Source organism: Cryobacterium sp. TMT2-10 (assembly GCF_004403075.1).
Classification (GTDB): Bacteria; Actinomycetota; Actinomycetes; order Actinomycetales; family Microbacteriaceae; genus Cryobacterium; species Cryobacterium shii.
Genome location: NZ_SOGW01000080.1, coordinates 1 through 55,546 on the forward strand (window position 1 = coordinate 1; position 55,546 = coordinate 55,546).

The window sequence follows — 55,546 nt, forward strand, 5'->3', positions numbered from 1 at the left end:
CCCGCCTCCCCTGCCCGCCGCGCCCCGCCTCACCTGCCCGCCGCGCCCCGCCTCACCTGCCCGCCGCGCCCCGCCTCCCCCGCCGAACCTCGCCCGCCGGTGCCCGTGCGAATTCGACGGAGATTCTGCTGCAAAAGGCTCAAATCGAGCCGAAAAGCGGCCGGATGCTCAAAATCTCCGTCGAATTCGTCCAGGAGGCCTGGCCGACCGGCGCCGGCCGTGCCGCCCGGCAGGGTGTCTGCGAAAGCAGGCACGGAGACGCAGGGTGCACCGAAACCTCGCCGAGCCGTGAGTTGCGACTCTCTATTTCCAAAAAAGAGGAGCTTTCCTCACGGCTCCGCGGACGCGGGCGGGGCCTCTGCGAAGCAAGGGGGGGCAGGGGCCGCCCTACTACTCGAAGGCCTCGGGCGGCGGGCAGGCGCAGACGAGGTTGCGGTCGCCGAAGGCGTTATCGATGCGACGCACCGGCGGCCAGTACTTGCCACGGATGAGCGAGCGCACCGGGTAGACCGCGGTCTCGCGGTCGTAGGCGTGCGTCCACTCCCCCTCGATCACCGACTGCGCCGTATGGGGGGCGTTGTGCAGCGGGTTGTCGTCGGCCGGCCAGCGACCGGAGGCCACGGCATCCGCTTCGGCCTTGATCGCGATCATGGCCTCCACGAACCGGTCGATCTCGCCCAGGTCCTCGCTCTCGGTGGGTTCGATCATCAGCGTTCCCGACACCGGGAAGCTCATGGTCGGCGCGTGGAAGCCGTAGTCGACGAGGCGTTTGGCGACATCATCGACGGTGACCCCGGTGGCCTCGGTGAGCGGGCGGAGGTCGAGGATGCACTCGTGCGCGACCAGCCCGTTGTCGCCGGAGTAGAGCACGGGGAAATGCGCGTCGAGCCGCTTGGCCACGTAGTTGGCGGCGAGCACAGCGGCGCCGGTGGCCTCCTTGAGCCCCTCGGCCCCCATCATCCGCACATAGGCCCAGGAAATGGGCAGGATGCTCGGGCTGCCGTAGGGCGCCGCCGAGACGGGTCCGCCGGCGTGCACGATCGTGCCGCCTGATCCATCGCCCGAACCGGCACCGGCACCAACACCGGCACCCCCGCCGGCACCGAGCAGGTAGTGCTCGTCGCTCTGTGCGAGCGGGTGGCCGGGCAGGAATGGGGCGAGGTGCGCCTTGGCCGCGACCGGCCCGACGCCGGGTCCGCCGCCGCCGTGCGGGATGCAGAAGGTCTTGTGCAGGTTCAGGTGCGACACGTCGCCGCCGAAGTCGCCGTAGCGGGCGAAGCCGAGCAGCGCGTTCAGGTTCGCACCGTCCACGTAGACCTGGCCGCCGGCGTCGTGCACGGCACGGCAGATGGCGCCGACCTCGTGCTCGTAGACGCCGTGCGTGGAGGGGTAGGTGATCATCAGCGCGGCCAGGTTGTCGGCGTGAACGGCGATCTTCGCGCGCAGGTCGTCCAGGTCGACGTTGCCCAGCTCGTCGCAGGCGACGACGACGACCTTCATGCCGGCCAGCACAGCGGAGGCCGCGTTCGTGCCGTGGGCGCTGGACGGGATCAGGCAGACCAGGCGCTCCGCGTCGCCGTTGGACAGGTGGTAGCCGCGGATGGCGAGCAGGCCGGCCAGTTCGCCCTGGCTGCCCGCGTTGGGCTGCAGCGACACGGAGTCGTAACCGGTGACATCGCTCAGCCAGGTCTCGATCTGGCGGACCAGTTCGAGGTAGCCCTCGACGTCGGCGCGCGGGGCGAAGGGGTGCAGCCCACCGAATTCGGGCCAGCTGACGGCCTCCATCTCGGTGGCCGCGTTCAGCTTCATCGTGCAGGAGCCGAGCGGGATCATGCCCCGGTCGAGCGCGTAGTCGTAGTCGGCGAGGCGCTTCAGGTAGCGCATCATGCTCGTCTCCGAGCGGTGCGTGTTGAACACCGGGTGGGTGAGGAACTCGCTGGTGCGGTGCAGCTCGGGCGGCAGGCCGGCCTCGACCATGCTGAAGTCGACGAGGCCGAAGGATTCCCGGCCGCCGAACGCCCCGACGACCAGGGCGAGGTCGGCGAGCGTCGTCGTTTCGTCGACCGAGATCCCGATCGTGTCCGCGTCGACGAGGTGCAGGTTGACTCCGCCGTCGGCGGCCGCGGCGACGATCTCGGCGGCGCGACCCGGGCTCGACACCCGGACGGTGTCGAAGAAGGTCGCGGTCACGACGTCGGCTCCGGCGGCGAGGAGCGCCACAACGAGCTGGCCGGCCCGTTCGTGCACCTGACGTGCGATCGTCTTCAGCCCGTCGGGGCCGTGGTAGACGGCGTACATGCCGGCCATCACGGCCAGCAGCACCTGGGCCGTGCAGATGTTCGACGTGGCCTTGTCACGACGGATGTGCTGCTCACGCACCTGAAGCGACAGTCGGTAGGCCGGGTGGCCGACCGCGTCCACGCTGACGCCGACGAGCCGGCCGGGAAGCTGGCGTTCGAGGCCCTGGCGCACGGCCATGTAGCCGGCGTGGGGACCGCCGAAACCCATCGGCACGCCGAAGCGCTGGCTGGTGCCGACGGCGACGTCCGCGCCGAGCTCGCCGGGCGAGGTGATCAGGGTCAGGGCGAGCAGGTCCGCAGCGACGACGGTGAGCGCGCCCTGCGCCTGGGCGGCGGCGATGACGGCCGCCGGGTTCCAGACCCGGCCGGACGCGCCGGGGTACTGCACGAAGATCCCGAAGTGCTCGCCGAGGTCGGCCACGGTGGCCGCGCCGGTCGCGACCTGGCCGGCGCCGCCGGTGCTGACGTCGGCGAGGGCGATCTCGACGAGGTCGATTCCGAGTGCGGCCGCGCGGTTGGCCAGCAGCGCCTTCGTCTGCGGCAGGGCGTCGGCGTCGACGATGAACCGGTTCGACTTCGACTTCGACGCGCGGCGGGTGAGGAGCATGCCCTCCACGACGGCGGTCGATTCGTCGAGCATGGACGCGTTGGCCGTGGACAGTCCGGTGAGGTCCGCGATCATGGTCTGGAAGTTGATCAGGGCCTCAAGCCGGCCCTGCGAGATCTCGGGCTGGTAGGGCGTGTACGCCGTGTACCAGCTGGGGTTCTCGAACACATTCCGCTTGATCACCGCCGGGGTGACGGTGTCGTAGTAGCCCTGCCCGATCATCGACCGCTTGACGGTGTTACGGTCCGCCAGCGTGCGCAGTTCGGCGATCGCCTCCCGCTCGGTGGCGGCCGGCGGCAACGTGCTGTCGCCGAGCACCCGGAACTGGTCGACCTGGATCGAAGCGGGCACGGCGGCGTTGACGAGAGCGTCGACCGAGTCGTAACCGAGGATGGCCAGCATGCGGGACTGGGCGTCGGCATCCGTGCCGATGTGGCGTTGGGTGAAGGGCTGTGACATGTGTCGGGAACCTGTGCTTCTTGTTTTCGTTACTCGCCGACGAGGGCGGAGTACTCGGCGTAGCTGAGGAGGGGAGGAAGCTCGGCGTAGGTGACCTTGATCAACCAGCCGGCGCCGAACGGGTCGCTGTTGACGAGCTCGGGGCTGTCGACGACGGCGTCGTTGGTCTCGGCGACGGTGCCCGTGACGGGGGCGAACAGCTCGCCGACCGACTTCGTGGACTCGATCTCGCCGACGACGCTGCCCCCGGCGACATCGCTGCCCACGGCGGGCAGCTCGACGAAGACGACGTCGCCGAGCTTGTCGGCGGCGTAGGCGGTGATGCCGACGGTGACGGTGTCGCCGTCGACCAGCACCCACTCGTGCTCGGCGGTGTACTGGAGTTCAGTCTTGTCTGCCATGGGGTTTCCTCTCGAGGGATGGATTAGGGGTGTCTATTTCTGGCGCTGGTAGAACGGAAGGGCGGTCACGGTGGCGGGGATGCGGGTGCCGCGCACGTCGATGAAGACCTCGGTTCCGAGGCGGGCGAGGCCCGGCGCCACGTAGGCCATGGCGATCGGATGTCCCAAAGTCGGTGACAGCGCCCCGCTCGTGATCACGCCGTCGGCCACGGTCGCGTCGGCGCTGCGGAAGATCGCGTAGTCGGCCCGGCCGGCGCGTTTGCCGGCCGAGGCGAGTCCCACGAGCACGCGGGCCTCGGCGCTGGGACCTTCCTCACTGGCTTCGCGGCCGATGAAGTCGACCTCCTTGGCCAGGTTGACGACCCGGCCGAGCCCGGCCTGGGCCGGGTAGGTGGAGGTGCTGAGTTCGTGGCCGTAGAGGGGCATGCCGGCCTCGAGCCGCAGGGTATCGCGGCTGGCGAGCCCGGCCGGGACCAGCCCGTGGACCTCGCCGGCGACGAAGAGGGCGTTCCAGAGAGCCAGGGCGTCGGGCACGTCGACGTAGAGTTCGAACCCGTCTTCGCCGGTGTAGCCGGTGCGGGCGATCAGTACCGAGGCGCTCTGGAAGGTGCCGCCGAGGGCGCGGTAGTACTTGAGCGCGGCCAGGTCGCCGTCGACGGTGAGACCCGCGGTGGCTTCCAGGATGGCCCGGGAGTTCGGGCCCTGCACGGCGATCAGGGCGACTGCGTCGCTCCGGTCGGTGACGGTGACGTCGAAGCGGGCGGCGCGCGCGGAGAGCGCTTCGACGGCCTGGAACCGGTTGCCCGCGTTGGCGACGACGAGGAACTCCTCCTCCGCCGTGCGGTAGACGACGATGTCGTCGATGATGCCCCCGGCGCGGTTCAGGATGAGGCTGTACTTGGCCTGCAGCAGCTCGATCACGGAGAGCTTGCCGGCGAGCGCGTAGTCGAGGAACGCCCCGGCATCCGGCCCGACGACGACGATTTCGGCCATGTGCGAAAGGTCGAAGATGCCCGCGCCGGTGCGCACCGCGTGGTGCTCGGCCAGGTCGCTGGAGTACCGCACCGGCATCTGCCAGCCGGCGAAGTCCGTGAAGCTGGCGCCGGCTTCGACGTGCGCCTGGTGCAGCGGGGAGAATCGCTCCGTGGCGGCGGGAGCGGAATCGGTGTCGGCAGAAGAAGTGAGGGCGGCGTTGTCCGAGGTCATGAGTTCTCCAGGTCGTCGTCGGCTAAGAGCCGAGCGAGATTCTCCGGGGCACGATCGAGCGATCGAACTCCTGGGAACTCCCCCTCTGTCGTCAGGCCTGAGAGCTTCACCGCATCCGTCGGGACGTGACTTTCACCATGGGCGAGCCGCGTTGGTGCCGCGACTACTTTTCAGAGTGGCCAGTTCGATGCGGTACGAGTACCTGAGAGATTGTCGGGGAGGATTGCTCCTTCGGTGTTCGCTCGCCTCCCGGCGTCGAACTCTCCCGCATCGACCTTGATGGCCCGGTATTCACTTGAGGGTATTCACTTGATGCTGGTGCTGCGCGCTTGGGCGTGTGCGCTCTCAGCCTAGCGTGCGCCGGGCACCGGGCGAGCGGGCAGCGGACGAGCCGGCACGGGGGCCGTGACGGATGCCGCGGCCTCCGGGCGACGCCCGCGGGAGGGAGCGCGTACCCTGTTACTCTGCCCGCGATTCATGCGGGGCACGAAGAAAGGCGTTCCGTGGACATCACCCTCCTCCGGCATTTCATCGCCGTCGCCGAGGAGTTGCATTTCCCGCGCGCCGCGATGAACCTCAATGTCTCCACCCCGAAGCTGCGTTCCTCGATCGCGAAACTCGAGACGAACCTCGGCGTCGTGCTCATCGACCGCACCACGGAGACCACCCGGCTGACCACGGCGGGCAACCTGTTTCTGACGGAGGCCCGCGCCGAGCTGGCCGCCTCGGATGAGCCCTGGCAGCCGCCGCTGCCCGCGGGCGGCAAGGCCAAGGCCTCGAAGGGCAAGGGCCGCGCGCCCGAGGTCAAGGGCCAGCCGCGCCCGGGGAAGCGCCGCCAGGGCCGCTAGCCCGCGCCCGGATCGTCGGCGACGACCCCGGCCGAGGCTCGGCGCCAGGCCGAGAAACTGGCCACCGAGCCGCTGTGCGGCGCCACCAGCCACGGCCACGGATGCAGTTCGGCCGCGCCCTCCGCGTAGCGCGCGAAGCTGGGCACCGGCGCGGACGTGACGGCCGCGTCGAGGCTCGGAACGACCACCCGCGGGTCGCCCAGGTGCACGACCACCTCGCGCCGCCGGGCCAGATCCTGCAGGGTTTCGACGGTGAAGATCAGTCTTTTGCTCGAGAGCCGCAGCCGGGCCAGGGCCGGCTCGTCGAAGACGAAGACGACCGGAAGCGCGGAATGCGCCTCGAGGGCCGGATCGGCGTCGCCCAGGGAATCCACCGTCAGCAGGACCGACCGGGCCGCGCGGCGCCGGACGGCGACGGAGGGTCCCCTTGTGGCGGCCAGGTGCGGATCGCGTGTCAGGTTCGCCGGCGCATCCGTCACCGGCGCCGGTGCGGCGGCCGCCGGGAACTGCTCGATCGGGCAGGCCTGGGCGAGCGGGCAGGCACGGCAGAGCTGCGGGGCCCGTTTCTCCACCTGCCAGCGGGCGAAACCGTAGGGGCTGCCGGTCCCGGCGCCCACGGTCCACTGCCAGCCCAGCAGGTTGGCCGCGCGCGAGCCGTCGAGCAGGTGCCGGTAGAACTCCTCCTGGCCGGCATGCCACCCGGCGCCAAACCTCACCGTGTACTGGGAAGCCAGCCACATCCGGGTCTGGTTGACCAGCCAGCCGTCGGTTTCCAGCTCCGACACGACCGAATCGACGCAGTGCATGCGCCGCGGCCAGGCCTCGGGTTCGAACCCTCCGGCCCAGGGCGCCGCGAACCGCAGGTTTCGGTGCAGGGCCACGCCCACCCGCGCATAGAGATGTCGGGCGTATTCCTGCCAGAGCAACTCGTCCCGGAATTTGCGGGTGTCCCGGGCGGGTCCGTCTGCGACGTGATCCCACGCCCGGCCGAGCGGCACCAGCCCGTGCCGGATGTACGGGGAGAGCCGGGAGGCCCCGCGGTCGGTTTCCGGCAGTACCTGACTGCGCCTGGCCGCATAGCCCGCGACCGAGAACCCGGCCAGGGCACGGTCGGCGCTGGTCTGGCCGCCCCGGATGCCCGGACTCGCCCGCACCTCGTCGTCGTCGTCGACCAGGTGGCGCAGGTGGCGGCGCACGACGGCTTCCGCGGTTCCGTCGTTCAGGGCGATGAGCACGTCTGATTTTAGACTCCGCCCCACGGCGCCAGGAAGCGCTACGCCTGCTTGCGGCGGCCGGCCGCTGCCTCGCGCTGCAGGGGCGTCACCGAGGCCAGCGGCACGTTCAGCCGCTCGACCAGCGGGGCGAACGCCCGGAACCGCTCGAGCACCAGGTCGTGAAGTCTTCGCCGAGGGCCACCGCGCCGGGCAGGGTGCCGGTCAGCGCCCAACTGCGGTTCTGCAGCAGGTCGGCTGCCGGGTGCTCCGCCGGGAATCCCTTGGGCGCCCGGATGAGCGGGTTGCCGTCCAGCGGGTCGGCCAGCCCGGTGCGCGACACGTCGGCGAGCACGCCTCTCATGGGAGAACCGCACGTCGCGGTAGATGCGCATCATGGCCTTGTTCGGCGGGCGCAGATGGCTTGGCGCGAACTCGGCCAAGCTGACGTTCACCGCCTCGGCGACGGCCAGCATCCGTTTCTTCAATTCGAGCTCGTAGGTCGGTTTGTGCTCTTCGAACCATTCGCGGTTGTTGCGGTGCTCCAACTCCTCGAGAAAATCGAAGGTCTGTTCACTGAAATGGGGACCCACTGCACGCTCCTTGACGTGGCCGGCGGCGCCTAACCGCGGGGCCGTCCTTCTTAGCCACCCTACGCAGGAACAGCAGCGGCAAGGTCACGGTCGCGAGGGCCGTGACCAGCCACACCACCAGCGTGGCCAGGACCCAGGCCTGCCAGCCATCCCTGCCAGGTGAGGGTGAAGCCGTCGAGCACCAGCGACGCCACCCAGAGGCCGAGAGTGCCGGAGCCGAGGAAGATGGCCGTGCGAATCAGAAAGCGGATCATGACTGCCCCTTTCGTGGCCGCGGCCTTCGCCGCGTCCGAGCATTGTGTCACCCGCGGCGCTCCAGCGGGAAGCACCTAGAATCGGCGCATGTCCCGCCTCGTCGTCGTCCTTCCGCTCACGGCGCTGCGCACCGGTGACAGCTTCCCGGTGTCGGAGTGGCCCCTCCACATCACCGTGCTGCCTCCTTTCCACACGGATGCCGCGGCATCCGTGATCGCCGGCGTCGTTGCCGGCGTCGTTGTGGGCGTCACCGGAGGTGTCGACGCCGTCTCGGCCGGCGGCCGCACCGCCATCACGGCCGTCGCGGGCGTCGAAGCGCTGTTCGGACGGCGTGAGGACGTGCCGGTGACCCTGGTCGTGGACGACGCGGCCCTGACCGAGCTGCACCGGGCACTGGTGGACGCCGTGCGGCCCTTCGCGTCCTCCCCGGACGAACCCGCGTTCACCGGCCCCGGCTTCCGGGCCCACATCACGATCAAGAACGGCGCCCGCGTGCACGAGGGCGAGGTGCTCACCCTCGCCCAGATCGCCCTCGTGGACATGGCGCCCCGGGCGGCGGCCGGCGGCCGGAGCGTGCTCGCCGTTTTCCCCCTGGCGGCTCCCGCGGCGACCGCGCTCGGCCCAGGCAACGGGGTTTCAGGCTCCGCCCAGGCCCTCGCCGACCACGAAGACGGTGAAGAACAGGGCGGCCGGTACCGCCACGGCGAGGGCGATGATGTTCAGCACCGAGCGCTCCCGCCACCGCCAGACGCAGAGCAGGTTCACGATGGCCGCGGCATCGATCAGCACGGTTCCGATCGCGGGCATCACCCAGGTATCGGTGACCGGGTAGGTCTCGCGGAAGAGCGTCGTGATCAGCGGCAACACCAGCCAGGACGCCAGTCCGAGGGCTGACAGCACGATCGCCCAGCAGCCGATCGGGCTGCGCGGAAACGCCTGGGTGATGCCGCCGCCCTGGCGGGGTGAGGTCGAGTGAGGGGGGTGGTATCGGGGCCGGGGCGGGCTCGTCCCGTGGATTCGACACGAGCATCCACCTCTTCTCCCTGTGCACGTTTCTCCAAATGCGCGGCCGCGGCTGCGTAACCGGCTGGCGGCCACTGTATTCCCCGGACGCGGGCCGCGCGAGGTTGCGCCCGGTTAGGCCTTTTTCGCGGCTGCCTTGGCCGCCCGCTTCGTCTCCCGCACCAGGGCGAGCGATTCCGGGTCGACGATGTCGGCGACGGAGCGGTGCGAGCCCTCCTCGCCGTACGGGGCGCACACTTCCCGCCACCCCGGCGCCTCGACCCCGAGCCGCTTGCCGAGCAGGGCGAGGAAGATCCTGGCCTTCTGCTCGCCGAACCCGGGCAGCCCCTTCAACCGGCGGAGGATCTCGGCGCCGTCCGGGGTGCCGGTGGTCCAGATTGCGGCGGCGTTGCCGTCCCACTCTGTGGCCACGACTTCGGCCACGGCCTGGGTGCGCGCGGCCATCGAGCCCGGGTAGCGGTGCACGGCCGGGGTGCTCCGGAACACCTGGGCGAAGGCGTCAGCATCGAAACCGGCGATCACCCCCGGGTCGAGGGTCCCGATCCGGTCGCGGATCTTGGCGGGACCGGCGAACGCCGTCTCCATCGCGATCTGCTGGTCGAGGAGCATTCCGACCAGGAGGGCGAACGGGTCCTCGCTGAGCAGGGTGTCGGCGGCGGCGTCACCGGTAATGTGCAGCGTCATGGTGCTCATTGTGTCACCGGCCGGCGCTGGCGGTGCCGTTCGCCGGCCATCGCCCCCGCCGAGTTCGACAGTCTCGGTCGAGTTCGACAGTCTCGGTCGAGTTCGACAGTCTCGGTCGAGTTCGACCGGCGCGCCCCTCGAACTCGACCGGAAGTGTCGAACTCGCCGCACCGGCAGCTCGATCGAGCGTGCCCATCGATACGACTAGGTCGTGTCGAAACCGTCCTCCACGACGAACCAGCTGTGCGTGTGTTCGGCTCCGACGCCGTCGAGAAGGGCCTGCGCCGCGTGCGGCACGCCCGCCTTGCGCAGGGCCAGGAGGGCCTCCATGTCCCACCAGGTGGACTGGATTCGCCAGGACCCGTCCTGGCCGCGCAGGAGCTCGGACCTGACCAGCCCGTCCGGCTGCCCCGCCGCAAGCATCCGCCGGTAACCGTCGAGGAGGTCGCCTTCACGCTCCGGCAACCCCCTCGCGTCGACTGAAGTGACGACAGGCTTGTCCCTGGGAATGTCCATCTGCGGCCTCCGATCGATCCGGTCGAAGCCAATCTAACCCAGGACGCCGTACGACTGAATGCCGCCCGGCGACAATCGGGGCGCGGATGCGTCGGCAACCGCCGCGAGCGGCGATGGCACCCCGCCGAGCTCGACACTTGCGGTCGAGTTCGATCGGCACGCCTGCCGAACTCGACCGGAACCGGCGATCTCAGCGACTCCCGCCGCCGCGGATAGCCAGGCCCCAGGATTTCGGTGCGGTTGTCGTGACGTCGTCTGTCTCTAGGATGAGGGCATGGCGATGCCGGTCCTCGCGACCAAGCTCTTCATCCCCCGACTCCGGTCCCGAGCGGTTCCTCGACCGCGCCTCGTCGAGCGTTTGCGCGAGGGGCTGCACTCCGGCCGAAAGCTGACGCTCATCTCCGCCCCGGCCGGTTTCGGAAAGACCACGCTGCTGAGCGAGTGGATCGCGGATGCCCGGCGCCGCGACCCCCAGCTGCGCGTCGCCTGGCTGTCGCTCGACGAGGGCGACAACGACCCGTCCCGCTTCCTCACCTACCTCGTCGGAGCCCTGCAGCGGGCCGATCCCGCTCTCGGCTCGGAATCGTTGACGCTCTCGCCGGCCTCGATCGAACCGGCGCTGACGGGGCTGATCAACGACGTCGCCCAGAGCCCGGCCGAGATCATCCTGGTACTCGACGACTTCCAGCTGATCGAGGAGAAGACGATCCGGGACGCCCTCGTCTTCTTCCTCGACCACCTTCCGTCGAATCTGCACCTGGCTGTCGCGAGCCGCTCCGATCCCCTTCTCCCGGTGGCGCGACTGCGCGCCGGCGGCGAGCTCACCGAGTTGCGTGCCGCCGACCTGCGGTTCACTCCGGACGAGGCCGCCGCCTTCCTCAGCCAGATGGCGGGCCTCGAGCTCTCCCCCGAGGACGTCGCCGCTCTCGAATCGCGCACGGAGGGCTGGATCGCCGGCCTCCAACTGGCCGCTCTGTCCATGCGGGACCGCTCGGACGTCTCCGGTTTCATCCGGGGATTCACCGGAAGCAACCGCTTCGTGATCGACTATCTCGCCGAAGAGGTGCTGCAGCGTCAGCCCGAGCAGGTGCGGGAATTCCTGCTCCGCACCGCGATCCTGGACAGGCTCAGCGGATCCCTCTGCGAGGCCGTCACCGGGCAGGCCGGCGGCAGCGACGTGCTGGAGTCGCTCGAGCGGGACAACCTGTTCCTCGTTCCGTTGGATGACGGACGGCAGTGGTACCGCTACCACCACCTCTTCGCGGATGTGCTCCGGGCGCGGCTGCTGCGCGACCGGCCCGACCTCGTGCCGACCCTCCACCGTCGCGCCAGCGAATGGCACGAGCGGAACGACCTGCCGGAGGAGGCGGTCACGCATGCCCTGGCGGCGGCGGATTTCGCCCGCGCAGCCAGAGTGATCGAGGGCTCCGTTCCCGCGGTTCGCAAGAGCCGGCAGGATGCCACACTGCTCCGCTGGCTGACGCTGCTGCCCGAGGAGGTCATCGATCGCCGACCCGTGCTGGGCGTGTACCGCGCGTGGTCGTCGCTGGTCTCCGGCGACGTGGAAGCGATCGAACCGCGCCTGCGCGTCGCGGAGAGGGCGTTGGCTGCCACGACGGATGACGGCGCCCCCGGCCACGACTCGGCCGACAGCGAGGAACTTCGCACTCTCCCCGTGACCATCGCCGTCTACCGGGCTGCCGCAGCGCAGGCGCGCGGGAAGGTGGTCGGCATGAAGGAACACGCCGAGCGAGCCCTGGCGCTCACCCAACCCGACGATCATCTGGGGCGCGGCGCGGCAGCTGGGTTCCTCGGGCTCGCTTCGTGGACGACCGGCGATCTCGAGTCCGGGCTGCGTGCCTTCGGCGAGGTCAGGTCCAGCCTGCGTCTGGCCGGCAACCTGGCCGACGTGCTCGCGACCACCATCGTGCTGGCCGACATGCTCGTTCCGCTGGGCCGGTTGCGGGAGGCGCAACGGGCATACGAGCAGGCGTTGCAGCTGGCGGCCGAGCAGGGCGACCCGCCCCCACAGTCAACGGCGGACCTGCACGTCGGGATCAGTGAACTGCCTAGGGAGCGGGGCGAACTACCGGCCGCCGCCGAGCACCTGGCTGCGAGTGAGGCGCTGGGCGAACAGGCCTCGTCGAGCGAGAACCGGCATCGCCGGTTCGTGGCGATGGCGCGAATCAGGCAGACCGAGGGAGATTTCGACGCCGCCCTCGACCTGCTCGGCACGGCTGAGGGCCTCTACCGGCGCGGGTTCTTCCCGGAGGTGCGCCCGATCGCCGCGATCAGGGCACGGATCTGGATTGAACAAGGCAGGCTCGCCGAGGCCCTCGCCTGGGTCACGGGCCAGGGCCTGTCCGTGGATGAGGACCTCACCTACCTGCGCGAGTTCGGGCACATCACCCTGGCGCGGCTGCTGATCGCGCAACAGCGGGCCGATCCGCGGGGGTCGATCCAGGCGGCCACCGGATTACTCGACCGCCTTCTCGTCGCCGCGGAAGCGGGCGGACGCACCGGCAGCGCGAACGAGATCCTCATCCTGCAAGCGCTGGCGCAGGAGGCGCAGGGCCGGATTCCCTCGGCGCTGCCACCGCTCCACCGAGCACTCTCCCTGGCCGAACCGGAAGGCTACCTGCGGCTCTTCGCCGACGAAGGTGCGCCGATGACGGCGCTTCTGGACGCGGCCGCCGACGCGGGAATCCTCCCCGACTACGTTCGCCGGCTCGGTCGGGCCCTGCGGCAGACCGACGTCGACAGGGCGAGTCTCCCGGGCATCCCGGAGGCGTTGAGCGAGCGGGAGTCGCACGTGCTCCGGCTGCTGGCGACCGAGCTCAGCGGCCCCCAGATCGCGAGCGAACTCTACGTCTCGCTCAACACGCTGCGCACCCACACCAGGCACATCTTCGCCAAGCTCGGCGTCAACAGCCGCCCGGCCGCCGTCACCCGCGCCGCCGAGCTGGGTCTGATCCAGCGCCGGGTCTGATCTGGCTCCGCGACACAATCACCACCTCAATCACCACGCACGGTGATGCCGCGTCATCACATGTCTCCGTAGATTCGGGTCGTTCTCAGGTAGTGGCCTGGGGCACTCAGAACGAAGGAGAGCAATCATGATCACAACGTCCACCCTCACCCGGGCGGCCGCCGTCGCCGCCGCCGTGTCGGGTCTGCTCTACATCGTCATCCAGTTCATCCATCCCGCCGACGAGGTCGCCTCCCTCACCACCCAGATGTGGGTGAGCGTTCACAGTCTCAGTTTCGCGATGGCCATCCTCGGCCCGATCGGCCTCACGGGCATCTACCTGCGCCAGGTGCGAGAATTCGGGCTGCTCGGCCTGATCGGATACGCGCTGTTCGCACTGTTCTTCATCCTGCAATCCGCCTTTGTCTTCGCCGAGGCGTTCATCGCGCCCCTGGTCGCGGCGGACGCACCGCAGTTCGCCGAGGACTTCGTCGGACTCTTCGGCCGGCACCCGGCCGTGACCGACCTCGGCCCCCTCGCCGCACTCCCCCTGGTCGGAGCCGCCGTCTACGTCATCGGCGCGATCGTGTTCGGGATCGCCGTCCTCCGTGCCCGGGTGCTGTCGCGCGGCGCCGGCATCCTTCTCATTGCCGCCGCGGCGGTGACGCCCGTCGCGGGCGCGCTGCTTCCGCACACGCTCGAACGGATGGCCGCCATCCCGATGGGCCTGGCCCTGATCTGGCTCGGCTACTCCCTGTGGTCGGACCAGCGCAGGATCGCAGGCCGGACGGCTCCCACCGGGCACGGCACCCGACTCGACCGCACGCCGGCGGTCTGACCGGACGCGGGTCTGTGCAGGAGGAGGAGAGCGATGACTGAAGTCGATTGGTATGAGATTCGCCTCCGGGGGCAGCTCGACGGGTCCTGGAGCGACTGGTTCGGGGGCTTCACCCTCACCAGCGAAAGCGATGGAACAACCACCCTCACAGGCCCGGTCATCGATCAGGCCGCGCTGCACGGGCTGCTGCGACGGGTCGGAAACCTGGGCGTGACACTGATCTCGGTCAACATTCTGAGGAGCTGAAAACCATGACGAAAGACACCCGGAGCCCTCGAGGCCAGTGGCCGGCCCCCACCGGATTGATCCTCCTCTCCCTCATCCCGCTGCTCGCCGGTGCTGCGCGACTCACCGAGCTGACGGGCGGAGCCGCCTCGACTCCGCAGAACGCCCGTTTTCTCGACTCCCCCGTACCGGTCGTGACGCACATCGTGAGCGTGACCGTGTTCAGCCTGCTCGGAGCGTTCCAGTTCGTCCCGGCTCTGCGGCGCCGCAGGGTAGCCTGGCATCGTCTCGCCGGACGCATCCTCATTCCCGCCGGCCTGCTGGCGGCGCTCTCCGGCATGTGGATGGCGGCCTTCTACCCGCACCCGCCCGGGGACGGCGCGATTCTGGTGGTTCTTCGGTTGGTCTTCGGGGCCGCGATGGTGGCGGGCCTCGGACTGGGGATTCGAGGCATCGTGCGTCGAGATTTCGTCCAGCACGGCGCCTGGATGACCCGCGCCTACGCGATCGGGGTCGGGGCGGGCACCCAGGCCCTCGTCCTGATCCCGCAATCGATGATCTTCGGCTCAACCGACGAGCTGTCCCGGGCCGTGTTCATGGGTGCCGCCTGGGTGATCAATCTCTCGGTGGCCGAGTACGTCATCCGTCGCCGTGCCCGGCCGGCACGAAATGCAGTCCGACCATCAACAACCGCATCACTACTCAAGGAGTCGACATGAAGTCACAACCAGCCACTCGCACTCACGCTCAGGATGCCCGGATGCGAGCCGCCGTCTATCGCCGGTTCGGGTCCCCGGAGGTGGTGCACATCGAGGAGGTCCCCAAACCTCTGCCGGGGCCGGACGAGGTGCTCGTCCAGGTTCACGCGAGCACGGTGAGCGCCGCCGACCACCGGGCCCGGGGACACCGTCCCAAAAGGGCTCGGACTGATGAGCGCGCTCGCGCTCGGCGTCTTCCGCCCTCGCACGCGGGTCCTGGGCATGGATGTCGCCGGCGTCGTGGAAGCGGTGGGAGCGGACGTCGCGTCGTTCACACCCGGCGACGAGGTGATCGCGATGCTCGGCGGCAGGTTCGGCGGGCACGCCGAATAAGTCTGCGTCCCACAGAGCGGCGCGATCACGGCGAAGCCGCGGAACATGACCTTCGAGGAAGCCGTGACAGTCGTGTTCGGGGGAATCACCGCCCGTGCCTTCCTGAACCGGGCCGCCCTCGCACCGGGTGGCACCGTCCTCGTCAACGGCGCGTCCGGCGCCGTGGGCACCGCGGCGGTGCAGCTCGCCGCGGAACTTGGGGCGCGCGTCACGGGCGTGTGCGGCGGCGGCAACCGGGAATTGGTGACCTCGCTCGGCGCGGACCGGGTGATCGACTATGCCGAGGAGGATTTCCTCGCCGAGGGCCGGTCCTACGACGTCATCATGGACTGCGTCGGGAACCTTCCCTTCGAGCGGGCCGCGGCGTGCCTCAATCCCGGCGGCACCCTGCTGCTCGTCATTTCCGACCTGCAGGGAATTCTCCTGGCGTCCCGGCGCAGCAGGAAGAGCGGGAAGCTCGTCACCGCGGGCAACGTCGACTACACGGCCGAAGACCTGGCGTTGCTGGTCGACCTCGCCGAGTCGGGCCGGTTCAGGGCGGTCATCGACCGAACCTACGAGCTTGCCGATGTCGCCCTGGCCCACCGCCACGTCGACACGGGGCACAAGAAGGGCAACGTGGTGCTGCGGGTCGCGGCCGGTTGATCGGAGCGGATCGCAGTCTTCTTGTGGTCCCGCTCCCCTCGACTTCGACGGTTCCGGTCGACTTCGACAGGTACGCCTGTCGAAGTCGACCGGAACTGACGATTTCGGCGGTCGCGACGGTCCCGGAACTGCGGGGTGACGGCTCCGGGTCGGTTGGCTATTCTGGGTGCATGGGCCGGAACATCCATACGCTGCATAATTTTGAGCCGGCGGCCACCGACGATGAGGTACACGCGGCCGCCCTGCAATTCGTGCGCAAGATCAGCGGATCCACGAAGCCCTCCAACGCCAATGCCGAGGCGTTCAACCGGGCTGTCGAGGAGATCGCCCACATCTCGAGGCACCTGCTCGAGGACCTGGTGAGCACGGCTCCGCCCAAAAACCGCGAAATCGAGGCGGACAAGGCGAAGGCCCGCTCGGCGAAACGGTTCGCCGCCGCTTAACAGCTCGGCAGGGAGGTTCCGCGGGAGGCGACGAGCGGCCCGCCGTCCTGGCCCTCTCGAGCTTGCCAAACGATGAGAACGAGGGCACACTCCCCCACTGTGCGATACAGCCCCATCCGGTTGGATCGCCGTCGTCGAAGGAGCGGAGCATCATGGCCTCGGATAAGCACACACACAGCATCCACATCGACGCGCCCGTGGCGAAGGTCTTCCACTACGTCGAGGATCCGGCGCACTTCGTCGGCGCGATGCCGGAGGAGGACCACAGCACCCTGGGGGCGGTGCAACGGACGCCCGAAGGGGCGGTGGTCAGCTACGAGATCAAGTACCGCGAACTCGGCATGCACCTCACCGCCGTCGTCACCAGAGAGGAGTATGTGGTCAACGAGCGCATCGTGGACCATTCCTCGGTGGGCCCGATCTTCACCATCTCCGTCGAGGCCGACGACAGCGGAACGTCGCTCACAGCCAGCTGGGACTCCTCCACGCTGATGAAGATGATCGACGCGGTCTTCTTCCACGGGGACAGGGACATCGAGCGCGCCCTCGCCACCTACAAGCTCGAGATCGAGGCCCTGGCCTGAGCCGACCCCAACAGCGGAGTGCCCCTACTCCCTGCCGTCCTCGAGCGGGATGAGCATCGTTCGAAAGGGACCGGCAACGGCGTGGAGGTCCCAAATGCGATCGGCGACGCCGTCGATGCCATTGTCAAGCTGAAGCTGAGGAATCCCTCCCGGGATCACGAGTTGGCTGACACGGACTCCCTCACCCTCGAGTGCGTCGTGGAGCATCTCACCGTAGGCGCTCTCGGCCGGGAAGGCGACCGATGTACCTGCGAAGTCAGCGCGGGCCTTCACCGAGGTTCCGCCGTTGATCATGATGATGCTGCCGCTTCCTGCCTGCCGCATGGCCGGGAGCACCGTACGCACCGCGTGAATGAGCCCGAGAGCCGAGAACTGCAATGCCTCCAAAGCCAGTTCCGGAGTCATCTCCAGCACCGGCTTCAGGTAGTCACGCGACGGGAGCGGACTGTACTGCAACGTATTGATGGGTCCCAGCTCTGCCGCGGCACGCGCAAGGGCATCTTCAAGCGCCGCCGGTACTCGGACATCCGCAGCGTAACCACTCACGGTGAAGCCGGCGGCAGTGAGCTCCGCAGCCATGGAGTCCAGCTTCGACTGGTTCCTCGAGATCAGGGCGATTGAGAAGCCCTCGCGCCCGAACCTTCGCGCAACTGCAGCTCCGAGTCCCGGTCCAGCTCCGATGATGGCGATGACAGGCACGGTGGTCTCCTTCGAGTGATGATGTTGTGGTGTCTGGAGTGAGGTCAGATTGGACGACAGCCCTTCGGGATCACGCAGCTGAGCAAATTCGCTGACGCGAAGCAAATACTGAGAGCTCCTGCGAGAGGTAGGCGCGGGCCCCCTCCGACCTGCCCGAGCCTAGACGTTGAAACGGAAATCCACCATGTTCCGTCACCGAAAGACGCGTGGAGCCCTGTGAAGTGTGGCTAATTCAGGAAAATCATCCGGCTGAGACTGGATCCACTGAGAAAGACCGGCCTGGCGGCATCCCCGGCTGACGGATCTCCTGAGTAAGCCACACACCCACGTGTCAGATTGCGTCGCGGGAGGCTCGCCGCGAATGTCCTGCACCGGATGTTCCGCCGGGAGTGCTGGCCGCCGAGGGCGACGGATGCGGTTGAGTTCGGCTGGTACGCCTGCCGAAGTCGACCGAAACTGTCGATCTCGACGAGACTCCCCACCGCTGGCCGAGGCGGACCTGCCGCTCGGGCCAGCCCCACGCGCTACTACCGCGAGATACACGTTGAAGCGGAACTCCACCACGTCGCCGAAAGACGCGTGGAGCCCTGAGAAGTGTGGCTAATTCAGGAATATCATCCGGCTGAGACTGGATCCACTGAGAAAGACGAGCCTGACGGCATCCCCGGCCGACGGACCTCCTGAGTCAGCCACACACCCACGGCGCCGGATTCTGCCGCGGGAGGCTCACCGCGAATTTTCATCCGCGCGGTGCTCCGCTGAGACGCTGCCAGCCGAGTTCGCCCTTTGCGGTCGAGATCGTCCAGCACACAGGGTGAACTGGACCGGAACTGTCGATCTCGGCCGCGAGCCGCAGAGGGCGAGCTAGACGTTGAAACGGAACTCCACCACGTCGCCGTCCTGCATGATGTATTCCTTGCCCTCGATCCGGGCCTTGCCCTTCGAGCGGGCCTCCGCCACCGAGCCGGCGTCCATCAGGTCCTCGAAGGAGAAGATCTCCGCCTTGATGAAGCCCTTCTGGAAGTCGGTGTGGATGACTCCGGCGGCCTGCGGGGCGGTCCAGCCCTTATGGATGGTCCAGGCCCGCGTTTCCTTGGGGCCCGCGGTCAGGTAGGTCTGCAGGCCGAGCGTGTCGAAGCCGATGCGGGCGAGCTGGTCGAGTCCGCTCTCGGCCTGGCCGGTCGACGCGAGCATCTCGGCGGCGTCCTCGGCGTCGAGCTCGCTGAGTTCGGACTCGAGCTTCGCGTCGAGGAACACGGCGTTGGCCGGGGCCACCAGCGCGGCCAGCACGGCGAGCTTCTCGGCATCCTGCAGCACCGCTTCGTCGACGTTGAACACGTAGATGAACGGCTTGGCGGTGAGCAGGCCCAGTTCACGGATCGGCTCGATGTCGAGCGTGGCGGACGACAATGGCGCTCCGGCGTCGAGGATCGCCTGCGCTTTGAGGGCGGTCTCCAGCACGATCGGGGGAAGCTTGCGGCCCTTGACCTCTTTCTCGAAGCGGGACACCGCCTTCTCGAGGGTCTGCAGGTCGGCGAGGATGAGCTCGGTGTTGATGGTCTCCATGTCGCCGGCCGGGTTCACGGCGCCGTCGACGTGCACCACGTCGGGGTCGGCGAAGCCACGGATAACCTGCGCGATGGCGTCGGCCTCACGGATGTTGGCGAGGAACTTGTTGCCGAGCCCCTCCCCCTCGCTGGCGCCGCGCACGATCCCGGCGATGTCGACGAAGGACACCGGGGCGGGCAGCAGGCGTTCGCTGCCGAAGACCGAGGCCAGCTTGGCCAGGCGGTGGTCGGGCAGGTTGACGATGCCCACGTTCGGCTCGATGGTGGCGAACGGGTAGTTCGCCGCGAGCACGTTGTTCTTGGTCAACGCGTTGAAGAGGGTGGACTTGCCGACATTGGGCAGTCCGACGATTGCAATAGTAAGAGCCACGAGAGTCCATCGTACCGGGTGTGTCCCCGGCCCCGTCGAGCCGACCGGGACGGGCTGTCAGCGGCCCGTGAAATGATGATGCGGTGCCAGTCAACTTCACCGCCATCGATTTCGAGACCGCCAACTCCTCCAGCGCTTCGGCGTGCTCGGTCGGGCTGGTGAAGGTTCGAGACGGAAAAGTCGTCGACAAGATCGCCTGGTTCATCAAACCGGCGGTCGGGCACGACGCTTTCCTGGCCTGGAACATCAAGATCCACGGCATCCGGCCGACGGATGTCGTGGACGCGGCCACGTGGGCCGAGCAGCTCCCCGACCTGGTCGCCTTCGCCGACGGCGACCACCTCGTCGCCCACAACGCCGGCTTCGACCTGGGAGTCATCAAGACATCCTCCACGGTCGCCGGCCTGTCGGTCCCGGACTTCAACTACGTCTGCAGCCTCCAGGTGGCCCGCCGCACCTACCATCTCGACTCGTACCGCCTGCCCGTCGCGGCGATGGCGGCCGGTTTCGAAGGCTTCGCCCACCACGACGCCCTCGCCGACGCGGAGGCCTGCGCCGCCATCATGGTGCACGCGGCCGGGCGGCACGAGGCAGACACCCTCGAAGATCTGGCCCGCATCACCGGGGTGAACATCGGCGCGATCGGGCCGGTCGCCACGAAGGAGAAGGCCGCGACGCACGGCCCGATGGCGCTCAGTTAGGTCCCTCCTCCCCTGCGCGCCGAGGCCGCGTCGAGGCCCTCCAGCCGCCGTGTCGAGGTCGTGTCGGTGGTCACTGGCAGAGTGGAGCCATGGATTCCTGGTTCGCTCTTCTCCTCGGTATTGTCATCGGCGCCCTCCTCGGCGCCCTGGTCGCGATCGTCGCCGGTCAGCGGCGCCGCGCTGCCTCAGTGAACGCTTCAGCGGGCGACGACCCGGCCGTGATCGAGGCCCGTCACCAGGTGGCGCTGGTCGAGGCGCGCTCCCGAGAGGCCGCCGTCCAATCGCTGCTCCGGGAGGAACTCGCCTCGGTGCACGCCACGGCCGACGCCCTGCGCGGGCAGGTCGTCGACGCCGGGCGGCAGTACCGCGAGCTGCTCCAACGGCAGCAGGGTGACCAGGACGCTGAGGCCGTGCGGCAGAAGCAGGAGAGCAAGGTGTTGCAGGCCCTGGCCCCGGTCAAGGAGAGCCTGCAGGACATGCAGCAGAAGGTGTTCGAGCTGGAGGCCCAGCGCAGCCTGCAGCACGGCGAGTTGAGCCAACAGCTGCGGTCCGCCACAGAGTCGGAGGAACGTCTGCGCAGCACCGCGGAGGCGCTCGCGTCCGCCCTGCGCGCCAACAACACCCGCGGGGTCTGGGGCGAGACCCAGCTGCGCAGCGTGGTGGAGGCGGCGGGCCTGATCGAGCGGGTCGACTTCGACCTGCAGTCGAGCATCAACTCGGATGCCGGCGCGGGTCGCCCCGACATGGTGGTGCACCTGCCCGGGGGGAAAAACATCGCCGTCGACGCCAAAGTGCCGTTCACGGCGTTCCTGGAGGCCAGCCAGATTCCGGTCACCGCCACCGGCGCCCTGGGCGCGCAACGGGCCGCGTACATGAAGGCGCACGTCAAGGCCGTGCGCGACCACATCACCGCCCTCGGCAGTAAGGCCTACTGGCAGGGCCTGGAGGCCTCGCCGGAGATCGTGATCGCCTTCATCCCGAGCGAATCCCTCGTTTCGTCTGCGTTGGAGGCCGACCCGTCGATCATGGAGTTCGCCTTCTCCAAGCGGGTCGCCCTGGCTTCCCCCGTGACCCTGTGGTCGGTCTTGAAGACGGTGGCGTTCAGCTGGCAGCAGGATGTGCTCACCCATGACGCCAAGGTCCTGTTCGACCTCAGCCGGGAGCTCTACGCCCGCCTGGCCACCACGGCCACCCACATCGAGAAACTCGGCCGGTCGATCGAGCGCACCGTCAAGGACTACAACGGCTTCGTCGGCTCGATGGAGCGCCAGGTGCTGCCCACGGCCCGCAAGCTCAGCGCGCTGGACGAGTCGAAGGTGCTGGCGCCGCTGGTCGGCATCGAAGAGGCCCCTCGGGAGCTGGCCGCCTGGGAGTTCGTGACGGAGCTCCAGTCGGCCGAACTGGAGGCCGCCGAGAATCGCCCTTAACGCCGAGAATCGCCGTCGGAACGGCGATTCTCAGCGTATTGGGCGACACTCGGCGGCGACCTCAGCGGGTCAGCGTGCCGAGCGAGCCCCGCGCCCGGTGGCTAGAGCCACTTGGAGGCGAGGTGCTCCGCGACCACGCGGCGGGTGGTGCCCGACTTGGCGCGCAGCACAATGCTCTCGGTGCGGATGATCGGGCCCTGGCGGCGCACGCCGTCGACGAGTCCGCCATCCGTCACGCCGGTCGCCACGAAGAACGTGTTGTCACCGCTGACCATGTCATCGAGTTCGAGCAGCTTGTCCACGTCGAGCCCGGCCGCGACCGCGCCCGCGCGCTCGGCGGTATCCTTCGGTGCGAGGCGTCCCTGCATGTAGCCGCCGATCGCCTTGAGCGCGCAGGCCGTGGTGATGCCCTCGGGGCTGCCGCCGATGCCGACGCACATGTCGATCCGGGTTTCCCAGCGGGCCGCGTTGATGCCGCCGGCGACGTCGCCGTCGCTCATCAGCCGGGTGCCGGCGCCGGCGCTGCGAATCTGGTCGATCAGTTCGGCGTGGCGGGGACGGTCGAGCACCGCGATGACCATTTCGCCGACCGGCTTGCCGGTGGCTCGGGACAGCTCACGGATGTTGTCGCCGATCGGTGCGTCGAGGCTGACGACTCCGCGGCCGGCGCCGCCGGTGACGATCTTGTCCATGTAGAAGACGGATGACGCGTCGAGCATGGTGCCGCGGGAGGAGACCGCGATCACGGAAAGGGCGTTCTGGCGGCCGGCGGCGGTGAGGCTCGTGCCGTCGATCGGGTCGACCGCGATGTCGCAGTGCGGGCCGGTGCCGTTGCCGACGCGTTCACCGTTGAAGAGCATGGGGGCTTCGTCTTTTTCACCCTCGCCGATGACGATGAGGCCGTCGAAATTGACGGTGCCGAGGAAGACGCGCATGGCGTCGACGGCCGCCTTGTCGGCGGCGTTCTTGTCACCGCGACCGATGAACGGAACCGCACGGATTGCGGCAGCCTCTGTCGCTCGCACCAGCTCCATGGCCAGGTTGCGGTCGGGGTGCGTGAAATTGAGGGCGATTTCGGGGCTGTTCACAGATGGTCCTTCCCGGACGAAGAGTGCGGCAGTGGCAAGACCCATCTTTGGGCCGGCATCGGTGATACCGGTGCTGCCTCCTTCAGCCTAGCGCCCGCTCCCCGCGCACCGCCTCTTCCGGCGCTGGCACGTCCGGGTACCCATCTCGGTAGGATGAGAGAACCGAAACGGTTCAACCGAGGAGACTCAACAATGCCCATCGCTTCCCCAGACCAGTACGCCGAGATGCTCAGCAAGGCCAAGACGAAGGGGTTCGCTTACCCGGCGTTCAACGTTTCGTCCTCGCAAAGCATTAATGCTGTCCTTCAGGGCCTGACCGAATCCGGCTCAGACGGCATTATCCAGGTCACCACCGGTGGCGCAGATTATTTCGCCGGCCACACGGTCAAGAACCGCGCATCCGGTGCGCTCGCCATGGCTCACTTCGTGCAGTCCGTCGCCGACAATTATCCCGTCACCGTCGCCCTGCACACCGACCACTGCCCCAAGGGCGCCCTTGAAGACTTCGTGCTGCCGCTCATCAGCGCCTCCGAAGAAGAGGTCAAGGCCGGCCGCAACCCGATCTTCCAGTCGCACATGTGGGACGGTTCCGCCATCGCTCTCCCCGAGAACCTGGAAATCGCCAAGGACATCCTCAAGCGCACCCAGGCGATCAACGCGATCCTCGAGGTCGAGATCGGCGCCGTCGGCGGCGAAGAGGATGGCGTCGAAGGCGACATCAACGAGAACCTGTACACGACCCTCGATGACGCACTCGCCATGATCGACGCCCTCGGCATGGGCGAGAACGGCCGCTACATGGCCGCGCTCACCTTCGGCAACGTGCACGGCGTCTACAAGCCCGGCAATGTCAAGCTGCGCCCGGAGCTGCTTAAGGAGATCCAGGACGGCATCGCCGCCAAGCTCGGCACCGGCCCGAAGCCGCTCGACCTCGTCTTCCACGGCGGCTCGGGCTCAACCGACGCCGAGATCGCCGAGGCCGTCGCCAACGGCGTCGTGAAGATGAACATCGACACCGACACACAGTACGCGTTCACGCGCGCGGTTGCCGGCTACATGCTCAAGAACTACGACGCCGTGCTCAAGGTTGACGGCGAAGTCGGCAACAAGAAGGTCTACGACCCCCGCGCCTGGGGCAAAGTTGCCGAGACGGCCATGGCCGCCCGCGTGTCCGAAGCCACCCGCCAGCTCGGTTCCGCCGGCCAGTCGAACAGCTAGCACCGAATGACGATGGCCGAGAATCCCCTGTCGACTCCTTCGGGAACCCCTCCGGAGGATTCCCGGCCACGTCCCCGGTACGGCGAGCTTGCGCCCGAAGGCTGGAGTTGGACTCCCGCCCCGGATGAGCGCACGCTCCCCGCACCGGCAGTCGCACCGGCTGCCACCCCGGCTGCCGGCCCGGGTTCCCCGGAAAAACCCGCCGGGCCCTTCCGCGGCGGCAAGACGCCGGCCTGGGACCGCCCCGTGACCCTGAGCCTGCTCGTCTTCGGGCTCCTGGCGACGATCTTCTTCATCGGTGCCCTGAGCGGGCTCCCCGACGCGTTCAAGATCCTCTACGAGCAGCGAGACCTGGGCACATACACACCGGACGACGCCATCCCGGGCCTGATCGTGGCCGGGAGCATCGCCGAAGCCCTGATCTGGCTCGCCACCGCCGTCGGCTCGATCCTGATGACGGTGCGCGGCAAGCGGGCCTTCTACCTGCCCCTGATCGGCGGGGTCGTGTCCTTCACCGTGCTCATCGTCATCGTGAGCGTGGCTCTGACCACCGACCCGACCCTGCTCAACCTGAAGCCGTAACGCTCAGCCGCTGAGCGGTTCGGCCGCCCAGACGTTCAGCCGCACGAATCGTGTGCATGACACGGTCACCGTGGATGTGACGGTCGACGCCTCCTTGCGCGCACCGGCCACCGTTCCTAGCCTGAACGCATGAACGATGAGACCGTACCGATACCGCCCGTCCTCCAACTGCGCCTGGTCGTCGAGGCGGCAGACTACGACGCCGCCGTGCGCTTCTACCGTGACGCTCTCGGCCTCACCGAGGCGGAGTCCTTCGAGGACGAGAGCGGGGCCCGCGGCATGGTCCTCGACGCCGGCCGGGCGACCCCGGAGCTGCACAATCCAGCCCAGCGGCGGATGGTCGACGATCTCGAGACCGACGGCAACCCGAGCGGGCACATCCGTGTGGCCTTCGAGGTCTCCGACGCGGCCGGCAAGACCCGGCAGCTCACGGATGCCGGCGCCGCGTTGATCGCCTCGCCGCGGGTCACCCCGTGGCAGTCACTCAACTCTCGCCTGCAGGGGCCGGCCGACCTGACCGTGACCCTCTTTCAGGAGCTGGAGTTCCAGACCGGCTGAGGGGCCCCGTCAGGCTGCCTATTCGGGCCGGCTGACCCGCCCGCCGAGCGCGCGCGCATCCGCGTTGCCGGCCAGGTCCTTGCGGAGTTCCTTGGGCAGGGAGAACAGGAGGTCCTCCTCGGCCGTCTTGACCTCCTCGACGTCGCCGTAGCCGGCTTCGGCGAGGTCGGCGAGCACCTCGTGCACGAGCTCGTCCGGAACGGATGCCCCGCTCGTCACCCCGACGGTGACGACGCCGTCGAGCCACTCCTGCTTGATCTCGCTGGCGTAGTCGATCCGGTAGGCGGCCTGGGCGCCGTACTCGAGCGCCACCTCCACCAGACGCACCGAGTTGGACGAGTTCGCGGAACCGACGACGATGACGAGGTCGGAGTCGCGGGCTACCTTCTTGATCGCTACCTGGCGGTTCTGGGTGGCGTAGCAGATGTCGTCGCTGGGCGGGTCCTGCAGATTAGGGAACCGGGCGCGCAGGCGTCGAACGGTCTCCATGGTCTCGTCCACGCTCAGGGTGGTCTGGGACAGCCAGACGACCCTGTCCGGGTCGCGCACCTCGATGGTGTCGGCCTCGTCGGGGCTGCCCACGAGCGTGGTGTGCTCCGGCGCCTCGCCGGCGGTGCCCTCGACCTCTTCGTGGCCTGCATGGCCGATCAGGAGGATCTGGAAGTCGTCGCGGGCGAACCGCACGGCCTCGCGGTGCACCTTGGTGACCAGCGGGCAGGTGGCGTCGATGGCGAGGAGTCCACGGTCGGCCGCGGCGTTCACCACGGCCGGCGAGACGCCGTGGGCGCTGAAAACGATATGGGAGCCGGCGGGCACCTCGTCGACTTCCTCGACGAAGATGGCGCCCTTCTTCTCCAGCTCGGAGACCACGTGCACGTTGTGCACGATCTGCTTGCGCACGTAGACCGGGGCCCCGTACAGCTCGAGCGCCTTCTCGACGGCGATCACGGCACGGTCCACGCCGGCGCAGTAACCGCGGGGGGCGGCCAGCAGCACCCGCTTGTGTCCGTGCACCGGGGTATCGTTGAGCCTGTTGCGTGCCCGGGGAATCCGGGGCATGCCGAGGCCGATCACAGGCGAATCCGTACTGATAGTCACGCCATCCAGTCTATGGGTGCCCGACTGCACAGTCCGTGGGAGGAACGATTGATGACGGATGCACCGCCCACCCTGGAGACCCCGTGGCCGGTCGCGCTGCTGGCCAACAAGATCCGCGGCTACATCGACCGGCTCGGCACCGCCTGGGTGGAGGGCGAGATCGTCCAGTGGGGCGCCAGCGGCGGCAACGTCTACGGCAAGCTGAAAGACCTCACCGAGGACGCCACGGTCAGCTTCACGGTCTGGTCGTCGGTGCGCGCGAAGCTCACCAGCGACTTCAAGCAGGGCGACCGTGTCATCGCCCTCGTCAAACCCAACTTCTGGGTCAAGGGCGGCACCCTCACCATGCAGGTGTTCGAGATGCGCCATGTGGGCCTGGGCGACATGCTGGAGCGGCTCGAGCGGTTGCGCAAACAGCTGGCCGGCGAGGGGCTCTTCGACGCCGCCCGCAAGAAGCCGCTGCCCTTCCTCCCCCATTGCATCGGGCTGGTCACCGGCAAAGACTCCGACGCGGAGAAAGACGTCATCCGCAACGCCCAGCTGCGCTGGCCGGCCGTCAGCTTCCACCTCGCCTACGCGGCCGTGCAGGGCGACCGCATGGTCGCCGAAGTGACAGCGGCCATCCAGAGGCTCGACGCCGACCCGGAGGTCGACGTGATCATCGTCGCCCGCGGCGGCGGCGACTTCCAGAACCTGCTCGGCTTCAGCGACGAGAGACTGGTTCGCGCGGCGGCCGCCTGCGTCACCCCACTGGTCAGCGCGATCGGGCACGAGGCCGACCGGCCGCTGCTGGACGAGGTGGCCGACCTGCGTGCCTCGACGCCCACGGATGCCGCCAAGCGCGTGGTTCCCGACGTGTCCGACGAACTGAACCGGGTACAGCAGGCCCGTGCCCGCCTCAGCAACCGGCTCACCGGCATCCTCGCTCATGAGGTCGACCGGATCGGGCAGCTCCGGTCCCGCCCCGTACTCAGCACCCCCGAGTGGCTGATCGATTCCCGCTCGGAGGACCTCACCCGTTTCGTCGCGCGCGGCACCGAGCTGGTCGGCCGGGCGGTCGAGCGCGCAGGCACCACGGTGCTCGAGCTGCGATCCCGGCTGCGCGCCCTCTCGCCCCAGGGCACCCTTGACCGCGGGTATGCCATCGTGCAGCTGGCGGACGGGCGGATCGTGCGCGCACCCGGCCAGGCGCCCGCCGGCACCGCGCTCCTGATCACCCTCGCCGAGGGGAACCTGCCCGCCACCGCGGGCGCCGCCCCGTCCGCCCCTCTCCCCTCGACTTAGAATGGAAGCCATGACCCCGGCAGCAGATGACATCACAGCCCTGAGTTACGAACAGGCCAGGGACGAACTCGTGCGCGTGGTGAACGCCCTCGAGCAGGGTTCATCGACGCTCGAAGAATCCCTCGCGCTCTGGGAGCGCGGCGAGGCCCTCGCCCGTCGCTGCGAGGAATGGCTGATCGGCGCGAAGGCCAGGCTGGACGCCGCCCGGGCCGGCCAGGCCCCGTCCGCCGCGACCGCCGGATGAGCGCCGCCAGGCGCGCTCCCCGCGTCGTCGCTGAACTCGGACGCCCCGAGACGCCGGAAGAGACGAAGAGCAGGCTGGCCGAGAATTCGCGCAAGTACCGGTCTCACAAGACCGTGAACAACCTGGTGCTGTCGCTGCTGGCCACACTCGGCACGGTGCTCGTGCTCGTGCTGCTGGTTCCGCGCAGCGAGGCTCCGATCGACCGCCCCGTCGACTTCGCCACGGTCGCCGCCCAGGCTCAGACCGGGCTCGACCAGACCCTGATCGTGCCGAAACTGCCCACCGGCTGGAAGGCGAATGCGGCCCAGTGGCGCCTCGGCGGCACCGACAGGATCCCGTCCTGGTACATCGGCCTGCTCACCCCGGGCAAGGAGTTCATCGGCCTCACCCAGGGCCTCGACGCGAACCCGAGCTGGCTCGCCGAGAAGCTGGACAACGCGCCGGTCGTCGACACCGTCACCATCAACGGGGTCACCTGGGACGTCTACCGCAACACCGCGCCGCAGCAGGATCACGGCAACTTCGATTCCGCCCTCGTGACCACCACCGCGGGCAGCACCTACGTTCTGGTCGGCACGGCCGGCGAAGACGAATTCGCGGCCCTCGCCGAGGTACTCGCCGCGCAGATCAGCACCAACACCGGAGGAACACAATGACCGGCAAATCCACTCCGGCCGAGGTCTGGAGCGACCTGCAGCGGGGCAACGACCGCTTTGTGGGGGGCGAGCCGCGGCATCCGCGCCAGGACGTCGACCGCCGTGCCGAACTCGCCTTCGTGCAGACCCCCGATGCGGCCCTGTTCGGGTGCAGCGACTCGAGACTGGCCGCCGAGATCATCTTCGACAAGGGTCTGGGCGACCTGTTCGTCGTGCGGAACGCCGGCCAGGTCATCTCCGACTCCGTGCTCGGCTCGCTCGAATACGCCGTCGCCGTGCTGGAGGTGCCGCTGATCCTCGTGCTCGGACACGACGGCTGCGGCGCCGTGCGGGCCGCGATCGATTCGCAGTCCGCCGACGCGGTCGCCCTGCCCGTGCACATCACGAAGATCATCGAGAAGATCGTGCCCGCCGTGCGCCGCGTCAGCGGGGCGACGGATGCGACGCCGATCGACCCGGATCACGTCGACGCCCTCGCGGTGGGTCGCGAGCACCTGCGCGACACCGTTGCCGAACTGCTGGAGCGCTCGGAGGTGATCAGCGCCGCCGTCGCAGAAGGTACATTGGCTATCGTCGGGGCTAATTACCGGCTGCTCGAAGGCCGTGCCGTGCCCGACATCGTCGTCGGCGTGGTCTAGGTCGACGTGTCCAGCCGCGCTCCGGCGCGCATTGTGGCGTTCCGCCGGCCTGCCGGCGTCGCTCACGTTTTACGAACTGCAGTTTCCCCAACCGAAAGGTAATACACACCGTGGTGGACAAGACCGTTGAAGCCGACTACCGGATCGAACACGACACGATGGGCGCGGTCCGGGTTCCGGCCGCCGCCCTCTACGGGGCCCAGACGCAGCGCGCCGTGGAGAATTTCCCGATCTCCGGCTCCGTGCTGGAGTCGGCCCAGATCGGCGCGCTGGCCCGGATCAAGAAGTCCGCCGCCCTGGCCAACGCGCAGCTCGGCGTGCTCGACGGCGACATCGCCAACGCGATCGCCGCGGCGGCCGACGAGGTCATCACCGGCCGCTACGACTCCGAATTCCCGATCGACGTCTACCAGACCGGCAGCGGCACCTCCTCGAACATGAACATGAACGAGGTCCTCGCGACCCTCGCGACCCGGAGCCTCGGCCGCCCGGTGCACCCGAACGACCACGTGAACGCGTCCCAGTCCTCGAACGACGTCTTCCCGACATCCGTGCACCTGGCGGTCACTAGCGCGCTCATCGACGAGCTGATTCCCGCCCTCGACCACCTGGCCGTGTCACTCGAGGCCAAGGCCGAGCTGTGGGTCGGCGCCGTTAAGGCCGGCCGCACCCACCTGATGGACGCCACCCCGGTCACCCTCGGCCAGGAGTTCGGCGGCTACGCGCGCCAGATGCGCCTCGGCATCGAGCGCGTGCGCTCCGCCCTCCCCCGCGTCGCGGAGGTCCCCCTCGGCGGCACCGCCGTCGGCACCGGCATCAACACGCCGGCCGGGTTCCCGCAGCTCGTGATCGAGCTTCTGGTCGAGGAGACGGAGCTGCCGGTCACGGAAGCACGCGACCACTTCGAGGCGCAGGCCAACCGTGACGGCCTCGTCGACGCATCCGGCGCCCTGCGCACCATCGCGGTCAGCCTGACCAAGATCTGCAACGACCTGCGCTGGATGGGCTCGGGCCCAAACACCGGCTTCGCCGAGTTGAACATCCCCGACCTGCAGCCCGGTTCCTCGATCATGCCCGGCAAGGTCAACCCGGTCATCCCCGAGGCCGTGCTGATGGTCTGCTCGCGGGTCATCGGCAACGACGCCACCATCGCCTGGTCCGGCGCGTCCGGGTCGTTCGAGCTGAACGTCGCCATCCCGGTGATGGGCACCGCACTGCTCGAGTCGATCCGGCTGCTCTCGAACGCGACCCGCGCGCTGGCGGACAAGACCGTCGACGGCCTGACCGCGAACGTGGAGCGCGCCCGCGCGCTGGCCGAGTCGTCCCCCGCGATCGTCACCCCACTGAACCGGGTGATCGGCTACGAGGCCGCCGCCAAGGTCGCCAAGCACGCCGTGGCCGAGGGGCTGACCGTGCGCGAGTCCGTGATCGCCCTCGGTTTCGTCGAGCGCGGCGAGGTCACCCTCGAGCAGCTCGACACGGCGCTCGACGTGCTCAGCATGACCCGTCCGCCCCAGGCCCGGTAGCCCGCCCCGAGCGCCCGGCACCTCCGCCGCTCGCGCAGTCACCAATTCGACGGAGATTTTGCTCCCAGAAGTCTGTTTTCGGTCCGAAAACGGGTTTTGGGGCAAAATCTCCGTCGAATTCGTTGGGGCTAGGCGATCTCGTTGCCCTCGAGCATCTCGGTGACCAGGGCCGCGATCGCGCTCCGCTCGGAGCGGGTCAGGGTCATGTGGGCGAAGAGCGGATGCCCCTTGAGCGTCTCGATCACGGAAGCCACCCCGTCGAACCGGCCGACCCGCAGGTTGTCCCGCTGCGCCACGTCATGGGTCAGCACCACCCGGGAGTTCGTGCCGATCCGGCTCAGCACGGTCAGCAGCACATTGCGTTCGAGGGACTGCGCCTCGTCGACGATGACGAAGGCGTCGTGCAGCGACCGGCCACGGATGTGGGTGAGCGGCAACACCTCGAGGATGCCACGGTCGATGACCTCCTCCAGCACGTTCTCCGAGACGATCGCCCCGAGCGTGTCGAAGACCGCCTGCGCCCACGGGCTCATCTTCTCGTTCGCGTCGCCCGGCAGGTAGCCCAGCTCCTGGCCGCCCACCGCGTAGAGGGGGCGGAAGACCATGATCTTGCGGTGCTGCTGGCGCTCCAGCACCGCTTCGAGCCCGGCGCAGAGGGCGAGCGCCGACTTCCCCGTCCCGGCTCGACCTCCCAGCGACAGGATCCCGATCTCCGGGTCGAGGAGCAGATCGATGGCGAGCCGCTGCTCCGCCGACCGGCCCTTGAGCCCGAAGACGTCGCGGTCGCCGCGGACGAGCTTCATCTGGCCGCTGCCGGTGACCCGGCCGAGGGCCGAGCCCCGGTCGGAGTGGATGACGAGCCCGGTGTTGATCGGCATGTCCTGCACGAGGCGGGTGTGCATGACCTCGTTCTCGTAGAGTTCGTTGATCTGGTTGGAGCCGAGCGTGATCTCATCCATCCCGGTCCAGCCCGAGTCCACGGCCAGCTCGTGGCGGTACTCGTCCGCCATCAGGCCGATCGAGGCGGCCTTCACCCGCAGGGGAAGGTCCTTGGAGACCACGGTCACGTTCAGCCCGTCATTGGCGAGGTTCAGGGCCACCGCGAGGATGCGGGAGTCGTTGTCGCCCAGTTGCAGCCCGGAGGGCAGCACCGACATGTTGGAGTGGTTCAGCTCCACCCGGAGGCTGCCGCCCTCACCGACCGGGATCGGGAAGTCGAGCCGTTCGTGCTTGATCCGGAGCTCGTCGAGCAGCCGCAGCGCCTGGCGGGCGAAGTACCCGATCTCCGGGTCGTTGCGCTTGGCCTCGAGTTCCGCGATGACCACCACGGGGAGCACGACGGAGTGCTCGGCGAAACGGAAGATCGCCTTGGGATCCGAGAGCAGAACCGAGGTGTCCAGCACATACGTGCACTGCGCCTGTTCGGCCTCAGCCGAGGCCGCCCGGTTCGAACCCGCATTGTCAACCTGATTAGCGGTCACAATCACTCCCACCCCGCGCCCCCGGGGGCGCAGATTGTGTCGGCGAGAGGCCACAGGGTTATCGAGCCGTACTTATGTGGCCGTCTCGACCAGGCAGTATGCCTGATGAGGATGACGTTAGTGAGCGCGGCCCGGCAAGGGAAGAGCGACACGCCCATTGAGACCGTACGTTAACCCGCCCGCAGTCAGCAGGTCATCCGTCAGCACGTCAGCGGTCAGTAGGTCACCGCGGTGGCATACGAGGTCAGTGCCCCGCGCAGCATATCTACCGTGTCGACGCTCAGGGCCGCGTGGACGCTGAGCCGCACGGTGCCCTGGCGGGCGGTCGCGGTGACCCCGTGGTTGTGCAGGGCGGCGCTGAGCAGGGTGAACTGGCTCGCGGGCGGTTCCAGCACCACGATCCCCGCACGTTCGCGTTCGTCCCGGGAGGACGCCACGGGCACGGCGAATTCGTCGGCGAGGTCGATGAGTGTGGACACGTTCACGGCGACCGCCGCTTCAATCGAACGGATGCCCACCTCCGCCACCTCTTCGAGGGCGGTCGCGAACCGCGCCTGCGCGATCGGGTCGGGGTTGCTGACCCGGAAGGCGTTCGCGCCGCGGCTCGGGGGCAGGATCTCGTCCCACGGCTCGGCCGTGTCGGTGCCGGCGAAACCGGAGAACACCGGGATCAGCCGTTCGATCGCGCGGTCGCTGAGGGCCAGGAACCCGGTGCCCCAGCCGGCCCTGGCCCATTTCTGTCCGCCCGAGGCGACGACATCCGCGACCTCGTACGGGACATCCGTGATTCCGAACCCCTGAATGGCGTCGACGATGAGCAGGCGGTCGCCGATGACCTGACGGATGCCGTCCAGGTCGACGCGGTACCCGGTGCGGGAGTCGACCAGGCAGACCGCCACCGCGGCGGTGGCCGGGGTGAGTTGTTCCCTGATCTCCCCGGGGGTCACCCGGCCGTGCTCGGTCTCCAGCCAGAGCGGGGTCACCACCCGCAGCGCCTCGGCCGCACGCGCGGCGGCGAAGGGGACCGTGGGGAAATCCCCGGGCGAGAGCAGCACTCCCCCGGTCAGGCCGAACATGGCCTGCATGATCCCGGTGGTGGTGTTGGGCTCGGAGACGACCTGGTCGGCGCGGAAGCCGGTGGCCGCGGCGACCGCGGCACGCAACCGTTCATCCTGGGTCCGGAAGTGGTCCAGGCTGCCGTATCGGGCGCGGGAGAGGACATCCGTCTGGCCGAGCGTCTCGCTCACCACGCCGGCGGACAGCGGCCCCACCCTGGCATAGTCCAGGTACCCGGGCTCCTCGAGGAACCCCGCCGTGAACCGTTCGATGGAGCTCATGGGGTCTCCTACCCGCCGAACCGGCGCTGGCGTTTGGCGAAGTCACGCAGGGCACGCAGGAAGTCGACCTGCCGGAGGTCCGGGCCGAGGGCTTCCACGAAGTAGAACTCGCTGTGGGCGCTCTGCCACAGCATGAAGTCGCTGATCCGCTGCTCGCCCGAGGTGCGGATCACCAGGTCGGGGTCGGGCTGGCCGCCCGTGTAGAGGTGCTGGCCGATCAATTCGGGGGTGAGCGTTTCCGCCAGGTTCTCGAGCGACCCGCCGCTCGCGTGGTGGGCGCCCACAATGCTGCGCATGGCGTCGGTGATTTCGGTGCGCCCGCCGTAGCCGACGGCGAGGTTGATGTGCAGGCCCTTCTTGCGTGCCGTCCGCGCCTCCGCGGCGTCCAGGGCCGCGATCAGCGGTTCCGGCAGGCCGGCCTTGGACCCGACCTGCTGCACCCGCCAGTCCCGGTAGCGGGAGAGCTCCTCCGCGAGCTTGGCGATGATCTTCGTCAGCTCGGTGAGCTCCTCGCTCGGCCGGTTGGTGAGGTTGTCGGAGGACAACAGGTAGAGCGTGACCACGGAGATCCCGAGGTCGTCACACCATTTGAGGAACTCGCGCATCTTGGCGGCGCCGGCCCGGTGCCCGTGGGCGGCGGAATCGAAGCCGAGTTGCTTGGCCCACCGACGGTTGCCGTCGATGATCATGGCCACGTGATCGGGCAGCACCTCCGGGGTCAGTCCGCGTCGGAGTCGGCGCTGGTACACCCCGTAGAGGATGCCGCGCGCTATTGGAATGTCCCGCTTCTGCACACATCGACGCTAGCCCACTCGGGGCCGTTGCGTACCGCTCCGGGCATGAAGCCTGCCGTATTCTTGCCTCATGGCCACACCAGATGACATCCCCAACCTGCCGTTTCTCGAGGATGACACCCCTCAGCCGGTGGACGTCAGACCCACCTGGCGCGGCTGGATCCACGCCGGCACGTTCCCGCTGACGATCGTCGCGGGCATCATCCTGCTGCTGGCCGCCGATGGCGCCGCGGCCCGGTGGAGCTCGCTCGTGTTCGTGCTCAGTTCCATGCTGCTGTTCGGCAATTCGGCGCTGTACCACCGGTTCGACTGGCAGCCCCGCACGAAGGTGATCCTGAAGCGGATCGACCACGCCAACATCTTCCTGCTGATCGCGGGCTCCTACACGCCGATCGCGGTGCTGGCGCTGCCGCCGGAGAAGTCCACGCTGCTGCTGTCGCTGGTCTGGGGCGGGGCGATCCTGGGGATCGCCTTCCGGGTGTTCTGGATCCATGCCCCGCGCTGGCTGTACGTTCCGCTGTATCTAGCGCTCGGCTGGGGCGCGCTGATGTTCATCGTGGACTTCTTCCAGGCCAATGCCGCGATGATGACCCTGATCATGATCGGCGGGCTCTGCTATTCCGTGGGCGCCGTGGTCTACGGACTCAAGAAGCCCAACCCGGTCCCGGGCGTGTTCGGGTTCCACGAGATCTTCCACACCCTGACCGTCGTGGCGTTCCTCTGCCATTGGGTGGCCATCCTGATCATCGCCACCCACCCGCTCTACCCCTGAGGGTGCGGACCTGACCCTGCCGGGCTATCCCTGCGGGCGGCCCTGGTCCGGTGAACCGGCCTCGGCCGCGGCATTGGCGGCCATCTCCGCCGCCAGACGTTCCTGGATCTCGGCCCGGTAGGTGTTGCGACGGATGCGGCGGGCCATGTCGATCGCCAGCAGCACCGTGCCGGCAGCGACCACCGCGATCGCCACGAAGCCGGCCGGCCCCGGCGTCACGGTCGTGGGGTCGAACTCGGGCGGCGGCGTCGCGGCGAGCACGAACGAGACCACGGGGCTCAGGAAAACGGCGCTCATGCGTCTTCCCGCACTCCGGCAAAGAGATCGGATTCAGGTATCACGGTGTCCACTTTCGATTCGACGAGCTGGAAGTCCTCGTACGGCCAGGCCTCTCGGATGAGGTCGTTCGGCCAGAAGAAGAAGCTGCTTTTGGGGGAAACCTGGCTGGCGTGGGCGCGGAGCGCCGCGTCCCGCACCTCCAGGAAGTCGCCGACGTTCACATGGGTCGTCGCCAGTTTCGGGTAGTCCTTCATCCAGTCCCGCGCGGCGCCCAGCGGCTCCAGCACGGGCGAGTCGGGTTCCTTGACGCTCAGTTCGAGGAGCATGGCGTCGATCCGCTCGAGGTTGAAGATGCGGTCGAAATAGAGCTTGTCGACCTGCCAGGGCTCACCGGCGTCCGGGTACCGGGCCGGGTCGGCGGCGGCCCGGTAGGCCTCCATCGACACGTCGTGGCAGCGGATGTGGTCCGGATGCGGGTAGCCGCCGTTCTCGTCGTACGTGATCAGTACCTGCGGCTTGAATTCACGGATCAACCGCACGACCGGTTCGGCCGAGATCTCGACCGGGATCGAGGCGAACGAATTCGTCGGCACCGAGCCGTCGTCGTTCATCCCGGAGTCCTCGTAGCCGAGCCACCGGTGCTGCACGCCGAGTGCCCGCTGGGCCTCCTGCATCTCCAGCCGGCGCAGGCCGGCGAGGTCGCGCTCCGCCATCGGGTGCCCGACGAGGGCTTCGTTCAGGATGCTCCCCCGTTCGCCGCCGGTGCAGCTGAGCACCATCACCTCGGCGCCCCGGCTCCGGTAGTAGGCGTAGGTCGCAGCGCCCTTGCTCGACTCGTCGTCGGGATGGGCGTGCACCGCCAAGAGTCGCAGCGTCATGAAACTCCTCAGAAATGCCAGATAACCTTGGTACTAAGACTAATCGTTGATCCGTGAGTGTGGAGTCTGAGTGGCCGTGAGCAACAACCTCGACACGCGCTACGGGCGCGCCGCGAACCGGGGCATCCGGGACCGCCGTGTGCTGTGGACCGTCGCCGGAACCCTCGCTGTCGTCCTCGTCGCTTGGGTGGTCTGGGTGGGGCTCGGCGCGTCCAAACCCCTGATCGAGACCCGGGACATCGGTCACAGCATCGTCGACGAGAACGGCGTCAGCATCACGTTCGAGGCGTCGATCCCGGTCGGCCGGAGCGCCGCCTGCGCCGTGCAGGCCCTGAACGAGAGCTTCACGGTCGTCGGCTGGAAAGTGATCGACGTACCGGCGAGCACCGTCTATTCCCGGTCGTTCACGACGGATGTCCGCACCACCGAGCAGAGCAACACGGGATTGATTTACCGCTGCTGGCTGACCTAGACTGAGGGTTCGCCCTGACGGTCAACGTCGGGGCGTCCGTCATATAATTGCAGTTTGACCTGCACAGTCTGATCCGCGCGGTTTCATCCGCGTTCATCCGCGCAGACGTATCTGCGAATGGCGGGATCATTGCGCGGGCACCACACGAGCACGAGGAGGGGACCACCATGACTACCGAGACCACTGTCACCTGGCTGACGCAGGAGGCCTACGACCGCCTCGCTGCCGAGCTGGAGACCATGAGCACCGTCGGCCGCGTGGAGATCGCGAAGAAGATCGAATCTGCGCGCGAAGAGGGTGACCTCAAGGAGAATTCCGGCTACCACGCCGCCAAGGACGAGCAGGGCAAAATGGAGGCGCGCATCCGCACGCTGGTCCTGCTACTGCGCAACGCCGAGGTCGGCCACGCCCCCGAGAGCAAGGGCGTCGTCGAACCGGGCACGGTCATCACCGCCACGATCGCCGGCGAGGAGAACCGCTTCCTGATCGGCAGCCGCGAGATCGCCGGGGACAGCGACCTCGACGTCTTCAGCGAGCAGAGCCCGCTCGGCGCGGCGATCCTCGGCCTCAAGGTCGGCGCGAAGACGTCGTACATCACCCCGACCGGCAAGGACATCGCCGTCGAGATCTTCCTCGTGGAGACCTGGACCGGCAACTAGCCGAACCGCTCCCCGCACCCGATGGGCCCCGCCGGCAGGCGGGGCCCATCGCTCGTTAACCGTCCGGCCCCGAACCAATTCGACGGAGATACCGCTGTAAAAAAGCGTTTTCAGCCGGTTTGGGGCCGATCCGGGCAAAATCTCCGTCGAATTGGTTCCACGCCGAGACGGGAGGAGTCGAGACGGGAGGAGTCGAGACGGGAGGAGTCGAGACGGGAGGAGTCGAGGCGGGAGGAGTCGAGGCGGGAGGAGTCGAGACGGGAGGAGTCGAGACGGGAGGAGTCGAGACGGGAGGAGTCGAGACGGTGGGAGTGGCCGGGCGGTCCGGCTAGTCGAACTGGGGGTCGTAGCCGGCCGCGCGCAGCACGTCGACGACGAGCTGCCGGTGGTCCGGTCCCCGGGTCTCCACGCTGACGTCCAGCTCGACTTCGCTGATCTGCAGCCCGACCCCGTGGCGGGTGTGCAGCACCTCGATCACGTTGGCGTGCGCCTCGGCGAGCAGCTCGGAGATGCGGGCCAGCTGCCCCGGCCGGTCCGGCAGCATGATGCGCAGGGTCAGATAGCGCCCGGATGCCGACAGGCCGTGACTGATCACGCGCTGCATCAGCAGCGGGTCGATGTTGCCCCCGCTGAGGATCGCGACCGTGGGGCCCGACGCGGTGACCTTGCCGGCCAGGATGGCCGCGACCGCCACCGCGCCGGCCGGTTCGACCACGAGCTTCGCCCGCTCGAGCAGCACCAGGAGCGCCCGGGCGATGTCGTCCTCGCTGACGGTGACGATCTCGTCCACGGTGTCGCGCACGATCTCGAAATTGAGCAGGCCCGGCTTGGCCACGGCGATGCCGTCGGCGATGGTCGGCGTGATGGTGATCTCCAGGGCCCGGCCGGCCTCGAGGGAGGGCGGGTAGGCCGCCGCGTTCTCGGCCTGCACCCCGATCACCCGGATCCGGCGGCCGTCCCGGAGCGCGCGCTGCTTGAGCGCGCTGGCCACGCCGGAGATGAGACCGCCGCCGCCGATGGGGACGATCACGGTCTCGAGGTCGGGAACCTGATCGAGGATTTCCAGGCCCAGCGTGCCCTGGCCGGTGACGACATCCGGGTGGTCGAACGGCGGGATCAGGATCGCGCCGGTCTCCTCGGCGTAGGTGGCCGCGGCGAGGAGCGGCTCGGCCACCGTGTTGCCGCGCAGGATGACGTGCGCGCCGTAGTCGCGGGTCGCCTGCAGCTTGGGCAGCGCCACGCCCACGGGCATGAAGATGGTGGCCTTGATGCCCAGCTCCCGGGCCGCGAAGGCGACGCCCTGAGCGTGGTTGCCGGCCGACGCCGCCACCACGCCGCGCTGCTTCTCCTCGTCGGTCAGCTTCGAGAGGCGGTTGTAGGCGCCGCGGATCTTGTAGGAGCCGGTGCGCTGCAGGTTCTCGCATTTGAGCAGGACCGGTGCGCCCAGGACCTCGGACAGGTAGCGGGAGGTTTCCATCGGGGTCACGGCGGTGACCCGGGCGACGACGGCACGGGCGGACTCGAAGTCGGCCAAGGTCGGTCCGACGAGGGAGGCGTTAGTCATGGGTGGCACTTTTCTCGATGCGGTAGCCGGTTCGGCGGAATCCGGGGCGTTGCGGAACGGTCTGCCAGAGCGGGGAACGGGCGACGGGGACCGTCGTGGGCGGTACGTCCCGCCAGACTCCGCTGTTGATGTAGGTGATCATGACGTTGAGCACGGCCGCGACCGGCACTGCGAAGAGCGCCCCGGCGATGCCGGCGAGCAGTGATCCCGCGGCGACCGCGAGCACGACGCCGAGCGGATGCACCTTGACCGCGGTTCCCATGATTAGCGGCTGCAGGACATGCCCCTCGACCTGCTGCACCAACAGCACCACCCCGAGCATCAGCAGGGCCACCACCCAGCCGTTGAAGATCAGGGCGATGACGACCGCCACGGCTCCGGCGGCGACGGCTCCGATGATGGGGATGAAGGAGCCGAGGAAGACCAGCACGCCGATCGGGATGGCCAGGGGCACGCCGAGCAGCGCCGCCCCGACGCCGATGCCGACCGCGTCGATGGAGGCCACCAGGATCTGCACCTTCGCGAAGTTGCCCAGGGCCGCCCAACCGACCGTTCCCGCGCCGTCCACGGCCGCCCGGGCCCGCTGCGGGAAGATGCGCACGACCCAGGCCCAGATCCCCCTGCCGTCGATCAAGATGAACAGGAGGCTGAACAGGGCCAGCAGCAGCCCGGTCAGGAGATGCCCCAGCGAGGATCCCACGGTCAGGGCCCCGCTCACGAAGACCTGGCTGTCAGCCTGGACGGCCTTCCACACCTGCTGCAGGAACGCGTTCAGCTCGGGTTCGGTCAGCTGCAACGGGGAGGCCAGGAGCACGGCCTTCAGGCTCTGGTAGGAGGCGGCGACCCGGTCGTTCAGGCCGACCGTGCCGACGGCGATCTGGGTCACAGCCAGCGTGATCAGCCCGGCGACGACCGCGAGGGTGCCGAGAAGGGCCGCCGCGACGGCCAGGCCCCTGGGCCACCGATGACGCACCAGGAAGCCGACGAGGGGCACGAGGAGCGCGGATACCAGCACGGCCACGAGCACCGGGATGACGATCAGCCGCAGCTGGATGACGATGAAGATGAACACCGCGATCGCGGCGGTGAGCGCGAGCAGGCGCCACGACCAGGCGGCGGCCAGACGCAGACCGGGCGGAAGGTTCTCGTCGACGCCGTTCGGGACCGTGCCGTTCGGGACCGTGCCGTTGGGGGCCTCGGCGGTCGGGACCTGGGTCCGGATCGAAGCCGGCACCCGGCGGCGTCCCCGCGCACCGAACAACCTGCCACGGGCCGGGTTTGTCTCGGATTCAGTCACGGCATCATTCTAGGCAGTCACACGTGCCGGGTCAGGCATGTTCCGCCGTTTCCGGGCCGGGGTCAGGCCTCCGGCCGCACCGTTTCCACCGACACCGGCACCCCCGTGAACCGCACCCCGATTCGGTCTCCCTTCGACGGATGCAGCCGGGCACCGTGCTGCACGAACACGAGCGTCCCGTCATCCAGCCGCACGGTCGTGCGGCGCAGCGAACCGTGGAAGCTGGTGGACAGCACCTGGCCCCGCGCGTCATCCTCGGTCAGTTCGAGATCGGTCAGTTCAAGGTCCTCGGGGCGCACCGAGACCAGCACGTCGCCGTCGGGGTGCGAGGGATCGACCAGCGGCAGCACCGCGCCCTGCACGCGGGCGAAGCCGTGACGCACCTCCCCGGCGAGCCGGTTGCTCAGCCCCACGAAATCGGCGATGAACGGCGAGGCGGGCCGGGTGTAGAGCTCCTCGGGCGTGCCGACCTGCTCGACCAATCCGTCCCGCATCACGGCCACCCGGTCGGCGACGGCGAGCGCCTCATCCTGGTCGTGGGTGACGAACAGGGTGGTGATTCCCAGTTCGGTCTGGATCCGCCGGATCTCCTCGCGCAGCTGCACGCGCACCTTGGCGTCGAGGGCGGACAGCGGCTCGTCCAGGAGGAGCACGCGCGGCCGGGTGACGAGGGCGCGGGCCAGGGCCACCCGCTGCTGCTGCCCGCCGGACAGCTGGTGGGCGAAGCGGTCGTAGTGGGCGTCCAGGCCCACCAGCGCCAGCGCCTCGGCGGCACGGCTGCGACGTTCCTCGCCCCGGACCTTGCGCATCCGCAGCCCGAACTCGACGTTCTCCCCGGCGCTGAGGTGCGGGAACAGGGAGTACGACTGGAACACCATCCCCATGTCGCGCCGACTCGTCGCCATCCGGGACACGTCGGTGCCGTCGATCAGGATGCTGCCGGCATCCGTGGATTCCAGGCCGGCGAGCACCCGGAGCGCCGTGGTCTTGCCGCTCCCGCTCGGACCGAGCAGGGCCACGAACTCCCCTGCGTGCAGCGTGAGATCGAAACCGGCCAGTGCCCGGTGGCCGGCGAATTCCTTGACGACCCCGGAGAATTCGACGACCGCGCCCGGCCGGGGGCGGCTCTCCGCCTGTGTCCGGGGCCGGGTCTCCGCCTGGATCGTGGGCTGGGTCTGAGGCTGGATCATGGCTGACCTCCGGGGGTTGGTCGACGTGCGGGGCGCGTGCGGACCGCGCCCAGCCGCCCGATGACGAGCAGGAGCACGAAGGCGAACCCGAGTGCGAGCAGGGACAGGATGACGGCCGTGTACGGGTCGGCCTTGCTGACGACCACGAGCGCCGTCTGCAGGGTGATGCGGTTGAGCAGGGACGCGATGGTGAACTCGCCGAGCACCACCGCGATCGCGATGAAGGCCCCGGCCAGGATGCCCCGGCGGAGGTTGGGCACGAGCACACGCAGGAGCACGCTGCCCCACCCGGCGCCCAGGGTGCGGGCCGCCTCGCTCAGTGTGCGCACGTCCACGCCGTCGAGGTTCGACTGGATGGCCCGATAGGCGAACGGGAGCACCGTGATGCCGTAGGCGAAGGCGAGGGTCCAGACGCCGCTGCCGACGATCCCCGCGATCACCGAATACACGGGCGCCAGCCCGACGACGAGCACGATCGCGGGGATGCTGATCGGCAGGATGCAGACGAATTCGATCAGCCGCCGCAACCGTGGGAAGCGGAGGTGCACGAGCAGCAGGGTGGGCACGAGCAGCAGGAGCACGATCAAGACCGTGCCCAGGGCCAGCCCGACCGAGTTGCCCAGGGCGGTCAGCACCGGCCGGTACTGACCGCTGGCTCCGCCGGCGAAGAGTGCGCTCCAGCGGCTGAAGTCGTGTCCCCCGCCGAGGCCTTTGCGCAGCGTGAATTCGACCATCGCCACGATCGGCACGGCGAAGACCAGGCCGATCACGCCCAGGATCGCCGTTCGGACCGGGCGGGACGGGGCGTGCGCCACGGCGGGAGCCGCCGGCCGGCCGCTCGAAAGTTCGGAGCGGTTCATCGCTGCCACCTGGCCGCGCGGGCCTGCAGCGCCGAGTACCCGAACATGACCAGGCCCATGACCACGACCATCCCGAGTGCCAGCGCGCCGGCGAGGTTCTCCCGGCCCAGCAGGGTCTCGCTGGTCAGGGCGGATCGGATCTGCAACGGCACGATCTGCGAACCCTGGCTGGTGAGGGCCGCGGCGGTCGCATAGGACGAGAACGCGTTCGCGAAGAGCAGCAGCAGGCTGCCCAGGAAGGAGGGGGCGAGGATGGGCAGCGCGATGCGCAGCCAGTAGGTGGACCGGCTGCCGCCGAGCGTGGCGTTCGCCTCGGCCCAGGTGGGCTTCAGCGCCTGCAAGGCCGGCATGAAGGTGATGATCATCAACGGCACCTGGAAGTAGATATAGGGCAGCACCAGGCCTGGCATCTCGTAGAGCCAGACCCCGTCCGCGAAGATGTCGACGCCGAAGCTGTCGCGCAGGACCACGGTGACCATGCCCTGGATGCCGATGGTCGCGATGAACGCGAAGGCCAGCATGACGCCGCCGAACTGGGCCAGCACGCCGCTGAGGGAATCCACCACGGCACGCAGGGGGCCGCCGCTGGGGGCGCCCAGCAGCGCGTAGCAGGCCGCGGCGCCGACGGTGGCGCCGATCACCGCCGTCAGAGCGGACAGCCAGAAGGAGTTGAAGAACGCGCCGAGGACGACCGGGTCGCCGAAGGCGGCCACGGTGGCCAGAGTGAACGCGCCGTCCTGGTCGACGAAGCCGGTGCCCACCGCGATGACCGTGGGCACCACCAGGAAGAGCAGCACATACGCCGCGAACGGCAGCAGCCCGAAGGCCGCTGCCGGCGGGCGTCGTCTAGCGGACAGCAGCCGCCCACTTCTCGCCGAGCAGTGCGGCTCCCGTGGCGCTCTGGTCCTCGGTCGGCACGACGGTCTCCGCCGGTGCGGCGGGGAGGGCGTCGAAGAGGGCGGAATCGATGGTGCCGGCCTCGGCCATGGCCTCGGCTCGCACCGGGCGGGCCCCGCCGGCCAGCCAAAGGTTCTGCCCCTCGTCGCTGTAGAGGAACTCCTGCCAGAGCCTGGCGGCTGCCGGGTGCGGGGCATCCTTGCTGACGGCCTGGTTGTAGTACCCGGCGTAGCCGGTGCCGGGGAAGACGACGACCTTCCAGTTGCGCTCCCCCTTCAGCTTGGTGCCGTAACCCACGTTGAGGTAGTCCCAGTCGAGCACCACCGGGGTCTCGCCCGAGGCGATGGTGGCCGGGGTCGGGTCGATCTTGACGAAGTTGCCGGCCGTGTTGAGCTTGGCGAAGAAGTCGACGCCGGGCTGGAAGTCGTCGACCGTGCCGCCGTTCTGCACGGCGGCCATCCCGACGGCGGCGAACGCCGCACCGGCCTGGGTCGGGTCGCCGTTGATAGCGACCTTGCCCTTGTACTGGCTGCCGAGCAGGTCATCCAGCTTCTTCGGTGCCGGGACCACGTCCGGGTCGTAGCCGACGGCCATGTATCCGCCGTAGTCGCCGGTGTAGAGGCCGCTGGCCTCCTTGAGCGCATCCGGGATGTCGGCCCAGGTGGCGACCTGATACGGCGCGAACCGGTCGGTGCTCGACAGGGCGACGGCCAGGCCCAGGTCGAACACGTCGGGGGCGGTGTCCTGGCCCTTGAGGTTGTCGGCCGCCTGGATCTCCTCGGCGCTGGAACCGTCGGGCGAGGCCTCGGTGATGGCGATCCCCGGGTACTTCTTCGCGAACGCGTCGAGCACGGCGCCGTAGTTGGCCCAGTCGCGCGGCAGGGCGATGACGTTCAGGGCGCCCTCGGCCTGGGCTGCGTCCTCCAGCGCGGTCAGGTCGCCGAAAGCGGTGAGGCTGGTGGCGGTGGCGGCGTCGACCGCGCCGGCCGCCGGGGTGCCGCCCGCGGCCGATCCGCTGCACGCCGCCAGGCTGAGGGCGAGTGCGGCCGCGGCCAGGGTGGTGGCCAGGGTTCGGGTGCTGAACAATTTTCCTCCGTCGGACCAGGGCCCGGCCGCTCACGCGTCAGCGCGGGCCGTTCGTAACCGGGTAACTGGTCACCGCGAGACTAGGAGCGGAATTCGACCGGCAGGCGGCACCGACCTGAACGCCGCGTGAATGACGCATGACGGATGCCGGTGGGCGCCCGCGCCGACAGCGCGCCCGGTGCCGCTAGGGTCGGACTGTGCTCCAGACCGTCTCCCCCGCCCTCGCCCGCCGGATCGCGCTCGGCGCGCAGGGTTTCGGCCGGCGCTCGGGCGTGACTCCGGGCATCCGTCAGCTGGACGCCCTCGTGAACCGGCTGGAGCTGCTGCAGATCGACTCGGTGAACGTGTTCGAGCGCAGCCACTACCTGCCGGCGTTCAGCCGTCTCGGCCGCTACGACAAGGCGCAGCTGGACCGGCTCACCTCGGGCCGGGAAGCCCGTTTCACGGAGTACTGGGCGCACGAGGCGTCGTTCCTGCCGCTCGACACCCGGCCGCTGTTCGGCTGGCGGATGCAGCAGTACCGCGACCTGTCCGCACGCAGCCCGGATGCGTGGTCGGCGGGGAACAAGCCCCTGCTGGACTGGCTGCTGGCGGAACTCGCCGAGAAGGGCCCCCTCCCCGCGAGCGCGATCGAGCACGACGCGAACAGGCGCAGCGGCCCGTGGTGGGGCTGGTCGGACGTGAAGACCGGGCTCGAGGTGCTCTTCCGCTGGGGCGATGTGGTCAGCGCCGGGCGTTCACGGTTCGAGCGGGTGTACGGGCTGCCGGAGCAGATCTTCCCGGCCGAGCTGCTCGGCCGAAGGGTCGAACCGGCCGACGCGCACCGGGAGCTGGTGCGCCGGGCGGCGCGCGCCCACGGCATCGGCACGGCGAACGATTTCGCCGACTACTTCCGGTTGAAGAGCGCACCGACGCTGGCCGCCATCCGGGACCTGACGGATGCCGGCGAGCTGCTCCCGGTCGAGGTGCCGGGCTGGGGCCCCGCGGGCTCACCGGGAGCCGCCTGGCTGCACCGGGACGCCCGCCTGCCGCGCAGCGTGGACGCCGACGCGGTGCTCTCGCCCTTCGACCCGGTGGTCTGGAATCGGGGCCGGGCCCAGCGCCTGTTCGGCTTCCACTACCGGATCGAGATCTACACCCCGCAGCCCAAACGGGTCTTCGGCTACTACGTTCTGCCGGTGCTGCTGGGCGACACGATCGTCGGCCGGGTCGACCTCAAGAACGACCGCCAGGCGGGGGTGCTCCGGGTGCAGGCGGCCTGGTCAGAGCCCGGCGCGCCCCGCGACACGGCCGAACGGCTCGCCGGCGTGCTGCGCGAGACCGCCGCCTGGCAGGGACTGGGCGCGATCGACGTCCGGCCGCGCGGCACCCTCGCGGCCGCGCTGGCCGCAGAGCTCTGACAGTTCCCGTTCCGGTCGAGAGTGCCCGGCGGAGCGGGCACTCTCGACCGGAACGGTCACTCTCGGGCGGCGGGAACGGCAGTTAGAACTTGCGGCCCATGGTGTGCAGGCGTTCGATCCGTTCCTCGATCGGCGGATGCGTGCTGAACAGCTTCGCCATCGCGCCCGGCTTCAGCGGGTTGGCGATCCAGAGGTGCGCCATCGACGTGTTCTGCTTGCGCATCGGCCGGGCGTAGGTCTCGAGTTTGGCCAGGGCGCTGGCCAGCGCGTCCGGGTTGCGGGTGGTCAGCGCGCTCGTCGCATCCGCCAGGTATTCGCGCTGACGGGACACGGCCAGCTGCACCATGCTGGCCACCAACGGCGCCACGACCATGGCGACCAGCCCGAACACCATCACGACCGGGTTGCCGTTCTTGTTGTCGCGGCCGAAGAACGCCATCCGCAGGAACATGTCGGAGATGAAACCGACGGCGACGACCAGCCCGAAGACGACCATCGACACCCGGATGTCGTAGTTGCGCACGTGCCCGAGCTCGTGCGCCATGACGCCCTCGAGTTCGGAATCGGTCATGATCTCCAGCAGCCCGGTGGTGGCCGCCACGATCGCGTGTCGGGGGTCGCGGCCGGTCGCGAAGGCGTTCGGGGCCGGGTCGTTGATGACGTAGATCTCGGGCATCGGGGTGCCGGTCGTGATCGACAGGTTCTCGACGATGTTCCACAGCCGCGGATTCTCCGCCTTGCTGTTCAGGCGCACTCCACCGCTCAGGGCAACCGCCTGGCGGCCGGCCATGAAGTACTGCACCAGGGCGTAGCCGGAGGCGATCACGATCGTCATGATCAGGATGCCGTAGCTGCCCGGAGGACTGTAGACATAGTTGGCGAGCCAGCCGAGGCCCGCGATCATCACCAGGAACAGGATGATGATGAAGACCGTGTTGCGCTTATTGCGCGCTATCGCGCTGTACATATCGGCCGGCCGCTAGAACTGCACGCGAGGCGGCTCCGCGATGGCGGCGGAGTCGGACACCTCGAAGAAATCGCGCTGGGTGAAACCGAGATTGCGGGCGATCAGGTTGTTGGGAAAGACCTGGATCTTCGTGTTGAGCTCGCGCACGCCGCCGTTGTAGAAGCGGCGTGACGCCTGGATCTTGTCCTCCGTGTCGACCAGCTCGGCCTGGAGCTGCAGATAGTTCTGGCTGGCCTGCAGCTGCGGGTAGGCCTCGGCGACGGCGAAGATGCTGCGCAGGGCGGATTGCATGTGGTTCTCCGCGGCGGCGGCCTCGGCCGGGCCCTGCGCGCTAAGCGACTCGGCGCGCGCCTTGGTGACGTTCTCGAAGACCGCCTTCTCGTGCGCGGCGTAGCCCTTGACCGTTTCGATCAGGTTGGGGATCAGGTCGGCCCGCCGCTTCATCTGCACCGTGATGTCACTCCACGCCTCGTCGACGCGAACCTTGAGCGTGACGAGGGAATTGTAGGTAGCCCACAGGTAGATCCCGACGATGGCGACGAGTACAACGATGATGAGGACCGGGATGAGCCATTCCATGGCAGCTTCTCCTTGAGACGGGTGAGGCAATTCTGAGCGGGCGATTGAGCTTGTGTTTGAGAGAGGAGACACGGACTGAACAAGCTCGCCTCGGAGGCGTACTCGCAGTTCGTAACCATCATAACCGCGCGTCCTGAGGCTCCCATCCGCTTCCCATCAGACTCCAAGAATCGCCCCGGCGGTTGATCGACATTCCCGCAGCACGGGCGAATAATGCAGGAGTGACCTCCGAAACTTCCGCCGTCGTGGTGCGCGACCTTCGTGCCCGTCGCGGCGCGCATCCGGTTCTGCACGGCCTGAACCTCACGGTGCCCAGCGGGCTGGTCGTCGGCCTGATCGGACCCAGCGGATGCGGCAAGACCACCCTGATGCGGGCGATCGTCGGCGTTCAGATCGTGCGGTCCGGCACCGTGACCGTGCTCGGACGTCCCGCCGGTTCCGCGCCGCTCCGGCGCCGGGTCGGCTACGTCACCCAGGATGCCAGCGTCTACGACGACCTTACGGTGCGCCAGAACCTGCTGTACTTCCGCTCCGTGCTCGGGGTGCCCCTGGGCGACGTCGACCGGGTGATCGACGCCACCGACCTGGCCCCGTATGCGGGCCAGCTGGCCGGGTCCCTCTCCGGCGGCCAGCGCAGCCGGGTCTCCCTGGCCGGTGCGCTGCTCGGCTCGCCCGAGCTCCTGGTGCTCGACGAACCGACGGTCGGCCTGGACCCGGTGCTGCGGGTGGAGCTGTGGAGCCTGTTCCACCGCCTCGCGGCGGCCGGAACGAGCCTGCTCGTCTCCAGCCACGTGATGGACGAGGCCAGCCGCTGCGACCGGCTCCTGCTGATGCGCGGCGGTGAGATCCTCGCCGACGATACACCGGCCGGTCTCCTGGGCACCACCGGCACCCCCGATATCGAGGCGGCGTTCCTCGCGCTGATCGCGTCACATCCGTCGGTCGATGACACGTTCCCCGCCGGCCCGACGGACGCGGGCCATTCGTGAATCCGCGCCGCACCCTCGCGACGGCCGGACGGGTGCTCACCCAGATCCGGCACGACCCGCGCACCGTGGTGCTCCTGCTGGCCGTGCCCAGCCTGCTGATCGGGCTGCTGGCCTGGATCTTCTCCGACACCCGGGTCTTCGACACGGTCGGCCCGGCGATGATCGCCCTGTTCCCGTTCACGATCATGTTCGTCGTCACGAGCATCACGACCCTGCGGGAGCGGCGCACCGGAACCCTCGAGCGGCTGCTCTCTATGCCGCTCGGCAAGGGTGATTTCATCCTCGGCTACACGCTCGCGTTCGGTCTGCTCGCGGTGCTGCAGTCTTCGATCGCGGTCGGTTTCTCGGTCTGGGTCTGCGGGCTGGAGATCCAGGGCTCGATCTGGCTGCTGCTCGCCGTCGCGGTCGCCGACGCGATTCTCGGCACCACCCTCGGCCTATTGGCCAGCGCGTTCGCCCGCACCGAATTCCAGGTGGTGCAGTTCATGCCGCTGCTGGTCTTCCCGCAGATCCTGCTCTGCGGCATTTTCCTCCCCCGCGACCAGTTGCCGGACGCCCTTCAGGCGGTCAGCGACTGGCTGCCGCTCTCGCACGCCGTCGACGCGCTTCGGGCGGTGGCGACCGATTCGCAGGATGCCGCCTACGTCGCCGGCGAGCTGCTGATCATCGGCGCCTGGATCGTCGGCGCCGTCGTGCTCGGCTCGATCACCCTGCGCCGCCGCACCCCGTAGCCGCCTCCTACGCTGCGCCCACCACCCTCCGCGCGCATCCACTGCTCTGCCCTCCCGTGGCCAACTCAGGAGATCCCGCCAGAGTGGCGGCATCCGTCGCACTGGTCCGCGGCTTGCACCCCGCGGTAGCCGCGTTTCTCCTGAGTTAGCCACACACGGGCAGGCGGGATTTGGGTAGCGAGGCAGGCGTGACGGGGAAGGGGGCGGGTCAGCGGGCGGCGAGCACCTTCTGCAGCCAGCGGTAGGAGGACTTGGGCGTGCGGGGACGGGTTCCGTCGAGGAAGTCCACGTGCACGAGCCCGTACCGGCGGGTGTAACCGGCCGTCCACTCGAAGCTGTCCAGCAGGGACCAGATGAAGTAGCCGCGGAGGCTGACCCCGGCCGCGGTGCCGCCCGGGGCGACCGCGGCGAGCGCGGCCGTGAGGTGCTCGGCGAGGTAGTCGATCCGGGCCGGGTCGTGCACGGCTCCCCACTTGTCGGCCACGTCGGGAAAGGCCGCGCCGCCGGCCGTGACGTACACCGGCGGCAGGTCGTCGCTGTAGCGGTCCCGCAGCTCGCCCAGCGCCACGCCGAGGTACTCCGGGGCGATGGCGGCGCCGGACCCGGTCACCGGGAACTCGCGGAACGGGATCACGTGGAAGGGGAACGCGACCACCGTCTCGGCCGGCCCCTCCCGGGGCGGACCCTGCGGGGTCTTCGGCGCGGCCGGGCCGGCCTTGATCCGGGACGGCTGCACGTAGTTGAGGCCGTAGAAGTCCAGCGGCTGCCGGATGGTGCGCAGGTCGTCGGGGTCGGTCTCCAGCAGCAGCCGCAGCGGGACCGCGTACGGTTCGGGCGGTTCCGGGTAGCGGCCGAGCAGGACCGCGTCGGCGAACATCCGATTGTGCAGCACGTCGAACAGCTGCGCCGCCACCTCGTCGGCTTCCCGGCCGCTGGCGGCCTGCACGGGCGAGTGCGCGTTGGCGATGCCGATGCCGCCGCGCACATCGGCGGCGCGGAGCCCCTGCACGGCGAGGCCGTGGGCGAGCAGCTGGTGGTGGGCGGCCGGCAGGGCACCGAAGAGCCGGGCCTCCCCGGGCGCGTCGGTGCCCAGGGCATAGCCGTTCAGGGTCACCGTCGCGGGCTCGTTCAGGGTCACCCAGGAATCGATCCGGTCCCCGAAGGCCTCGCCGACCTGGTGCGCGTAGTCACCAAACCGCATCGCGGTGTCGCGGTTCAGCCAGCCTCCGCGGAGTTTCAGCGGGGTGTCCCAGTGGTACAGCGTCGCCATCGGGCTGATACCCGCCGCGAGCAGGCCGTCGAGCAGGCGGTCGTAGAACGCCAGGCCCGCGCGGCTGAGCGCCCCGCGGCCGTCCGGCTGCACCCGCGACCAGGCCAGCGAGAACCGGTACGCGTCACCGCCCAGTTCGCGGAGGAGGACGACGTCGTCGTCGACCCGGGTGAAGTGGTCGGTCGCCACCGAGGCGTTCGAACCGTCACGGATGCGGCCGGTCGCCGCCGTGAACGGGTCCCAGCTCGATTCCCCGCGTCCGCCCTCGCGAGCCCCGCCCTCGATCTGGAAGGCGGAGGTGGCCGTGCCCACGACGAAACCGTCCGGGAGCCGGTCGCCCAACTCTGCGGCCCGGTGTTCCCAGGCGCGCGCCGCGGGGGTGTTGCTGTTGACTGGCTTGGTGCTCATCGACCCAAAACTCTTTCCAGATAGCTGTTGCTGAAGCGGCGCTCCGGATCAAGCCTGTCACGCACCGAGAGGAAGTCGCCGAAGTGCGGGTAGCTCTGGCGCAGCGAGTCCGCGTCCCGGTCGTGCAGCTTGCCCCAGTGCGGGCGCCCGTCGTGCGCGCGCATGATCGCTTCCACCGCGTCGAAGTACTCGGTCGGGTCCTCCCGGAAGTAGCGGTGCACGGCGATATAGCCGGTGTCCCGCCCGCTGGCGGTGGAGAGCCACAGGGCGTCGGCCGCCGCGGAGCGCACCTCGATCGGGAAGGAGATCCGCCAGCCGCGCTCCTCGATCAGGGCCCGCACCTCGCGCAGCGCCGCCGGCACCTGCTCGCGCGGCAGGGCGTACTCCATCTCCCGGAAGCGCACCGTGCGGCGGGTCACGAACACCCGGTTGGAGACATCCGTGAATTCACGCCGGCCGCTGAGGCGGGTGGCGAGCCGGTTGAACGGGGGCACCGCCGGGGGCACCAGCCGGCCGAGCGCGCAGATGGCGCGGTAGGCCCCGTTCGCGAGCAGTTCGTCGTCGACCCAGCGGGAGACCCGGCCGAGCGGGGACCGGCCCGCGTCCGCCGGGAGTCGGGTGTTGGTCTTGGTCAGCGCGGTGTCCGTGTGCGGGAACCAGTAGAACTCGAAGTGGTCGGGGTTCTCCGACCGATCGAGGTAGGTGTCCAGCACCTCCTCGAGGGGTTCGGCGGCCTCGACGGCGCGCAGCAGGTACGCGGGCACGCACTGCAGGGTCAGGTCCACCAGGATGCCCAGCGCCCCGAGCCCGAGCCGGGCCGCCGGGAGCAGCTCGGCGTTCTCGGTCTCGCTCACGCGCAGCAGGGTGCCGTCGCCGGTGACCAGGGTGAGGGCCGTGATCTGGGTGGCGAGGCCGCCGAAACGGCCGCCGGTGCCGTGCGTGCCGGTGGAGGTGGCGCCGGAGATCGTCTGCCGGTCCACGTCGCCCATGTTCGCCAGGGCCAGGCCGTGGGGTTCGAGCAGCCGCGGCAGCTCGAACAGGCGGGTGCCGGCGGCGAGCGTGACCCGGCCCAGAACCGGGTCGACGCTGATCAGGCCGGCCAGGTCGAGCAGGTCCAGCTGCACGCCGCCGGCCACCGCGATCGCGGAGAAGCTGTGCCCGGACCCCACCGCCTTGATCCGCAGCCCGGCCTTCCCGGCCGACACCACCGCGCGCTGCACGGCGCCGACGCTGCGGGGCCGTTCGACGCGCACCGGCCGCACGCTCTGGTTGCGGGCCCAGTTGGTCCAGACCCCTCCGCTCGCACTCACAGGAAGGCCTTCCCCTCGCCGCGGTAGGTCGGCAGGATGTCGACCACCCGCCCGTTGTCGACCAGGGCGAATTCGTTCACGTGCTCGCTCAGCTCCCCGGATTTGGCGTGCCGCAGCCAGACCCGGTCGCCGACGGAGAGGCCGGCCGCTCCGGGCCCGGTCAGCGGGGTCTGCACCTCGCCGGCCATCTCCCGCGGCATCAGGCGCAGGCCCTCCGGCCAGACCAGGCGCGGCAGGCGGTCGCGGCCGGGCACCCCGGAGGCCACCCAGCCTCCACCGAGCAGCGTACCCGTGGCCGGGCTCGGCTTGCGCACGATCGAGAGGGCGACCGCGGCGGCCGGCGCGGGCCGGAAACTGGCGTAGTGGTCGAACAGGTGCCCGCCGAAGAAGCCGCTGCCGGCGGCGATGTCGGTGACGGATGCGTCGGCGCGGGTGGTCTCCAGCGAACCGGTCCCGCCCCCGTTCACGAACTCGAGCGCGACGATCTCGCGCACCGCGGCGACGGCCGCGCTGCGCCGGTCCGCGATCTCGGCCACGGACCGCCGCCGCACCCAGCGGTTGACCCGCCCCTGCACCGGTTTGCCGGCCGGGCGGTCGCCGATTCCGGCCACCTGCGCCTCGTAGGCCATCAGGCCGACCAGGGAGAAGCCGGGCCGGGCCACGACGGCGGCGGCAAGGCTGCGGGCATCCGCCGGGGTGTGCACGGGCGAGCGCCACACGCCCAGGTGGCCGAGCACCGGGGCGTCCCAGGCGGCATCGAGTTCCAGGCAGACCCGGATCGGGGCCCGGCCGGCCGGCGGGAGCACGGCGTCGATTTCGTCCAGCTGCGCGACCGAGTCGATCATCAGCGTGACCGTCGCGGCCAGGTGTGGCGAGGTGCCCAGCCGCCGGATCGCGGACCGGTCGGCCGTGGGGTAGCCGACGACGACATCCGTCACCGTCTCGGCCAGCCAGAGCGCCTCGGCGAGCGTGTACGCGAGGACCCCCTGGAAACCGGGGAGGGTCAGGAGGGCCTCGATCACGCCGCGCACCCGGATCGACTTCGTCGCCACCCGGATCGGGGTGCCGCCCGCACGACCGAGGAGGGACCGGGTGTTGTGCCGCAGCGCGTCCAGGTGCAGGGCGGCGACGGGGGTCTCCAGCTGCGCCGTGGCGGCGGTCAGTCCGGGCCAGTACTGCCCGGGGGTCAGCCAGGGCTGCGACGCCGGCCGGGAGCCGAGGTCGAGGCCCATCAGCGCACCGCCTTCACCCGGGTGACCGCGAGGGCCCCGCCGAAGGCGCAGAGGCCCGCGAGCACGAACAGGGCCTGGAAGCCGCCGCCCACGGCGACCGTGAACGCCCCCAGCAGCGGCGCGAGCGCCTGCGGCACCGCGGTGGCGATGTTCATGATGCCGAGGTCCTTGCCGCGGGCGGCCGGGTCGGGCAGCACCTGGGTGGCCAGCGCCTGGTCGACGGAGAGGAAGCAGCCGTAGCCGAGACCGAGGATGCCGGCGGCCACCATCGCGACGCCCAGGTCGGGGATGAAGGCGAGCAGCAGCGCCGCGAACCCCTGCAGGCCGGCGGCGACGAAGACGAAGCCCTTGCGGATGCCCAGCGCGTCGCTCCACCGGCCCAGGAAGATCGACGCCAGGATCACGAACACCATGTAGACGAGGGTGAGCAGGATCAGGTCGTCTTCCGCATTCTCGTCGTTCAGCCCGAACATCAGGAAGTAGAGCAGCAGGGTCGTGCCGAACGCGTTGCCGAAGCTGACCAGCACCCGGCTGAGCAGGGTCCAGCCGAAATCGGGGTGCTCCCGCGGGCTGATCCAGAGGCTGGACAGAAGGCCCAGCACGGTCACCGGCGCGCGTTGGTGCGGCTGGAGCACCGCGTCGGGCAGCAGCAGGAACGGAACCGCCAGGACCAGCAGGAGCACCGCTACGACCAAATAGCCGGCGAACTGGCCGGTGAACAGCATCGTCACGAGCAGCAGGCCCACGATGATGCCCACCGCCTGCGGGGCGCTCAGCCAGCCGGACACGTACCCGCGCTGGTCGACCGGGACCTGGTCCGAGATGGTGGCGGTGAGCGCGGCCGTCATCACGCAGAAACCGGTCAGGGCGAGCGCCCAGAAGAACCCGATCCCCAGCATGGTGGTCTGCGCGCCGAGCAGCAGCAGGGCGGCCGCGAAGAGCACCGCCCCGCCGGCGATCCAGGGTCGGCGACGGCCGAACCGGGAGGTCGTGCGGTCGGACAGCGCCCCGGTCAGCGGGTAGGCCACGATCGCGCACAGGCCGGCGATGCCCGAGATCACGCCGAAGGCCACGACGCTGTCCACCCAATTCTCGGGCTGGAGGCGCCGGTCGATCTGGGCCGGCAGGAGGAGCTGCACCGGGGTGAGCTGCGCCATCCAGATGCCGAGCCAGGCCGTCGCAAAGACGGCGATCCAGCGCCCGGGAACGCGCCGGTTCGGTTCGGCGAAGACGGAGCCGGAGCCGGAGCCCGCGAGTAGGTTCGGTGCGCTCATGCGCCGTCCCGTTCTGGTTGGTGGGCGGGACAGATGACCCGATTTTTCAGTATGCACCATGCCCGGAAGATCACGAATGTGTCGCGGTGCAACCGGCACGGCGTGTCCGGCGTTGACTTTGAGGCCCCCACCCCCTGAAATGGTCACGGGGGGAAATCATGGTTGGGACACGCTTCACCGGATCGGGCTCATCGCGGGCCCGTCGGTCCTACCGCGCCGGCCGTCTCCTTGCAGGGGTCCTTCTGCTCGGCTTCCTCGTTCCGGCCCTCCTGGCGGGCGGCTCCGTCGGGTCCGCGGTCGCCGCCACCTCCTCCCCCACGCCGGCCCCCGCGCCGACCCCCGCAGCGACCCCCGCAGCGACACCGGCGCCGACCCGGTCGTCGGCGCCGCCCACCGTCTCACCGACGATCACCGGTCCACGGCCGGGCAGTTTCGTCGGCAGCGGCAGCACCACCGTCTCCGGCACGGGCGAGCCCGGCCAGGAGATCCAGCTCCTGTCGGCGTTCCCGGGCGAGGACCCGTCCTGCATCCTGGTCGTCGACGACTCCTCGGAGTGGAGCTGCACGGGGGTGCGCCTGCCCAGCGGCCCGTCGGTGCGGCTGCGGGTCGTGGTCACCGCCGACCCGGCCTTCGCCGCGGAGCAGACCATCGCCGTGCTGGCCGCACCGGTCGTGACCGGCGGGCCGAGCGGCCAGGCGGCATCGAACGGCGTGGTGCGCGGGACGGCGTACCCGAACGCATCCGTCATCGTCCGCCTGGCCGACGGCAATCGCTGCACGGCGACGGCCGACACCTCCGGCGCCTGGACCTGCGCATTCGGCGGGCGCCTTGCCAGCGGGGCCGCCGAGGTCACGGCAGCCCAGCAGGCCACCTTCAGCCTGCCCTCCTGGTCGAACGAGAGCGCCGCCATCGCCCTCCTGTTCGACGTCGACCGGCCCGCGCCGCCGACCGTGACCGAGCCGGCCGCGGGCGGACGGGTGCCGCTGGACCGGGCCACCTACGCCGGTTCCGGGGAGAACGGTTCGACCGTGACGGTCTTCGCGGGCGCGTACTCGGTCTGCAGCGGCGTCGTCGCCGGCGGCTCCTGGACCTGTTCCGCCGGCGGCGTGGCCGCCGGTTCGTACGCCGTGATCGCGGTGCAGCAGGATGCCGCGGGCAATGTGGGCCAGGGCAGCCCCGCCTTCACCCTCGCCTACGGCCCGGCCGCACCGGCACCGGCCGCCGGCCGGGCGACCCCCTCTCCGCGGGCATCCGCTCCACTCGCCG

At 69.3% G+C, this 55,546-nt stretch carries 55 protein-coding genes, 2 pseudogenes and 1 riboswitch; of the genes and pseudogenes, 27 read left to right on the top strand and 30 right to left on the bottom strand.

Annotated features, from left to right (window positions below):
• Positions 1-390: 390 nt before the first annotated feature.
• Genes gcvP through gcvT form a run of 3 tightly spaced genes read right to left on the bottom strand, consistent with a single transcriptional unit; the run spans position 391 to position 4,973 of the window.
• Entirely contained in the window at positions 391-3,366 is a 2,976-nt protein-coding gene (gene gcvP, locus E3T37_RS09150) for an aminomethyl-transferring glycine dehydrogenase (RefSeq protein ID WP_134366486.1), read from the bottom strand.
• A gap of 29 nt (positions 3,367-3,395) precedes the next feature.
• Positions 3,396-3,767 carry a glycine cleavage system protein GcvH gene (gcvH, locus tag E3T37_RS09155; RefSeq protein WP_134366487.1) on the bottom strand — a complete coding sequence of 124 codons (372 nt, stop codon included), beginning with the start codon at positions 3,765-3,767 and terminating at the stop codon, positions 3,396-3,398.
• A 33-nt stretch (positions 3,768-3,800) separates the two neighbouring features.
• Positions 3,801-4,973, bottom strand: a complete 1,173-nt coding sequence (gcvT, locus tag E3T37_RS09160) for a glycine cleavage system aminomethyltransferase GcvT (protein ID WP_134366488.1) — start codon at positions 4,971-4,973, stop codon at positions 3,801-3,803.
• Positions 4,974-5,153: 180 nt separating this feature from the next.
• Positions 5,154-5,251: riboswitch (glycine riboswitch) on the bottom strand.
• A gap of 225 nt (positions 5,252-5,476) precedes the next feature.
• Between gcvT and E3T37_RS09165 the strand changes: the two genes are divergently transcribed.
• Complete coding sequence (locus tag E3T37_RS09165; protein ID WP_134366489.1) at positions 5,477-5,821, top strand: LysR family transcriptional regulator; 345 nt, start codon at positions 5,477-5,479, stop codon at positions 5,819-5,821.
• On the opposite strand, the gene E3T37_RS09170 is transcribed toward E3T37_RS09165, so the two are convergent.
• From E3T37_RS09170 to E3T37_RS09185, 4 genes and pseudogenes are all read right to left on the bottom strand, one after another.
• Complete coding sequence (locus E3T37_RS09170) at positions 5,818-7,056, bottom strand: FAD-binding domain-containing protein (RefSeq protein ID WP_198416026.1); 1,239 nt, start codon at positions 7,054-7,056, stop codon at positions 5,818-5,820. The two genes, E3T37_RS09165 and E3T37_RS09170, sit on opposite strands and share 4 nt — an antisense overlap.
• A gap of 106 nt (positions 7,057-7,162) precedes the next feature.
• Positions 7,163-7,396: a DUF2461 family protein gene (locus tag E3T37_RS09175; protein WP_134366490.1), complete on the bottom strand. Its 234-nt coding sequence runs from the start codon at positions 7,394-7,396 to the stop codon at positions 7,163-7,165.
• A 49-nt stretch (positions 7,397-7,445) separates the two neighbouring features.
• A pseudogene (locus E3T37_RS17825) lies at positions 7,446-7,625 on the bottom strand (DUF2461 family protein); the annotation flags it as partial.
• A gap of 59 nt (positions 7,626-7,684) precedes the next feature.
• On the bottom strand, positions 7,685-7,879 hold the full coding sequence (locus E3T37_RS09185) for a hypothetical protein (RefSeq protein WP_198416027.1): 195 nt from the start codon (positions 7,877-7,879) through the stop codon (positions 7,685-7,687).
• An 88-nt stretch (positions 7,880-7,967) separates the two neighbouring features.
• Between E3T37_RS09185 and E3T37_RS09190 the strand changes: the two genes are divergently transcribed.
• Positions 7,968-8,774, top strand: coding sequence for a 2'-5' RNA ligase family protein (locus E3T37_RS09190; protein ID WP_134366491.1), 807 nt, complete (start codon positions 7,968-7,970; stop codon positions 8,772-8,774).
• A gap of 243 nt (positions 8,775-9,017) precedes the next feature.
• On the opposite strand, the gene E3T37_RS09195 is transcribed toward E3T37_RS09190, so the two are convergent.
• Positions 9,018-9,587 carry an HhH-GPD-type base excision DNA repair protein gene (locus E3T37_RS09195; RefSeq protein WP_174235670.1) on the bottom strand — a complete coding sequence of 190 codons (570 nt, stop codon included), beginning with the start codon at positions 9,585-9,587 and terminating at the stop codon, positions 9,018-9,020.
• Between the two features lie 204 nt (positions 9,588-9,791).
• Positions 9,792-10,103, bottom strand: a complete 312-nt coding sequence (locus tag E3T37_RS09200; RefSeq protein WP_134366493.1) for a hypothetical protein — start codon at positions 10,101-10,103, stop codon at positions 9,792-9,794.
• Between the two features lie 274 nt (positions 10,104-10,377).
• On the opposite strand from E3T37_RS09200, the gene E3T37_RS09205 reads away from it, so the two are divergent.
• From E3T37_RS09205 to E3T37_RS09235, 8 genes are all read left to right on the top strand, one after another.
• Positions 10,378-13,092 (top strand): LuxR C-terminal-related transcriptional regulator, encoded by a 2,715-nt coding sequence (locus E3T37_RS09205; protein ID WP_134366494.1) that lies wholly within the window; start codon positions 10,378-10,380, stop codon positions 13,090-13,092.
• Between the two features lie 127 nt (positions 13,093-13,219).
• Positions 13,220-13,909, top strand: coding sequence for a hypothetical protein (locus E3T37_RS09210; protein WP_134366495.1), 690 nt, complete (start codon positions 13,220-13,222; stop codon positions 13,907-13,909).
• A 33-nt stretch (positions 13,910-13,942) separates the two neighbouring features.
• Positions 13,943-14,155 carry a hypothetical protein gene (locus E3T37_RS09215; RefSeq protein ID WP_134366496.1) on the top strand — a complete coding sequence of 71 codons (213 nt, stop codon included), beginning with the start codon at positions 13,943-13,945 and terminating at the stop codon, positions 14,153-14,155.
• Positions 14,156-14,160: 5 nt separating this feature from the next.
• Positions 14,161-14,853 carry a DUF2306 domain-containing protein gene (locus tag E3T37_RS09220; RefSeq protein ID WP_134366497.1) on the top strand — a complete coding sequence of 231 codons (693 nt, stop codon included), beginning with the start codon at positions 14,161-14,163 and terminating at the stop codon, positions 14,851-14,853.
• Positions 14,854-15,063: 210 nt separating this feature from the next.
• Positions 15,064-15,225 carry an alcohol dehydrogenase catalytic domain-containing protein gene (locus E3T37_RS17145; RefSeq protein ID WP_198416028.1) on the top strand — a complete coding sequence of 54 codons (162 nt, stop codon included), beginning with the start codon at positions 15,064-15,066 and terminating at the stop codon, positions 15,223-15,225.
• A gap of 45 nt (positions 15,226-15,270) precedes the next feature.
• A complete protein-coding gene (locus E3T37_RS17150; RefSeq protein WP_198416029.1) occupies positions 15,271-15,870 on the top strand; it encodes an NAD(P)-dependent alcohol dehydrogenase in 600 nt (199 codons plus the stop codon).
• Positions 15,871-16,040: 170 nt separating this feature from the next.
• Positions 16,041-16,313 carry a DUF2277 domain-containing protein gene (locus tag E3T37_RS09230; RefSeq protein WP_134366498.1) on the top strand — a complete coding sequence of 91 codons (273 nt, stop codon included), beginning with the start codon at positions 16,041-16,043 and terminating at the stop codon, positions 16,311-16,313.
• Between the two features lie 152 nt (positions 16,314-16,465).
• Positions 16,466-16,897 (top strand): SRPBCC family protein, encoded by a 432-nt coding sequence (locus tag E3T37_RS09235; protein ID WP_198416030.1) that lies wholly within the window; start codon positions 16,466-16,468, stop codon positions 16,895-16,897.
• A 24-nt stretch (positions 16,898-16,921) separates the two neighbouring features.
• On the opposite strand, the gene E3T37_RS09240 is transcribed toward E3T37_RS09235, so the two are convergent.
• Together E3T37_RS09240 and ychF are read right to left on the bottom strand one after the other, a co-directional pair.
• Positions 16,922-17,701 (bottom strand): SDR family oxidoreductase, encoded by a 780-nt coding sequence (locus E3T37_RS09240; RefSeq protein ID WP_241978729.1) that lies wholly within the window; start codon positions 17,699-17,701, stop codon positions 16,922-16,924.
• Positions 17,702-18,460: 759 nt separating this feature from the next.
• Complete coding sequence (gene ychF, locus E3T37_RS09245; protein ID WP_134366499.1) at positions 18,461-19,534, bottom strand: redox-regulated ATPase YchF; 1,074 nt, start codon at positions 19,532-19,534, stop codon at positions 18,461-18,463.
• An 83-nt stretch (positions 19,535-19,617) separates the two neighbouring features.
• On the opposite strand from ychF, the gene E3T37_RS09250 reads away from it, so the two are divergent.
• Together E3T37_RS09250 and rmuC are read left to right on the top strand one after the other, a co-directional pair.
• Positions 19,618-20,235 (top strand): exonuclease domain-containing protein, encoded by a 618-nt coding sequence (locus E3T37_RS09250; RefSeq protein ID WP_134366500.1) that lies wholly within the window; start codon positions 19,618-19,620, stop codon positions 20,233-20,235.
• A gap of 89 nt (positions 20,236-20,324) precedes the next feature.
• Positions 20,325-21,662, top strand: a complete 1,338-nt coding sequence (gene rmuC, locus E3T37_RS09255; RefSeq protein WP_134366501.1) for a DNA recombination protein RmuC — start codon at positions 20,325-20,327, stop codon at positions 21,660-21,662.
• 101 nt (positions 21,663-21,763) lie between these two features.
• On the opposite strand, the gene glpX is transcribed toward rmuC, so the two are convergent.
• The gene (glpX, locus tag E3T37_RS09260; RefSeq protein ID WP_241975912.1) at positions 21,764-22,696 is read right to left on the bottom strand and encodes a class II fructose-bisphosphatase; all 933 of its coding nucleotides are present in this window, start codon (positions 22,694-22,696) and stop codon (positions 21,764-21,766) included.
• Between the two features lie 246 nt (positions 22,697-22,942).
• Between glpX and fbaA the strand changes: the two genes are divergently transcribed.
• From fbaA to E3T37_RS09275, 3 genes are all read left to right on the top strand, one after another.
• Positions 22,943-23,968: a class II fructose-bisphosphate aldolase gene (gene fbaA / locus E3T37_RS09265; protein WP_134366503.1), complete on the top strand. Its 1,026-nt coding sequence runs from the start codon at positions 22,943-22,945 to the stop codon at positions 23,966-23,968.
• Between the two features lie 12 nt (positions 23,969-23,980).
• A complete protein-coding gene (locus E3T37_RS17395) occupies positions 23,981-24,550 on the top strand; it encodes a DUF6264 family protein (protein ID WP_241994557.1) in 570 nt (189 codons plus the stop codon).
• A gap of 129 nt (positions 24,551-24,679) precedes the next feature.
• A complete protein-coding gene (locus tag E3T37_RS09275) occupies positions 24,680-25,108 on the top strand; it encodes a VOC family protein (RefSeq protein WP_134366505.1) in 429 nt (142 codons plus the stop codon).
• Positions 25,109-25,126: 18 nt separating this feature from the next.
• On the opposite strand, the gene E3T37_RS09280 is transcribed toward E3T37_RS09275, so the two are convergent.
• A complete protein-coding gene (locus E3T37_RS09280) occupies positions 25,127-26,167 on the bottom strand; it encodes a 4-hydroxy-3-methylbut-2-enyl diphosphate reductase (protein WP_134366532.1) in 1,041 nt (346 codons plus the stop codon).
• 90 nt (positions 26,168-26,257) lie between these two features.
• Here E3T37_RS09280 and xseA point away from each other — a divergent pair, with 90 nt between their 5' ends.
• The 5 genes from xseA (at position 26,258) to E3T37_RS09305 (ending at position 30,554) form a co-directional block, all read left to right on the top strand.
• Positions 26,258-27,490 carry an exodeoxyribonuclease VII large subunit gene (gene xseA / locus E3T37_RS09285; protein ID WP_134366506.1) on the top strand — a complete coding sequence of 411 codons (1,233 nt, stop codon included), beginning with the start codon at positions 26,258-26,260 and terminating at the stop codon, positions 27,488-27,490.
• A gap of 1 nt (position 27,491) precedes the next feature.
• Positions 27,492-27,734, top strand: coding sequence for an exodeoxyribonuclease VII small subunit (locus E3T37_RS09290; RefSeq protein WP_198416031.1), 243 nt, complete (start codon positions 27,492-27,494; stop codon positions 27,732-27,734).
• Entirely contained in the window at positions 27,731-28,390 is a 660-nt protein-coding gene (locus E3T37_RS09295) for a DUF4245 domain-containing protein (protein ID WP_166789230.1), read from the top strand. The genes E3T37_RS09290 and E3T37_RS09295 overlap by 4 nt, the downstream gene beginning before the upstream one ends.
• On the top strand, positions 28,387-29,028 hold the full coding sequence (locus tag E3T37_RS09300; RefSeq protein WP_134366509.1) for a carbonic anhydrase: 642 nt from the start codon (positions 28,387-28,389) through the stop codon (positions 29,026-29,028). The genes E3T37_RS09295 and E3T37_RS09300 overlap by 4 nt, the downstream gene beginning before the upstream one ends.
• Before the next feature lie 113 nt (positions 29,029-29,141).
• The gene (locus E3T37_RS09305; RefSeq protein ID WP_370292388.1) at positions 29,142-30,554 is read left to right on the top strand and encodes a class II fumarate hydratase; all 1,413 of its coding nucleotides are present in this window, start codon (positions 29,142-29,144) and stop codon (positions 30,552-30,554) included.
• 128 nt (positions 30,555-30,682) lie between these two features.
• Here E3T37_RS09305 and E3T37_RS09310 read toward each other — a convergent pair whose 3' ends face one another.
• From E3T37_RS09310 to E3T37_RS09320, 3 genes are all read right to left on the bottom strand, one after another.
• On the bottom strand, positions 30,683-32,035 hold the full coding sequence (locus tag E3T37_RS09310; RefSeq protein WP_241975908.1) for a PhoH family protein: 1,353 nt from the start codon (positions 32,033-32,035) through the stop codon (positions 30,683-30,685).
• A 215-nt stretch (positions 32,036-32,250) separates the two neighbouring features.
• Positions 32,251-33,372 carry an aminotransferase class V-fold PLP-dependent enzyme gene (locus E3T37_RS09315; protein ID WP_134366511.1) on the bottom strand — a complete coding sequence of 374 codons (1,122 nt, stop codon included), beginning with the start codon at positions 33,370-33,372 and terminating at the stop codon, positions 32,251-32,253.
• An 8-nt stretch (positions 33,373-33,380) separates the two neighbouring features.
• Positions 33,381-34,166 (bottom strand): isoprenyl transferase, encoded by a 786-nt coding sequence (locus E3T37_RS09320; RefSeq protein WP_134366512.1) that lies wholly within the window; start codon positions 34,164-34,166, stop codon positions 33,381-33,383.
• A 70-nt stretch (positions 34,167-34,236) separates the two neighbouring features.
• Between E3T37_RS09320 and E3T37_RS09325 the strand changes: the two genes are divergently transcribed.
• On the top strand, positions 34,237-34,938 hold the full coding sequence (locus tag E3T37_RS09325; RefSeq protein ID WP_134366513.1) for a hemolysin III family protein: 702 nt from the start codon (positions 34,237-34,239) through the stop codon (positions 34,936-34,938).
• Between the two features lie 24 nt (positions 34,939-34,962).
• Here E3T37_RS09325 and E3T37_RS09330 read toward each other — a convergent pair whose 3' ends face one another.
• Entirely contained in the window at positions 34,963-35,235 is a 273-nt protein-coding gene (locus E3T37_RS09330; RefSeq protein WP_241975907.1) for a hypothetical protein, read from the bottom strand.
• The gene (mca, locus tag E3T37_RS09335) at positions 35,232-36,095 is read right to left on the bottom strand and encodes a mycothiol conjugate amidase Mca (protein ID WP_174235669.1); all 864 of its coding nucleotides are present in this window, start codon (positions 36,093-36,095) and stop codon (positions 35,232-35,234) included. The genes E3T37_RS09330 and mca overlap by 4 nt, the downstream gene beginning before the upstream one ends.
• A gap of 70 nt (positions 36,096-36,165) precedes the next feature.
• On the opposite strand from mca, the gene E3T37_RS09340 reads away from it, so the two are divergent.
• Together E3T37_RS09340 and greA are read left to right on the top strand one after the other, a co-directional pair.
• Positions 36,166-36,567 (top strand): DUF4307 domain-containing protein, encoded by a 402-nt coding sequence (locus E3T37_RS09340; RefSeq protein WP_134366514.1) that lies wholly within the window; start codon positions 36,166-36,168, stop codon positions 36,565-36,567.
• A 167-nt stretch (positions 36,568-36,734) separates the two neighbouring features.
• Positions 36,735-37,226: a transcription elongation factor GreA gene (greA, locus tag E3T37_RS09345; RefSeq protein WP_134366515.1), complete on the top strand. Its 492-nt coding sequence runs from the start codon at positions 36,735-36,737 to the stop codon at positions 37,224-37,226.
• A gap of 328 nt (positions 37,227-37,554) precedes the next feature.
• Here the strand turns inward: greA and ilvA are convergent, their stop codons facing one another.
• The 6 genes from ilvA to E3T37_RS09380 all read right to left on the bottom strand — a co-directional run bounded on the left by ilvA (position 37,555) and on the right by E3T37_RS09380 (position 44,120).
• Positions 37,555-38,790 (bottom strand): threonine ammonia-lyase, encoded by a 1,236-nt coding sequence (gene ilvA, locus E3T37_RS09355; protein WP_134366516.1) that lies wholly within the window; start codon positions 38,788-38,790, stop codon positions 37,555-37,557.
• Positions 38,783-40,087, bottom strand: a complete 1,305-nt coding sequence (locus tag E3T37_RS09360; RefSeq protein ID WP_241975906.1) for an AI-2E family transporter — start codon at positions 40,085-40,087, stop codon at positions 38,783-38,785. Before E3T37_RS09360 ends, ilvA begins: the two co-directional genes overlap by 8 nt.
• 62 nt (positions 40,088-40,149) lie before the next feature.
• On the bottom strand, positions 40,150-41,277 hold the full coding sequence (locus E3T37_RS09365; RefSeq protein ID WP_134366517.1) for an ABC transporter ATP-binding protein: 1,128 nt from the start codon (positions 41,275-41,277) through the stop codon (positions 40,150-40,152).
• Positions 41,274-42,137: an ABC transporter permease gene (locus E3T37_RS09370; protein ID WP_134366518.1), complete on the bottom strand. Its 864-nt coding sequence runs from the start codon at positions 42,135-42,137 to the stop codon at positions 41,274-41,276. The genes E3T37_RS09365 and E3T37_RS09370 overlap by 4 nt, the downstream gene beginning before the upstream one ends.
• Entirely contained in the window at positions 42,134-42,997 is an 864-nt protein-coding gene (locus E3T37_RS09375) for an ABC transporter permease subunit (protein ID WP_241994558.1), read from the bottom strand. The genes E3T37_RS09370 and E3T37_RS09375 overlap by 4 nt, the downstream gene beginning before the upstream one ends.
• A complete protein-coding gene (locus tag E3T37_RS09380; protein ID WP_134366519.1) occupies positions 42,984-44,120 on the bottom strand; it encodes an ABC transporter substrate-binding protein in 1,137 nt (378 codons plus the stop codon). The genes E3T37_RS09375 and E3T37_RS09380 overlap by 14 nt, the downstream gene beginning before the upstream one ends.
• 197 nt (positions 44,121-44,317) lie before the next feature.
• Here E3T37_RS09380 and E3T37_RS09385 point away from each other — a divergent pair, with 197 nt between their 5' ends.
• Positions 44,318-45,520, top strand: coding sequence for a winged helix-turn-helix domain-containing protein (locus E3T37_RS09385; protein WP_134366520.1), 1,203 nt, complete (start codon positions 44,318-44,320; stop codon positions 45,518-45,520).
• 82 nt (positions 45,521-45,602) lie between these two features.
• Here the strand turns inward: E3T37_RS09385 and E3T37_RS09390 are convergent, their stop codons facing one another.
• Positions 45,603-46,487 (bottom strand): M48 family metalloprotease, encoded by an 885-nt coding sequence (locus E3T37_RS09390; protein WP_134366521.1) that lies wholly within the window; start codon positions 46,485-46,487, stop codon positions 45,603-45,605.
• 12 nt (positions 46,488-46,499) lie between these two features.
• Entirely contained in the window at positions 46,500-47,066 is a 567-nt protein-coding gene (locus E3T37_RS09395; RefSeq protein ID WP_134366522.1) for a LemA family protein, read from the bottom strand.
• A gap of 221 nt (positions 47,067-47,287) precedes the next feature.
• Between E3T37_RS09395 and E3T37_RS09400 the strand changes: the two genes are divergently transcribed.
• Positions 47,288-48,055, top strand: coding sequence for an ABC transporter ATP-binding protein (locus E3T37_RS09400; protein WP_134366523.1), 768 nt, complete (start codon positions 47,288-47,290; stop codon positions 48,053-48,055).
• The gene (locus E3T37_RS09405) at positions 48,052-48,786 is read left to right on the top strand and encodes an ABC transporter permease (protein ID WP_134366524.1); all 735 of its coding nucleotides are present in this window, start codon (positions 48,052-48,054) and stop codon (positions 48,784-48,786) included. The genes E3T37_RS09400 and E3T37_RS09405 overlap by 4 nt, the downstream gene beginning before the upstream one ends.
• A 208-nt stretch (positions 48,787-48,994) precedes the next feature.
• On the opposite strand, the gene E3T37_RS09410 is transcribed toward E3T37_RS09405, so the two are convergent.
• From E3T37_RS09410 to E3T37_RS09425, 4 genes are read right to left on the bottom strand one after another with little or no spacing between them, the layout of a single operon-like run.
• On the bottom strand, positions 48,995-50,464 hold the full coding sequence (locus tag E3T37_RS09410) for a glycoside hydrolase family 1 protein (RefSeq protein WP_134366525.1): 1,470 nt from the start codon (positions 50,462-50,464) through the stop codon (positions 48,995-48,997).
• Positions 50,461-51,774 (bottom strand): D-arabinono-1,4-lactone oxidase, encoded by a 1,314-nt coding sequence (locus tag E3T37_RS09415; RefSeq protein WP_134366526.1) that lies wholly within the window; start codon positions 51,772-51,774, stop codon positions 50,461-50,463. The genes E3T37_RS09410 and E3T37_RS09415 overlap by 4 nt, the downstream gene beginning before the upstream one ends.
• The gene (locus E3T37_RS09420) at positions 51,771-53,006 is read right to left on the bottom strand and encodes an amino acid deaminase/aldolase (protein WP_134366527.1); all 1,236 of its coding nucleotides are present in this window, start codon (positions 53,004-53,006) and stop codon (positions 51,771-51,773) included. The genes E3T37_RS09415 and E3T37_RS09420 overlap by 4 nt, the downstream gene beginning before the upstream one ends.
• Positions 53,006-54,280, bottom strand: a complete 1,275-nt coding sequence (locus E3T37_RS09425; protein WP_134366528.1) for an MFS transporter — start codon at positions 54,278-54,280, stop codon at positions 53,006-53,008. The genes E3T37_RS09420 and E3T37_RS09425 overlap by 1 nt, the downstream gene beginning before the upstream one ends.
• Before the next feature lie 158 nt (positions 54,281-54,438).
• Here E3T37_RS09425 and E3T37_RS09430 point away from each other — a divergent pair.
• Positions 54,439-55,546: pseudogene (locus E3T37_RS09430) on the top strand (hypothetical protein); the annotation flags it as partial.

Excerpts from the sequence above, each read along its gene's own strand:
- E3T37_RS09275 (WP_134366505.1), top strand. The coding sequence starts at position 24,680 with ATGAACGATGAGACCGTACCGATACCGCCCGTCCTCCAACTGCGCCTG.
- fbaA (WP_134366503.1), top strand. The coding sequence starts at position 22,943 with ATGCCCATCGCTTCCCCAGACCAGTACGCCGAGATGCTCAGCAAGGCC.
- E3T37_RS09280 (WP_134366532.1), bottom strand. The coding sequence starts at position 26,167 with ATGCCCCGGATTCCCCGGGCACGCAACAGGCTCAACGATACCCCGGTG.
- E3T37_RS09175 (WP_134366490.1), bottom strand. The coding sequence starts at position 7,396 with ATGAGAGGCGTGCTCGCCGACGTGTCGCGCACCGGGCTGGCCGACCCG.
- E3T37_RS17150 (WP_198416029.1), top strand. The coding sequence starts at position 15,271 with ATGACCTTCGAGGAAGCCGTGACAGTCGTGTTCGGGGGAATCACCGCC.
- E3T37_RS09195 (WP_174235670.1), bottom strand. The coding sequence starts at position 9,587 with ATGACGCTGCACATTACCGGTGACGCCGCCGCCGACACCCTGCTCAGC.
- E3T37_RS09300 (WP_134366509.1), top strand. The coding sequence starts at position 28,387 with ATGACCGGCAAATCCACTCCGGCCGAGGTCTGGAGCGACCTGCAGCGG.
- E3T37_RS09390 (WP_134366521.1), bottom strand. The coding sequence starts at position 46,487 with ATGTACAGCGCGATAGCGCGCAATAAGCGCAACACGGTCTTCATCATC.
- gcvP (WP_134366486.1), bottom strand. The coding sequence starts at position 3,366 with ATGTCACAGCCCTTCACCCAACGCCACATCGGCACGGATGCCGACGCC.
- E3T37_RS09410 (WP_134366525.1), bottom strand. The coding sequence starts at position 50,464 with ATGAGCACCAAGCCAGTCAACAGCAACACCCCCGCGGCGCGCGCCTGG.
- E3T37_RS09200 (WP_134366493.1), bottom strand. The coding sequence starts at position 10,103 with ATGGACATTCCCAGGGACAAGCCTGTCGTCACTTCAGTCGACGCGAGG.
- E3T37_RS09420 (WP_134366527.1), bottom strand. The coding sequence starts at position 53,006 with ATGGGCCTCGACCTCGGCTCCCGGCCGGCGTCGCAGCCCTGGCTGACC.
- E3T37_RS09425 (WP_134366528.1), bottom strand. The coding sequence starts at position 54,280 with ATGAGCGCACCGAACCTACTCGCGGGCTCCGGCTCCGGCTCCGTCTTC.
- E3T37_RS09235 (WP_198416030.1), top strand. The coding sequence starts at position 16,466 with ATGGCCTCGGATAAGCACACACACAGCATCCACATCGACGCGCCCGTG.
- E3T37_RS09365 (WP_134366517.1), bottom strand. The coding sequence starts at position 41,277 with ATGATCCAGCCTCAGACCCAGCCCACGATCCAGGCGGAGACCCGGCCC.
- E3T37_RS17395 (WP_241994557.1), top strand. The coding sequence starts at position 23,981 with ATGGCCGAGAATCCCCTGTCGACTCCTTCGGGAACCCCTCCGGAGGAT.
- E3T37_RS09330 (WP_241975907.1), bottom strand. The coding sequence starts at position 35,235 with ATGAGCGCCGTTTTCCTGAGCCCCGTGGTCTCGTTCGTGCTCGCCGCG.
- E3T37_RS09215 (WP_134366496.1), top strand. The coding sequence starts at position 13,943 with ATGACTGAAGTCGATTGGTATGAGATTCGCCTCCGGGGGCAGCTCGAC.
- glpX (WP_241975912.1), bottom strand. The coding sequence starts at position 22,696 with ATGGAGCTGGTGCGAGCGACAGAGGCTGCCGCAATCCGTGCGGTTCCG.
- E3T37_RS09205 (WP_134366494.1), top strand. The coding sequence starts at position 10,378 with ATGGCGATGCCGGTCCTCGCGACCAAGCTCTTCATCCCCCGACTCCGG.
- E3T37_RS09220 (WP_134366497.1), top strand. The coding sequence starts at position 14,161 with ATGACGAAAGACACCCGGAGCCCTCGAGGCCAGTGGCCGGCCCCCACC.
- E3T37_RS09395 (WP_134366522.1), bottom strand. The coding sequence starts at position 47,066 with ATGGAATGGCTCATCCCGGTCCTCATCATCGTTGTACTCGTCGCCATC.
- E3T37_RS09290 (WP_198416031.1), top strand. The coding sequence starts at position 27,492 with ATGGAAGCCATGACCCCGGCAGCAGATGACATCACAGCCCTGAGTTAC.
- gcvT (WP_134366488.1), bottom strand. The coding sequence starts at position 4,973 with ATGACCTCGGACAACGCCGCCCTCACTTCTTCTGCCGACACCGATTCC.
- E3T37_RS09370 (WP_134366518.1), bottom strand. The coding sequence starts at position 42,137 with ATGAACCGCTCCGAACTTTCGAGCGGCCGGCCGGCGGCTCCCGCCGTG.
- E3T37_RS09210 (WP_134366495.1), top strand. The coding sequence starts at position 13,220 with ATGATCACAACGTCCACCCTCACCCGGGCGGCCGCCGTCGCCGCCGCC.
- E3T37_RS09230 (WP_134366498.1), top strand. The coding sequence starts at position 16,041 with ATGGGCCGGAACATCCATACGCTGCATAATTTTGAGCCGGCGGCCACC.
- mca (WP_174235669.1), bottom strand. The coding sequence starts at position 36,095 with ATGACGCTGCGACTCTTGGCGGTGCACGCCCATCCCGACGACGAGTCG.
- rmuC (WP_134366501.1), top strand. The coding sequence starts at position 20,325 with ATGGATTCCTGGTTCGCTCTTCTCCTCGGTATTGTCATCGGCGCCCTC.
- E3T37_RS09190 (WP_134366491.1), top strand. The coding sequence starts at position 7,968 with ATGTCCCGCCTCGTCGTCGTCCTTCCGCTCACGGCGCTGCGCACCGGT.
- E3T37_RS09315 (WP_134366511.1), bottom strand. The coding sequence starts at position 33,372 with ATGAGCTCCATCGAACGGTTCACGGCGGGGTTCCTCGAGGAGCCCGGG.
- ilvA (WP_134366516.1), bottom strand. The coding sequence starts at position 38,790 with ATGACTAACGCCTCCCTCGTCGGACCGACCTTGGCCGACTTCGAGTCC.
- gcvH (WP_134366487.1), bottom strand. The coding sequence starts at position 3,767 with ATGGCAGACAAGACTGAACTCCAGTACACCGCCGAGCACGAGTGGGTG.
- E3T37_RS09325 (WP_134366513.1), top strand. The coding sequence starts at position 34,237 with ATGGCCACACCAGATGACATCCCCAACCTGCCGTTTCTCGAGGATGAC.
- E3T37_RS09295 (WP_166789230.1), top strand. The coding sequence starts at position 27,731 with ATGAGCGCCGCCAGGCGCGCTCCCCGCGTCGTCGCTGAACTCGGACGC.
- E3T37_RS17145 (WP_198416028.1), top strand. The coding sequence starts at position 15,064 with ATGAGCGCGCTCGCGCTCGGCGTCTTCCGCCCTCGCACGCGGGTCCTG.
- xseA (WP_134366506.1), top strand. The coding sequence starts at position 26,258 with ATGACGGATGCACCGCCCACCCTGGAGACCCCGTGGCCGGTCGCGCTG.
- E3T37_RS09185 (WP_198416027.1), bottom strand. The coding sequence starts at position 7,879 with ATGATCCGCTTTCTGATTCGCACGGCCATCTTCCTCGGCTCCGGCACT.
- greA (WP_134366515.1), top strand. The coding sequence starts at position 36,735 with ATGACTACCGAGACCACTGTCACCTGGCTGACGCAGGAGGCCTACGAC.